The 56462-nt window shown below is 33.4% G+C and carries 55 protein-coding genes, 5 tRNA genes and 1 rRNA gene (1 of these 61 running past the window's edge); 25 read left to right on the top strand and 36 right to left on the bottom strand.

Features of this window, described 5'->3' with window-relative positions:
- From ACHRWY_RS14045 to ACHRWY_RS14035, 3 genes are all read left to right on the top strand, one after another.
- On the top strand, positions 1-391 hold the 3' portion of the coding sequence (locus ACHRWY_RS14045) for an acyl-CoA thioesterase (RefSeq protein WP_395355448.1). Its footprint begins 158 nt before the window's first position; the window shows 391 of its 549 coding nt (coding positions 159-549); the start codon falls outside the window, past its left edge; the stop codon is at positions 389-391.
- A 29-nt stretch (positions 392-420) separates the two neighbouring features.
- Entirely contained in the window at positions 421-816 is a 396-nt protein-coding gene (locus tag ACHRWY_RS14040) for a VOC family protein (protein ID WP_395355446.1), read from the top strand.
- Between the two features lie 263 nt (positions 817-1079).
- Positions 1080-1649, top strand: a complete 570-nt coding sequence (locus ACHRWY_RS14035) for a YceI family protein (RefSeq protein ID WP_395355444.1) — start codon at positions 1080-1082, stop codon at positions 1647-1649.
- Between the two features lie 3 nt (positions 1650-1652).
- Here ACHRWY_RS14035 and ACHRWY_RS14030 read toward each other — a convergent pair whose 3' ends face one another.
- On the bottom strand, positions 1653-2564 hold the full coding sequence (locus tag ACHRWY_RS14030; protein WP_395355443.1) for a TIGR01777 family oxidoreductase: 912 nt from the start codon (positions 2562-2564) through the stop codon (positions 1653-1655).
- 98 nt (positions 2565-2662) lie between these two features.
- On the opposite strand from ACHRWY_RS14030, the gene ACHRWY_RS14025 reads away from it, so the two are divergent.
- A complete protein-coding gene (locus ACHRWY_RS14025; protein ID WP_395355441.1) occupies positions 2663-3325 on the top strand; it encodes a TetR family transcriptional regulator C-terminal domain-containing protein in 663 nt (220 codons plus the stop codon).
- Positions 3322-4626, top strand: a complete 1305-nt coding sequence (locus tag ACHRWY_RS14020; protein ID WP_395355439.1) for an ABC1 kinase family protein — start codon at positions 3322-3324, stop codon at positions 4624-4626. Before ACHRWY_RS14025 ends, ACHRWY_RS14020 begins: the two co-directional genes overlap by 4 nt.
- 355 nt (positions 4627-4981) lie before the next feature.
- On the opposite strand, the gene ACHRWY_RS14015 is transcribed toward ACHRWY_RS14020, so the two are convergent.
- The 8 genes from ACHRWY_RS14015 to ACHRWY_RS13980 form a co-directional block, all read right to left on the bottom strand.
- Positions 4982-6274 carry a cryptochrome/photolyase family protein gene (locus ACHRWY_RS14015; protein WP_395355437.1) on the bottom strand — a complete coding sequence of 431 codons (1293 nt, stop codon included), beginning with the start codon at positions 6272-6274 and terminating at the stop codon, positions 4982-4984.
- Between the two features lie 177 nt (positions 6275-6451).
- Entirely contained in the window at positions 6452-6913 is a 462-nt protein-coding gene (locus ACHRWY_RS14010) for a hypothetical protein (RefSeq protein WP_395355436.1), read from the bottom strand.
- Positions 6914-7052: 139 nt separating this feature from the next.
- Positions 7053-7493 carry a carotene hydroxylase gene (locus ACHRWY_RS14005; protein WP_395355435.1) on the bottom strand — a complete coding sequence of 147 codons (441 nt, stop codon included), beginning with the start codon at positions 7491-7493 and terminating at the stop codon, positions 7053-7055.
- A 206-nt stretch (positions 7494-7699) separates the two neighbouring features.
- Entirely contained in the window at positions 7700-8539 is an 840-nt protein-coding gene (locus ACHRWY_RS14000) for a phytoene/squalene synthase family protein (protein ID WP_395355433.1), read from the bottom strand.
- 3 nt (positions 8540-8542) lie between these two features.
- Complete coding sequence (locus ACHRWY_RS13995) at positions 8543-10009, bottom strand: phytoene desaturase family protein (RefSeq protein ID WP_395355431.1); 1467 nt, start codon at positions 10007-10009, stop codon at positions 8543-8545.
- 37 nt (positions 10010-10046) lie between these two features.
- Positions 10047-10946, bottom strand: a complete 900-nt coding sequence (locus ACHRWY_RS13990) for a MerR family transcriptional regulator (RefSeq protein ID WP_395355429.1) — start codon at positions 10944-10946, stop codon at positions 10047-10049.
- 72 nt (positions 10947-11018) lie between these two features.
- Positions 11019-11981 (bottom strand): ion channel, encoded by a 963-nt coding sequence (locus ACHRWY_RS13985; RefSeq protein ID WP_395355428.1) that lies wholly within the window; start codon positions 11979-11981, stop codon positions 11019-11021.
- Between the two features lie 133 nt (positions 11982-12114).
- Positions 12115-12615, bottom strand: a complete 501-nt coding sequence (locus tag ACHRWY_RS13980) for a tetratricopeptide repeat protein (protein WP_395355426.1) — start codon at positions 12613-12615, stop codon at positions 12115-12117.
- A gap of 490 nt (positions 12616-13105) precedes the next feature.
- On the opposite strand from ACHRWY_RS13980, the gene ACHRWY_RS13975 reads away from it, so the two are divergent.
- Together ACHRWY_RS13975 and ACHRWY_RS13970 are read left to right on the top strand one after the other, a co-directional pair.
- Positions 13106-14092 (top strand): hypothetical protein, encoded by a 987-nt coding sequence (locus ACHRWY_RS13975; RefSeq protein ID WP_395355425.1) that lies wholly within the window; start codon positions 13106-13108, stop codon positions 14090-14092.
- Between the two features lie 2 nt (positions 14093-14094).
- Positions 14095-14799 (top strand): hypothetical protein, encoded by a 705-nt coding sequence (locus ACHRWY_RS13970; protein ID WP_395355424.1) that lies wholly within the window; start codon positions 14095-14097, stop codon positions 14797-14799.
- A gap of 89 nt (positions 14800-14888) precedes the next feature.
- Here ACHRWY_RS13970 and ACHRWY_RS13965 read toward each other — a convergent pair whose 3' ends face one another.
- Entirely contained in the window at positions 14889-15287 is a 399-nt protein-coding gene (locus tag ACHRWY_RS13965) for a helix-turn-helix domain-containing protein (RefSeq protein ID WP_395355421.1), read from the bottom strand.
- Between the two features lie 73 nt (positions 15288-15360).
- Positions 15361-15750 carry a helix-turn-helix domain-containing protein gene (locus tag ACHRWY_RS13960; RefSeq protein ID WP_395355419.1) on the bottom strand — a complete coding sequence of 130 codons (390 nt, stop codon included), beginning with the start codon at positions 15748-15750 and terminating at the stop codon, positions 15361-15363.
- A 363-nt stretch (positions 15751-16113) separates the two neighbouring features.
- Here ACHRWY_RS13960 and ACHRWY_RS13955 point away from each other — a divergent pair, with 363 nt between their 5' ends.
- Positions 16114-17586 (top strand): phytoene desaturase family protein, encoded by a 1473-nt coding sequence (locus ACHRWY_RS13955; protein WP_395355418.1) that lies wholly within the window; start codon positions 16114-16116, stop codon positions 17584-17586.
- A gap of 306 nt (positions 17587-17892) precedes the next feature.
- Here ACHRWY_RS13955 and ACHRWY_RS13950 read toward each other — a convergent pair whose 3' ends face one another.
- Positions 17893-18711, bottom strand: coding sequence for a hypothetical protein (locus ACHRWY_RS13950; RefSeq protein ID WP_395355417.1), 819 nt, complete (start codon positions 18709-18711; stop codon positions 17893-17895).
- A 461-nt stretch (positions 18712-19172) separates the two neighbouring features.
- Here ACHRWY_RS13950 and ACHRWY_RS13945 point away from each other — a divergent pair, with 461 nt between their 5' ends.
- The gene (locus ACHRWY_RS13945) at positions 19173-19442 is read left to right on the top strand and encodes a hypothetical protein (RefSeq protein ID WP_395355416.1); all 270 of its coding nucleotides are present in this window, start codon (positions 19173-19175) and stop codon (positions 19440-19442) included.
- A 114-nt stretch (positions 19443-19556) separates the two neighbouring features.
- Here ACHRWY_RS13945 and ACHRWY_RS13940 read toward each other — a convergent pair whose 3' ends face one another.
- The 3 genes from ACHRWY_RS13940 to ACHRWY_RS13930 all read right to left on the bottom strand — a co-directional run bounded on the left by ACHRWY_RS13940 (position 19557) and on the right by ACHRWY_RS13930 (position 20796).
- On the bottom strand, positions 19557-20198 hold the full coding sequence (locus ACHRWY_RS13940; protein WP_395355413.1) for a hypothetical protein: 642 nt from the start codon (positions 20196-20198) through the stop codon (positions 19557-19559).
- A 414-nt stretch (positions 20199-20612) separates the two neighbouring features.
- Positions 20613-20685 (bottom strand) — tRNA-Lys (locus tag ACHRWY_RS13935).
- Between the two features lie 38 nt (positions 20686-20723).
- Positions 20724-20796 (bottom strand) — tRNA-Lys (locus ACHRWY_RS13930).
- Positions 20797-21182: 386 nt separating this feature from the next.
- Between ACHRWY_RS13930 and ACHRWY_RS13925 the strand changes: the two genes are divergently transcribed.
- The 4 genes from ACHRWY_RS13925 to ACHRWY_RS13910 all read left to right on the top strand — a co-directional run bounded on the left by ACHRWY_RS13925 (position 21183) and on the right by ACHRWY_RS13910 (position 24248).
- Complete coding sequence (locus ACHRWY_RS13925) at positions 21183-22349, top strand: serine hydrolase domain-containing protein (RefSeq protein WP_395355412.1); 1167 nt, start codon at positions 21183-21185, stop codon at positions 22347-22349.
- A gap of 353 nt (positions 22350-22702) precedes the next feature.
- A complete protein-coding gene (locus tag ACHRWY_RS13920; protein WP_395355411.1) occupies positions 22703-23134 on the top strand; it encodes a hypothetical protein in 432 nt (143 codons plus the stop codon).
- Between the two features lie 184 nt (positions 23135-23318).
- Complete coding sequence (locus ACHRWY_RS13915) at positions 23319-23534, top strand: hypothetical protein (RefSeq protein ID WP_395355410.1); 216 nt, start codon at positions 23319-23321, stop codon at positions 23532-23534.
- 105 nt (positions 23535-23639) lie between these two features.
- The gene (locus ACHRWY_RS13910) at positions 23640-24248 is read left to right on the top strand and encodes a hypothetical protein (protein ID WP_395355408.1); all 609 of its coding nucleotides are present in this window, start codon (positions 23640-23642) and stop codon (positions 24246-24248) included.
- Between the two features lie 317 nt (positions 24249-24565).
- Here ACHRWY_RS13910 and ACHRWY_RS13905 read toward each other — a convergent pair.
- The 3 genes from ACHRWY_RS13905 to ACHRWY_RS13895 form a co-directional block, all read right to left on the bottom strand.
- Positions 24566-24648: transfer RNA gene (locus ACHRWY_RS13905), tRNA-Leu, on the bottom strand.
- A 41-nt stretch (positions 24649-24689) separates the two neighbouring features.
- A tRNA-Lys gene (locus ACHRWY_RS13900) sits at positions 24690-24762 on the bottom strand.
- A gap of 40 nt (positions 24763-24802) precedes the next feature.
- A tRNA-Lys gene (locus ACHRWY_RS13895) sits at positions 24803-24875 on the bottom strand.
- A gap of 127 nt (positions 24876-25002) precedes the next feature.
- Here ACHRWY_RS13895 and ACHRWY_RS13890 point away from each other — a divergent pair.
- Positions 25003-25521 carry a shikimate kinase gene (locus ACHRWY_RS13890; RefSeq protein WP_395355407.1) on the top strand — a complete coding sequence of 173 codons (519 nt, stop codon included), beginning with the start codon at positions 25003-25005 and terminating at the stop codon, positions 25519-25521.
- On the opposite strand, the gene ACHRWY_RS13885 is transcribed toward ACHRWY_RS13890, so the two are convergent.
- Positions 25513-26013 (bottom strand): phosphoribosyltransferase domain-containing protein, encoded by a 501-nt coding sequence (locus ACHRWY_RS13885; RefSeq protein WP_395355405.1) that lies wholly within the window; start codon positions 26011-26013, stop codon positions 25513-25515. The genes ACHRWY_RS13890 and ACHRWY_RS13885 overlap by 9 nt on opposite strands.
- 109 nt (positions 26014-26122) lie before the next feature.
- Positions 26123-26512 carry an RNA-binding S4 domain-containing protein gene (locus tag ACHRWY_RS13880; protein ID WP_395355403.1) on the bottom strand — a complete coding sequence of 130 codons (390 nt, stop codon included), beginning with the start codon at positions 26510-26512 and terminating at the stop codon, positions 26123-26125.
- A 79-nt stretch (positions 26513-26591) separates the two neighbouring features.
- Between ACHRWY_RS13880 and ACHRWY_RS13875 the strand changes: the two genes are divergently transcribed.
- Positions 26592-27791: an FKBP-type peptidyl-prolyl cis-trans isomerase gene (locus ACHRWY_RS13875; RefSeq protein WP_395355401.1), complete on the top strand. Its 1200-nt coding sequence runs from the start codon at positions 26592-26594 to the stop codon at positions 27789-27791.
- 191 nt (positions 27792-27982) lie between these two features.
- Here the strand turns inward: ACHRWY_RS13875 and ACHRWY_RS13870 are convergent, their stop codons facing one another.
- The 3 genes from ACHRWY_RS13870 to ACHRWY_RS13860 all read right to left on the bottom strand — a co-directional run bounded on the left by ACHRWY_RS13870 (position 27983) and on the right by ACHRWY_RS13860 (position 30512).
- Entirely contained in the window at positions 27983-28936 is a 954-nt protein-coding gene (locus tag ACHRWY_RS13870) for a transketolase family protein (protein ID WP_395355400.1), read from the bottom strand.
- A gap of 74 nt (positions 28937-29010) precedes the next feature.
- Complete coding sequence (locus ACHRWY_RS13865) at positions 29011-29859, bottom strand: transketolase (RefSeq protein WP_395355398.1); 849 nt, start codon at positions 29857-29859, stop codon at positions 29011-29013.
- A 335-nt stretch (positions 29860-30194) separates the two neighbouring features.
- Positions 30195-30512, bottom strand: a complete 318-nt coding sequence (locus tag ACHRWY_RS13860) for a hypothetical protein (protein ID WP_395355396.1) — start codon at positions 30510-30512, stop codon at positions 30195-30197.
- Between the two features lie 499 nt (positions 30513-31011).
- On the opposite strand from ACHRWY_RS13860, the gene tgt reads away from it, so the two are divergent.
- The 9 genes from tgt to ACHRWY_RS13815 all read left to right on the top strand — a co-directional run bounded on the left by tgt (position 31012) and on the right by ACHRWY_RS13815 (position 41262).
- Positions 31012-32142, top strand: a complete 1131-nt coding sequence (gene tgt, locus ACHRWY_RS13855; protein WP_099709251.1) for a tRNA guanosine(34) transglycosylase Tgt — start codon at positions 31012-31014, stop codon at positions 32140-32142.
- A gap of 100 nt (positions 32143-32242) precedes the next feature.
- Entirely contained in the window at positions 32243-33331 is a 1089-nt protein-coding gene (locus ACHRWY_RS13850) for an LptF/LptG family permease (RefSeq protein ID WP_395355394.1), read from the top strand.
- Positions 33318-34205, top strand: coding sequence for a DMT family transporter (locus tag ACHRWY_RS13845; RefSeq protein WP_395355393.1), 888 nt, complete (start codon positions 33318-33320; stop codon positions 34203-34205). Before ACHRWY_RS13850 ends, ACHRWY_RS13845 begins: the two co-directional genes overlap by 14 nt.
- A 112-nt stretch (positions 34206-34317) precedes the next feature.
- Entirely contained in the window at positions 34318-35271 is a 954-nt protein-coding gene (locus ACHRWY_RS13840) for an acetyl-CoA carboxylase carboxyltransferase subunit alpha (protein WP_395355391.1), read from the top strand.
- Positions 35272-35411: 140 nt separating this feature from the next.
- Positions 35412-36956, top strand: coding sequence for a replicative DNA helicase (dnaB, locus tag ACHRWY_RS13835; RefSeq protein WP_395355389.1), 1545 nt, complete (start codon positions 35412-35414; stop codon positions 36954-36956).
- Positions 36957-37078: 122 nt separating this feature from the next.
- The gene (locus ACHRWY_RS13830; RefSeq protein WP_395355388.1) at positions 37079-37441 is read left to right on the top strand and encodes a hypothetical protein; all 363 of its coding nucleotides are present in this window, start codon (positions 37079-37081) and stop codon (positions 37439-37441) included.
- Between the two features lie 650 nt (positions 37442-38091).
- Positions 38092-38883, top strand: a complete 792-nt coding sequence (locus ACHRWY_RS13825) for a sensor histidine kinase (RefSeq protein ID WP_395355386.1) — start codon at positions 38092-38094, stop codon at positions 38881-38883.
- 111 nt (positions 38884-38994) lie between these two features.
- Positions 38995-39660, top strand: a complete 666-nt coding sequence (locus ACHRWY_RS13820; protein WP_395355385.1) for a response regulator — start codon at positions 38995-38997, stop codon at positions 39658-39660.
- A gap of 342 nt (positions 39661-40002) precedes the next feature.
- Positions 40003-41262, top strand: coding sequence for an asparagine synthetase B (locus ACHRWY_RS13815; RefSeq protein ID WP_395355384.1), 1260 nt, complete (start codon positions 40003-40005; stop codon positions 41260-41262).
- Position 41263: 1 nt separating this feature from the next.
- Here ACHRWY_RS13815 and ACHRWY_RS13810 read toward each other — a convergent pair whose 3' ends face one another.
- From ACHRWY_RS13810 to thrS, 13 genes are all read right to left on the bottom strand, one after another.
- Positions 41264-42067 carry an endonuclease/exonuclease/phosphatase family protein gene (locus tag ACHRWY_RS13810; protein WP_395355382.1) on the bottom strand — a complete coding sequence of 268 codons (804 nt, stop codon included), beginning with the start codon at positions 42065-42067 and terminating at the stop codon, positions 41264-41266.
- Positions 42068-42304: 237 nt separating this feature from the next.
- Positions 42305-42559 carry a hypothetical protein gene (locus tag ACHRWY_RS13805; RefSeq protein WP_395355381.1) on the bottom strand — a complete coding sequence of 85 codons (255 nt, stop codon included), beginning with the start codon at positions 42557-42559 and terminating at the stop codon, positions 42305-42307.
- An 80-nt stretch (positions 42560-42639) separates the two neighbouring features.
- Positions 42640-43308, bottom strand: coding sequence for a response regulator (locus tag ACHRWY_RS13800; RefSeq protein ID WP_395355380.1), 669 nt, complete (start codon positions 43306-43308; stop codon positions 42640-42642).
- A 10-nt stretch (positions 43309-43318) separates the two neighbouring features.
- Positions 43319-45097 (bottom strand): hypothetical protein, encoded by a 1779-nt coding sequence (locus ACHRWY_RS13795; RefSeq protein ID WP_395355379.1) that lies wholly within the window; start codon positions 45095-45097, stop codon positions 43319-43321.
- Between the two features lie 2 nt (positions 45098-45099).
- On the bottom strand, positions 45100-46872 hold the full coding sequence (locus ACHRWY_RS13790) for a sensor histidine kinase (protein WP_395355378.1): 1773 nt from the start codon (positions 46870-46872) through the stop codon (positions 45100-45102).
- Positions 46872-48647, bottom strand: coding sequence for an ATP-binding protein (locus ACHRWY_RS13785; RefSeq protein ID WP_395355377.1), 1776 nt, complete (start codon positions 48645-48647; stop codon positions 46872-46874). The genes ACHRWY_RS13790 and ACHRWY_RS13785 overlap by 1 nt, the downstream gene beginning before the upstream one ends.
- 1 nt (position 48648) lies before the next feature.
- Complete coding sequence (locus tag ACHRWY_RS13780) at positions 48649-50370, bottom strand: ATP-binding protein (RefSeq protein ID WP_395355376.1); 1722 nt, start codon at positions 50368-50370, stop codon at positions 48649-48651.
- A 165-nt stretch (positions 50371-50535) separates the two neighbouring features.
- Positions 50536-50970, bottom strand: a complete 435-nt coding sequence (locus tag ACHRWY_RS13775; RefSeq protein WP_395355375.1) for a carboxymuconolactone decarboxylase family protein — start codon at positions 50968-50970, stop codon at positions 50536-50538.
- 78 nt (positions 50971-51048) lie between these two features.
- Positions 51049-51621: a Crp/Fnr family transcriptional regulator gene (locus tag ACHRWY_RS13770; protein WP_395355374.1), complete on the bottom strand. Its 573-nt coding sequence runs from the start codon at positions 51619-51621 to the stop codon at positions 51049-51051.
- Positions 51622-51770: 149 nt separating this feature from the next.
- Positions 51771-52115, bottom strand: coding sequence for a 50S ribosomal protein L20 (gene rplT / locus ACHRWY_RS13765; RefSeq protein WP_017498429.1), 345 nt, complete (start codon positions 52113-52115; stop codon positions 51771-51773).
- Between the two features lie 183 nt (positions 52116-52298).
- Positions 52299-52496, bottom strand: a complete 198-nt coding sequence (rpmI, locus tag ACHRWY_RS13760; protein WP_007810722.1) for a 50S ribosomal protein L35 — start codon at positions 52494-52496, stop codon at positions 52299-52301.
- Between the two features lie 115 nt (positions 52497-52611).
- Positions 52612-53163: a translation initiation factor IF-3 gene (gene infC, locus ACHRWY_RS13755; RefSeq protein ID WP_072974136.1), complete on the bottom strand. Its 552-nt coding sequence runs from the start codon at positions 53161-53163 to the stop codon at positions 52612-52614.
- Positions 53164-53185: 22 nt separating this feature from the next.
- Complete coding sequence (gene thrS, locus ACHRWY_RS13750; RefSeq protein ID WP_395355373.1) at positions 53186-55132, bottom strand: threonine--tRNA ligase; 1947 nt, start codon at positions 55130-55132, stop codon at positions 53186-53188.
- 1219 nt (positions 55133-56351) lie between these two features.
- Here thrS and ACHRWY_RS13745 point away from each other — a divergent pair.
- Positions 56352-56462: ribosomal RNA gene (locus tag ACHRWY_RS13745) — 16S ribosomal RNA — on the top strand; the annotation flags it as partial.

The raw sequence follows: 56462 nt of genomic DNA, 5'->3' as shown, positions 1-56462 counted from the left end.
CTATTGTGTAACAGCTTCTGTGGATACAGTGAACTTTTTAAAACCAATAGAAGTTGGTGAACTTGTTACCATGAAAGCTTCTGTAAATTATGTAGGCAGAAGTTCTATGATTGTAGGTATTCGTGTCGAGGCAGAAAATATTCAGACAGGTGCCGTAAAACACTGTAATTCGTCTTATTTCACGATGGTAGCAAAAGACAAAGAAGGTAAGAGCGTTCCGGTTCCCGGACTTATTTTATCGAATCTGGATGAAGTGCGCCGTTTTAGAAAAGGCATTAAACACATTGAATTAAAAAAAGAAGTAGAAGAACATGAAAAACTGGCTAATGTGAATTCTATTGAAGATCTGGCGAGTTTAGATAAATACAATGTTCTTTTGGAAATCAGGTAAAATAATCATCCAATTAAAAATAACTAAAAATGGTAAAGTTCGGATATACAATTTTATATGTTGAAGATGTAGAAAAGGCTATAGTTTTTTATGAAAACACGTTTGGGTTTTCAAGAAAATTTGTAACGCCCGAAAATGATTATGGCGAATTGAGCACCGGCGAAACGACTATTTCGTTTGCTTCCAAAAAATTAGCAGCTCAAAATTTAAAAGAAGGTTTTATCGAAAGCAATTTAGAAGATAAGCCTTTTGCAATCGAGTTAGGTTTTATAACAGATCAGGTTGGTGAACTGGTACAAAAAGCAACTTCTTTTGGAGCTGTATTGGTAAAAGAACCCACACAAAAACCCTGGGGACAAATTGTAGCTTATGTGAGAGATTTAGATGGCTTTTTAATTGAGATTTGTACAGAAGTACAAGGGTAAAAAATCATATCCACCTGAATGTAAAAGACAGCTTTTTTTAGATCTTTTGAATACTTTTTACAAATAAAAACATTCACAAATATTTAGCATAAAAGAAGGAACTAAAAGCGCTAATATTTCGTAACTTTAAGTAGAAACATTTGGTTATCACTTTTTCACGGAGTATTGCCATTCCTTTTTTTAGGCTAATTATTAAGTCCAGTTTTTCTTCTCTTCTTAAAGTAAAAAAAAGTGAATGACATAATTGTTAATTGTTGACGATTATGAAAAAAATTACTGTATTAATTTTATTTTTTACCGCATTTTCTATACTGGCTCAGGATAAATTTAAAACCAGCACGGCCATTGTAAATTTTGAAGCTTCTGTACCTTTTTTTGAAGAGGTAAAAGCGGTAAATAAGCTTGGAACGATTGTTCTGGAACCTTTAACCAGTACGCTTGTCTGTACTGTTTTTATAAAAGATTTTCATTTTAAAATGGATTTAATGGAAACTCATTTTAATGAAAATTATTTAGAAAGTCACCGATATCCCAAATCCGTTTTTAAAGGCAAAATTGAAAAGTTTGATCTTAAAAATGTTGATGGTGTTGAAAAAGAATATGATGTCACGGGAAAACTTTACCTTCATGGAAAATCAAAAATTATTGATTTCAAAGCTTTAATAAAAAGAGTGCCTCAGGGAATACAAATTACGTGTAACTACCCAATTTTAGTTTCAGATTTTAATATTGCAATACCCAGTGTTGTGGCCAGTAAAATTTCGACAACAGCCAATACTAATTTAGTTGGAGTAGTGCGAAGCGAAGAGATAATGTACCTGACTTTAAAATAAAGTTTAATCGAGACAGCTTACAAGTGCTTTTTCTAAGTCTGTAATTTGAAATTCTAAACCTGTTTTTTGTATTTTTTCTGATGAAACCCTTTGTCCTTCAAGAACTGCTACACTCATTTCGCCCAAAATAATTCTTAAAACAAAAGGCGGGATTTTAGGAAGCCAGATGGCATATCCAAATAAATTAGCTAAAGTTCTGGAGAATCTTGAATTGGTAGTGTTATCTGTAATACAGGCGTTGTAAGGGCCTTCTAAATCCGGGGCTGTAACCGCCTTTAAATAAATTGCACATAAATCTTCAACATGTATCCAGGGTAAGTATTGTTTGCCTGTTCCTAAAACGGCGCCAAAACCAGCCTTAAAACTGGGAGCAACTTTTTTAAGAAAGCCTTCATTTTTACCAAATACAATTCCGGTCCTTACCTTTACAGTTCTAATTCCTAATGTTCCAATAGCATCAACAGCCTTTTCCCATTGCTGGCAGGTTGATCCTAAAAAATCATTTGCAGGAGCAGTATCTTCGGTGCAGATTTTATGACTGGTAACAGCGCCGTAAATTCCAATAGCCGAGGCTGAAATAAAAGCATCTAATTTTTTATTGTTCTTTTTTAAAATAGAGCCTATAAGATCGATGGGTTGTACACGGCTTTCTAAAATGGCTTTCTTGCGTCTTTTACTCCATCTTTTTTCAACAATACCTTCGCCTGCTAAATGAATGATGTAATCAGCTTGCAGAACAGCTTCTTCATTGATATAATTGCTTTTTAAATTCCACTTATAGTAAGTGATCAGTGAGGTGTTTTCTCTTGCAGAACGACTTAAGATTGATACTGTAAAACCATTGTCAATTAGTACATCGGTTAAATAGCTGCCTATAAATCCGGTGCCTCCGGTTAGTAAAACATTTTTTGCCATGATAGTTTATAATATATTTAACAGTGCATATTGTTTAAGGCAAAGTAAAGATACTTAAACATTGCTTACCTTTAAGGCAAATTCTAAATTTTAATAAAATGGCAACGAAAAAAAAGACTATTACAAGAGATGAAATTGTTTCAATATATATGGAAGAAGTTCTTGATAAAGGACAAAAACCAAAGTCGGTTTATCATTTTGCAAAAGAAAATGATTTTTCAGAATCCGAGTTTTATGCTTTTTTTGGAACATTAGAAGGTTTAGAAAAAGAAATATTCAGATTGTTTTTTGTCAATACAATTGATCTGTTGCAAAAAAATGCAGAGTACCAAGAATACGATATGAAAAACAAAATGCTAAGTTTTTACTTTACATTTTTTGAGCTTTTAACAGCCAACAGAAGTTATGTTTTGCAAGCGTTGAAATTTGACAGAAACCCTCTTAGAAATTTAGTGCAACTAACCACGCTTCGCGAAGCTTTCAAAGAATATGTTTCTGAAATCCTGACAGATGATTACAGACTGGAGCAGGAAAAACTTCAAAAATTCCAGGAAAAAGCCATTCAGGAAAGTGCATGGCTGCAATTGTTGATGACCATAAAATTCTGGAAAGATGATGCTTCGGCAGCATTTGAGAAAACAGATATTTTTATCGAAAAATCGGTAAATGCATCCTTTCAGTTAATGAATGTTGAACCCATCAATCATCTTATAGATTTTGGAAAATTTCTGTTTAAAGAAAAAATATACAGCAAACAATGAAAACAATCGATTATATACCAACATCGAAAATAGAAAGAGCCAGTAAATTGGTACAAACCGGTGCAAAAATAGGAGTAAACTACGTAAAGCATTATGCTGAAAAAATAGTGAATCCTGATTTGACCCGTGATAAACTCAATGAGAATAATGCCGAGGATATTTATGATGGCCTTAAAAGCCTGAAAGGAAGCGCGCTTAAAGTGGCCCAAATGTTAAGTATGGATAAAAACTTTTTGCCGCAGGCGTATGTAGAGAAATTTTCATTGTCACAGTTTTCTGTTCCGCCACTTTCGGCACCGTTGGTGTTAAAAACGTTTAAAACTAATTTTGGCAAGACGCCTTATGAAATCTTTGACGAATTCAACGCTAATTCAGTGAATGCGGCAAGTATTGGTCAGGTGCATCTGGCTAAAAAAGACGGCAAAAAACTAGCGGTTAAAATTCAGTATCCGGGTGTTGCCAATAGTATTTCATCAGATTTGGCTTTGGTAAAACCCATTGCCATCAGAATGTTTAATTTGCAGGGAAAAGATTCTGATAAATATTTTAAAGAAGTCGAAGACAAGCTCATCGAAGAAACTAATTATCTATTAGAACTAAAACAAAGCCAGGAAGTAGTAGAGGCCTGTAGCAAAATCGAAAACATACTTTTTCCGGGTTATTATCCTGAGTTTTCTTCAGAGAAAATCATTACTATGGATTGGATGACGGGGATTCATCTTTCAGAGTTTACCGCTAAAAATACAGATCGTGAAGCGAGCAACAAAATAGGTCAGGCACTTTGGGATTTTTATATGTACCAAATTCACGTACTTCGAAAAGTGCACGCTGATCCGCATCCCGGAAATTTTCTGGTGGATGACGAGAACCATTTAATTGCTTTGGATTTTGGATGTATGAAACAAATTCCTGAAGAATTTTATGTGCCGTATTTTGAGTTAATTAATAAAAATGTCATTACGGATAAAGCGCGTTTCAATGAAAAACTATTCGAATTAGAAATTCTTCGTCCCGAAGATTCGCCTTCAGAAATTGAATATTTTACAGAGATGTTTCATGATTTGTTATCCCTTTTTACAAAACCTTTTCAGGAAGAAGATTTCGATTTTGCCGATGAAACTTTTTTTGAAAGCATCGCTAAACTGGGAGAACGTTTCTCAAACGATACCAATCTAAGAAAAATGAACGGAAATAGAGGGTCTAAGCATTTTATTTACATGAACCGTACTTTCTTTGGTTTGTATAATTTAATGTTTGATCTGAAAGCGAAAATTGTTGTCGATAATTATAAAAAATATTAGGAACTATTTCCTGCTATCTACGATATCTTTTGCGGCGAACCCCGTCACAAAAGGATATCGCTTTTATCAGGGCCCGGGGTTTCGTTTTTACAATACACAAAGTGGGATATGAAAAAACCTTTGTCAGAGTTTTAACTTTGATAAAGGTTTTTTTATCGGGACCAATTTAAATTTGGAATTATTTATAAAGCAGCCATAAAGTATGTCATCCTGACGAAGAAAGGATCACATAAGAAACTCTGAGAAGAAAAACTCCAAACTTTGTAGTGCTACTAGTATGATCCTTTCTTCGTCAGAATGATAAGACTGTTTTTTAAAATGCTAAAAAAAAATCTTGAAACCTAAAGCCAAAAGATTACCTCAAAATCCCCGCCTTATAAGTCGCAATTGCGCGATCTCTGGCAAAAGCATGATCAATCATGGGTTCGTTGTAGCCTAAATCAAATTCAGGAATCCATTTACGGATGTAGATTCCTTTTTCGTCAAATTTCTTTTGTTGAATTTCCGGATTGAAAACCCTGAAATAAGGTGCAGCATCACAACCTGTTCCTGCTGCCCATTGCCAGTTTCCAACGTTTGATGCCAGCTCGAAATCCAACAATTTTTCAGCAAAATAAGCTTCGCCCCATTGCCAGCTGATCAATAAGTGCTTACATAAAAAACTGGCGACAACCATTCGCACGCGATTGTGCATATAACCTGTTTCATTAAGCTGGCGCATTCCGGCATCGACCATGGGATAACCTGTAGTTCCGGAACACCAACGCTTAAAGTCGTCTTCGTTATTTCGCCATTGAATTCCATCATAAGCCGACTTGAAATTATGATTGACACAATTTGGAAAACTAAACAAGATTTGAATAAAAAATTCTCTCCAGATTAACTCACTCAAAAAAGTCTGGTTTTTCTTGTTGGCCCAATTTACTAATTTCCGAATGCTTACCGTTCCAAAACGTAAGTGCGGAGATAAATATGAAGTACTGTCTAAAGCAGGAAAATCGCGGGTTTCCTTATAATTGCCAATTTGGGTTAGGTTATGAGGAAGCACTTTTATTGAGCTTCTTTCAAAACCAATTTCGGATAATTCCGGGAAGCTGAATTGGTTTTTAGCAAAATTGTGATAGAAAGGGGTCGTATCCGTTTCTATAACTCCCGAAAGATGATATTTTTCCAGCCACTTATTTTTGTAGGGCGTGTATATCGTGTACGGAAGTCCGTCAGCTTTGGTGATTTCTTTTTCTTCAAAGATCACATGATCTTTAAATGAAAAGGATTCAATGTTATTTTTTGTGATGATTTCCTGAATAGCCAGATCGCGTTCAATAGCAAAAGGCTCATAATCTTTATTAAAGAAGATTTGGTGAATGTCGAATTCCTCAAGTAAGGATTTCCAAACCTCAGCCGTATTTCCTTTTTTAATTAAGAGGGAAGAACCAATTGTAGTGAGTTCCTGGTTTGTTTTTTGAAGCGAATCGTATATAAAGGTAACTCTTGCATCCTTTTCAGGAAGATTTTCTAAGATGTCATGATCAAAAATAAATAGTGGAATTACGGGAAAATCAGCTTGTAGGGCATTGAATAATCCAATATTATCATCCAGACGTAAATCACGTCGAAACCAGAAAAAAGTAACTTTTTGTTTTGTCATTGTAAGAGGGATGCTGCTTTATCTTTTTTCTTTCACGCAGATTTTGCAGATTTAAGCAGATACATCCGGATTTTTTTTTCAATTATAATCAAAAAATAAAATCTGTAAAATCTGCGTGAGAAAATAGGGTAAAGAATTATAATCTGTGTTAATCTGTGAAATCTTGTGGTCAAAAAATTATTTTAAATTGAATAATTCTTCAATTTTGTTGTGCCGATACTCAAAAATTGATTTTAGTTTATTTCGGACCATTATTTTATTGGCAAATTGGCCTAAAAACCCAAATGGTAAGGCATAATGGACGACATCGGTCATTTTTGTACCGGTTTCTGTGGGTTCAAAAAAGTGTTTGTGATGCCACAATGCATAAGGTCCAAAACGTTGTTCGTCTACGAAATATTGATTTTCCTGAGAAACGGTAATGATCGTCATCCAGTTGATTTTAATTCCTAAAAGCGGTTTTAATGTATAGGTAATCACTTGTCCGGGATACATGCGTTTGCCATCAAAATCCTGAATTTCGAAACTCATATCGTCTAGTGTTATCGTCTGAAGATTTTTTGGACTCGAAAAAAAGTCCCAACATTCTTCGATACTGGCGTTTATATGTTGTACGGTTTCTAATTTATATACTTTCATAAAATCAGTTATTACAGAGGATTCCTGAATACGTTTGCGTTAGGGGTTGTAGTGGAGCTCTTTTTGTGTGAGGCTTTTTTTGCCTGATACAAAAAAGCAGGAACGAAAGACCCGACCCTTGGGTAACGCCCAAAAGATGTTACATTTTATAATATTTAAAAGGTACGAATAACATTCCAAAACATTCTCCATCTTCTTTTCCCAGATGTTTGTGATGAATTTTATGTGCTTTCCGTAAACCAATCAGGTATTTATTTTTAGTGTTTTTAAACCATTTAAACCGCTGATGAATTAAAACATCATGAATTAAAAAGTAACACGCACCATAAGTAGTCACTCCGCAAGCGATGAAAAACAAATAATTGAATCCGCCCTGAACACCAAAGTAAAACAGCACGATACTGGGAATGGCAAAAATGACAAAGAAAATATCGTTGCGCTCAAAGGTATCTTCGTACCTGGGCTGGTGATGATCAGCGTGGAAATACCACATGAGTCCGTGCATGATGTATTTGTGGGTAAGCCAGGTAACGCATTCCATGAAGAGAAAAACGCCTAAAAAGATTAAGAAAGAAATCATTTTGTATATTTTGAATTGTTGAAGAATAAGCCTGGATTTTTATGGTGAAGACTATTTAAACACATAGAGACATGATTTTTGTTCGCTTTAAAAAGAGGTGTTTCACTTGTTGAAATACACATAGCTATGTGAAAATGATTTGTTATTTTATTTTTGACTTTTACTCCAATTAGCAATTTTATGTTTCTGTGTGCTGGAAATGGATCCTACACTAATTTTAATTTGTAAGTTACAAAAGATTGCGCTAAAAGCCCTGCTTTTGTGTAATTAGAAACTCTGATTCGCGAGCTTCCAATTTCATAATACGGTGTGTTTTTTAGTTTTTTGAGCAGTTTTTTGTAATAGATGTAAGCAGTGTAAACCCCAAATTGCGCTTCTATAGGCAGTTTTACGATTCCCTGATATGCGATTCTGAAATCTTCTTCGATCTCGTCGATAATGGTGGTTTTGGCATTTTCATCAAAAGAGTTCAAATCGACTCCGGGAAAATAATTTCGGTTTAAAACCAGATTGTCATCTTTTAGATCTCTAAGGAAATTTACTTTCTGAAAAGCTGATCCTAAACGCATTGCCTCATTTTTGAGCTGCTCGTATTTTTGATCGTTTCCTTTTACGAAAACCTTCAGGCACATTAAACCTACAACATCGGCAGAACCGTAAATATAATCTTCATATTCAGTTTGTGAGCTGTATGTTGATTTGATCAGATCCAGTTTCATGCTTTTTAAAAATGCCTGAACTAAATCATCTGTAATGTTATATTGTTTTACGGTATGCTGAAAAGAGTTAAGAATCGGATTTAAGCTAATTCCTGCTTCAACAGCTTTATAATATTCTTTTTCGAAATCGTTGATGAGGTTTTCTTTGTCATACTCATGAAATGAATCGACAATTTCATCAGCAAAACGAACGAATCCATATATACTGTAAATCGCTTCGCGAATGCTTGGTGACAGCATCTTAACCGCCAACGAAAAGGATGTGCTGTAGTGTTGGGTAACCAATTTGCTACATTTGAAAGAAACGGTGTCGAATAGTGATTTCATTTTTTAAGATCTAAAAGATTTTTGAATTAACTCAGCTACTAATTTTCCTGAAATTAAAGCAGGCGGAACACCTGGGCCGGGAACAGTTAATTGTCCGGTAAAATATAAATTACGAACTTTTTTACTCTTTAGTTTTGGCCTTAAAAAAGCGGTTTGTAATAACGTATTCGCCATTCCGTACGCATTTCCTTTGTAAGCATTATAATCGGTTACAAAATCATTTTTGCAAAATGATCTCTTAAATATAATGTTATTTTTAATATTTTGCCCTGTAAGGAGTTCAAACCGGGTCATGATTTTTGCAAAATATTCTTCCCTAAGCTCTTCGCTGTCCTCTATTCCGGGGGCCAGGGGAATGAGGAAAAATCCGCTTTCCATTCCTTTCGGGGCTGCTGTTTCATCTGTTTTTGATGGAAAATTGGCATAAAATAAAGGAGCATCGGGCCATTTTGGATTATCGTAAATATCGGCAGCATGCTGGTTAAAATCAACATCAAAAAACAAGGCGTGATGCGAAATATTTTCAATTTTTTTATCGAATCCCACAAAAAACAGGAGCGAAGAAGGTGCGAAAACCCGACTTGACCAATATTTCTCAGAATAGGCACGATGTTCATGATCCAGTAAAGTTTCGCTATGATGATAATCGGCACCACTTAAAACGATATCGGCATGGATTGTTTTTCCGTCCATTACAATTCCGGTTGCGGTTTTGTTTTCAACGATTATTTTTTCAATAGCAGAATTGGTTTTAATGGTCACGCCTAACTCTAAAGCCAAGTTTTCGATACCCCGAACAACATCAAACATTCCTGTTTTAGGATGCCATGTTCCCAGGCCAAAATCGGCGTAATTCATAAAATTGTAAAAAGAGGGCGTTTTAGTTGGTTTTGCTCCCAGAAAGAGAACAGGAAATTCAAGAATCTGAATAAGCCTTTCATTTTTGAATTTCTTTCGGATATCGTGACTAACCGTGCTAAAAAACTGATTGAGTTTTAAAGTGGTTTCAGGTGTGATTAATTCAAGTGGCGAAACTCCGGGACGGTAAACCAGTTCTTTTATCGCAATATCATAATTGCTTTTGGCTTGTTTAATAAAAGCTTCCAGTTTAGGGCCGCTTCCTTTTTCGATATTTTCAAAAGTGTTTTTTATCTCTTCCAGATTGTCATCAATCGAAATAAAATCATCTACTCCAAAATAAACCCTGTAAGCAGGGTTCAGTTTTATAAGTTCGTAATAATGGGATGTTTTTTTGTTGAAATCCTGAAAAAAGCGTTCAAAAACATCGGGCATCCAATACCAGCTTGGTCCCATATCAAAGGTAAAACCTTCTTTTTTAAATTGTCTGGCACGACCGCCTATAGTGTCATTTTTTTCGTAGACAGTTACGGTGTTGCCTTGTTGTGCGAGGTAACATGAGGCGGCTAAAGCAGAGAAGCCTGATCCTATTATGGCGACAGTTTTTTTCATTTGTTTAACAAATATACAAAAACTTTAAACAAAAATATTATAGCATACTGATTGTTTCTTCCATCGAATCGAAAATACGTATTCTGTCTGATAAAATTTTGCTGTCTATGTGTTCGACCATATTACCCATTAACCAAATCTCGTTGTTTTTTTGAAGTAATTTTTGTCCCATCGATTTAACGTATTGGTTTATCACAGAGCGATCTGGCTGAACGGTCATGAAGGAAACAAAGGTAATGTTCTCAAAATGTTTGGTTAAATCCTGTAGATTTTCGATTGGCATGCTTTCGCCCAGATAAATGGTTTTGTACCCCTTTAATAAAATTTCATATTGCAGATAAAGCAGTCCTATTTTATGAATTTCATTTAAAGGCAATGAAAGCACAAAAATCCTATTGGTTTTGGTAGGCTTTAGTATCTGAAGGCTTTCGGTATAAATTAGAATTTTTTGTTTGATCAAATGACTCATAAAATGCTCATTTGCCGGGGTTATGGTTTCAGATTGCCATAATAAACCCAGTTCTTTTAATAAGGGGAGAAAGTGGTCTTTGAAAACTTCTTTAAATGATTTCTCTGAAATAAGCCAGTCAAAGGTGTTAAAGAATATTTCCTGATCAAAATTCATCATGGCCATCTTAAATGAAGTAATAGCGTAATTCTGAGAATTTTTCTTTGAAATAATTTCACGAACTAATTCCGGGATTTTCTCTTCGGGATAAGTAGCGATTTTAGAAATTTTATAACCGTATTCGTGTAATAATGTGATGTTTAAAAGCTTTTGTAAATTTTGCAGGTTATAAAGTCTGATGTTAGTATCAGTTCGCATGGGTTCGAGAATGTTGTATCTTTTTTCCCAGATGCGAATGGTATGCGCTTTTATTCCTGACAGGTTTTCAAGGTCTTTTATACTGAAAACGGTTTTGATGTTGTTGATCATTTCTGGTTATTTGGTGGACAAAAATAAAATAAAATCCGTTATTTATCTTAAAATTTTCTTAAAATTGATGAATTAATTGAATTTGCTATTGGAGAAGTTATTTAATTTGTCTAAATGTAAAATCGTTTTAGTACCATCTTTACTGCGGTTGTACATGATTTCGAACTTTGCCCCGTAGATAATTTCATTAAAAGTATAAGACGTTCTCGCTGCGACTGTATTGCTAAAAAGATCATCAAAAGTGGTAATAAATACTAAAATTTCGCCGTGGTTTTTCCTAAAGTCTTCTTCGTTCATATTATATAAGGGACTGTCTTCGGTAATGGGGTGTACCAATGTCCAGCTTAACGATAAAGCATTGATATGGTCCAATTCCAGGGGTAGGGAATAAAATTTGTTGGTCATCGTGCCATTTTCTTCTACGCTCATTCCCAGAGTTACTTTGGCATTGGCATCGGTAAAATTGGTGTTTTTAAAAGGTACTAGCCGCACTGTTAAGGCAGTTCCCTCTCCGTAGGGCGAAATTAAGGCATTATGAGAAAACTTTAAAAAGGCTGTCGGTTTGCTAAATCTTCCAAAAAACAACCCTGTTGCAATAGCAAAACTCAATAAACCAATTAAAGCTTCTGCGGCTGAGAGCGCACTGGTTAAAAAACCGGTTGGACTAATATGTCCGTAGCCAACAGTTGTAAAGGTTTGCGCGCTAAAAAAGTACGCCTGACCAAATTGGGTTAAAATACTTTGAGACTGTTCGATTCCGTCCAGATGTTCAATCCCGATAGCATAATAAACAACAGCAAAAATAAAGTTGAGAACGATATAAAAAATAAATAAAATCGACATGAATTTCCAATTGGGCATATCGATCATCGTATGATACCAACTAATACGACGAAAGAAATGCATGCCTCTTTTTTCGATATTGGGAGTTCCGTCTTTGTTTACAAATCTTCCTCCGTAACTGTTTGCATTGGTTCCAAAACCTGAATTTTGATCAGTTCGGGCTCTGTGGTTTATCTTTTTTAGAAGTGCCATTAAAGTTTGGATTAAAGGGCAAATGTAAGCATAACTTTTAGATGAAACTGAGCCAATATTTTGAATAAAAAAAGCAATCTGTAAAAAAGTTGTTTTACAGATTGCTTTTGTATTGGGGAATTTGAGATTACTTTTATTTGCAAAAAGTCGCTTTGTTTTTAATAGCGCTCTGACTGCCTAATTCTATTGCCTTAGAGAAGTCTTTACAGGAATTATTTTTATCCCCTAATTTGTTATATGCCAAGCCACGCAGGTTGTACGCAATATAATCTTTAGGGTTTAAACCCAGGGACGAAGTGCAATCTTCGACTGTTTCCTTAAGGTTTAGTAATTTGTAATTTACGTTTGCTCTTCCGGTAAACGCATCGGCATTCATACTGTCTAATTCGATGGTTTTGCTAAAGTCGGCAAGAGCACCTTTTAAATCGTTTAGCTTTAGTTTTGCAACACCGCGATTTTGGTAGGCTTCAACAAACTTACTGTTCATGCTGATGGCTTTTGTGTAATCGGCGATGGCGCCTTTTGTGTTGCCGGCTTCGGCTTTTTTTATGGCTTTGTCAAAATAGCCGGTTGCAGATTGTGCCCATGTAGAGCAGGTGATCATAAGAAGTGATAGCACTAATAAATGTTTCATAAACCAATTTGGGATTTAGGTTAGTAGGTTAATTAATTCTGAAACGAATTTAAGAAAGTTTTGATTTATAAGGGAGACTGTTTTGTGAAATAATGGTTAGGAAATAAAAAAAGTTATTGCTATCAAAAAAAATAATGAAAAAAAAGCTGTACTTATTTTGTTTATGGCTTTGTAAGCCAAAATACTTCTACTCGACATGTTAAGAACTGATTTATCCTGAAAAATGAAAAGGAAAACTTCTTTTTAATTACAAACTGTTTCTCTTTTGTTAGGGATCTGCTTTTTAAATTAATTATAAAATGGAAGTATTTTTTAGAATTGAATTTTACAGTATTTTTTTTTCGGCTATACTATTTTGTGTAAATTTGAGTAGTATGAGGACATACAACAATCTTATAATGATTCCGTTATCTCTAAATGTAGAATACCTGTTTTGATCATTATCAGTTAGAAAAACGTTTTAATTAGCAACCTCTATAATTAAAAAGGAATGAGAAAATATTTTGCTTTTACTTTCGGCGCACTTTATATGCTGTTTTTTGCGATTCCTTTTCCTATGTTAATCTATTATTCTGTCAATAGTGAATTTGATGTCACTACATTAAAAGACAAAGATCCGTGGCTGGCTTTAATTTTAGTTTCTGTATCAGTGGGGTTATGGCTAATTGTTTTAATTGGTTATTTCCGCAAATGGATTCTTCAAATTTTTATTTCAAAAAGAAATATAGAAAGACTAAAAACAAAAGGGGTATCGCGCGAAGCCAAAATTTTAAGCGCTGTAAAAACGTCAAAACCTAATGCAAAACTCAATACGTACGAACTTGAATTGTCGTTTAAAAATCTTGCCGATACAGAAATCACCAGTAAAACCACTATAACCGATGCAAAACCGCATCAACGTCGTTTTGAAGTTGGAAAAAAATTAACTTTAGTACTGAACAGAGAGGCAAAAGAAGCACCGCATTTTGTTATTGCCACTACCGAAGTGGGAATCGATATCGTAAAAGTAACGCTTATACTATTGGTCTGGTTGCTATTTGTTGCTGCAGTACTGGGCTATTATGTCTATTCGTACCAAACCGAAAGTTATGGTATGGGCTGGCGTTTTATGAGTTTTGGTCATCCGTTGATGGTGTGTCCAATGGTACTTTTGTTTTTCAGATATCTTTTAAAATTCATTTATACTAAACTTACAGGGCTAAATGGTGGCTCATCGTTGATTAAGTTTAAAGGAGTAAAGACCTGGGCTAAATTGATTAGGGCAAGCCAAACCGGAACTTATATTAATGAGCAGCCGGAAATTCGTTTTGAACTCGAATATACGGACAATAAACATCATGTTCATCGCAATAGCCTGAAAAAAGTGATTGGACTTCTTGAATTGGATATCACCAAACAAGAACAAATAGAAATTTTTTATTTGCCCGAAAATCCGAATCAAATTGCCTTTGCCGGTGATTTAAATACTATAGACTAACCATGAGAAAATTGATTATAATACTAATAGCGTGTCAGCTTTTTTTAAGTTGTGAGCAGGTTTCTAAAAGTATTGAGGAGACATTTAAACCTCAGGATACGCTGGTAAGTACAACAACACAAAAACCTAATCCGGAACCTGTGGTAAATACACAGGTTGATGTTCAGCAAATTATAAAAACAGCACTCGAGACGCATTCCGTAACTTATGCCCATACGCATACGGACGGTAAAGATGTCAGTTTTTTAACTGATACTGCGGCATTAGAAAAAGCAGAAGAAGCTTTGAGAAAATTGCCTCAATATGCCGGAAAAGAGATTTTTATTTACTCGACGCTTTATTTTTATAATGACGGACTCATCAATGTGATGCTTCAGCATCCCGAAAACCCTAAATACGTTGATATTTACGATTACAAAGACGGGAAATGGTCTGAGCCCAAGCCGCTTCAGCTATCTGTTAGGGATGATGTTAAAAAGCGTTTGGTGCCGCTTAACAAAATCAAATTTGCAAATGTTGCCAGGGTCACTGCTATTTATAATAAGAAGGCAGAAGAAGTAGAAGGCGCAAAACCCCTAACCAGTGCCTATGTTTCTATTTGGGATAATAAGATGCAATGGTATCCGACGAATATTAATGGAAACAGGGAAAGATATTCTATACAATTTAATGACGACGGAACTTTAAAATCATTTAAACAGGATTGAAAGATTATAATCGGACTGAATTATACTACAACCAAAAAAGAGGTCTCTCGCGAGAACCTCTTTTTTGTTTTGATATATTTTATAAAAGGTTATTTGCCTTTTAATAATTTTTCCAGATACTCTGTTTTATCTTTTTCAACCTGAACCAAACGCTCGTAAAGTTCTATCACTTTATCAAGCGGGTTGAAAGTGGGTTGATATTGAACATTTGAATTCATTGAAGCATTATCATGATTATTAATGGTATTTCCAATAATATTTAAAACCGCTTCTTCTGAAAAGTTTTTAATGCCTTCTACACTTACGCCAAGCGCTTTGGCTACTTGAATAAGCTTTTCTTCGTCTAAAGTTTCACTATTTTCCATAGCAGAAATAGCTTGTTGATTTGTTCCCAATGCTTGTGCTAAAGCTTCTTGCTTCATGTCTCTTAGTTCACGAATACGGCTAATTTTTCGCCCTATATGATTTGGTTTTGATAGTGTGCTCATATTCAAAAGTAATAATTAATGTAGTACTAGTAATGCAAAAGCATTTCTATATTTATGACATAAATAAATAGGATTATTTACCTTTTAATAATTTTTCCAGATACTCTGTTTTATCTTTTTCAACCTGAACCAAACGCTCGTAAAGTTCTATCACTTTATCAAGCGAATTGAAGTTGCAGTTGTATGCGTTTCCATTAATTACACTGTTATCACTTAATGTATTGCCAATAATATTTAAAACTGCTTCTTCTGAAAAGTTTTTAATGCCTTCTACACTTACACCAAGCGCTTTGGCTACTTGAATAAGCTTTTCTTCGTCTAAAGTTTCACTATTTTCCATGGCAGAAATAGCTTGTTGGTTTGTTCCCAAAGCTTGTGCTAAAGCTTCTTGCTTCATGTCTCTTAGTTCACGAATACGGCTAATTTTTCGCCCTATGTGACTTGGTTTTGATAGTGTGCTCATATTTCAAAGGTAATAATTAAGTGTTATCAGGCAAAATGTAAAAAACATCTTTACAAGGTATGATACAAGAAAAAAGATTGCCCAAAAAACATCTACTTGTTTTGTTTACCAAAAATACAATTTTTCGGACACGAAGTGATTGAAAAACTAAAATTATCATAACGGTAGAAAATGCCTTTTTACTTGTTTTAGCGTGTTCATTACTAAAAGAAGGTATCAGATAGTCTGGATTTTGTAGTAAAATTAATTATATATTAGCACGATAAGAAACAATTTTAAATACTTGAAATTTTCTGAATTAAAATCATTGAAGCTATTTAAGTAAAAATATTCTCTGAACAATATAATTATGAACAAAACTAAATGAGTAAAGAATACGATGTAGCAATATTTGGAGGTGGGATTTCAGGATTTTCAACTGCTTTACGATTACAAAGCAAAGGATTTAATACCGTTGTTTTCGAAGCTCATGGTCAATTAGGAGGTTGCGCCGGATTTTTTTCTAAAAAAGGTTTTTCGTTTGATGTTGGCGCAACAACTTTGGTCGATTTTGTAGAGGGTGGTGTTGGCGGAAACTTTTTTAAAGATATTCATTTAGAAATCCCTAAAGGCGAATATATCGATTACATTGCCTGGTTGCCGGATAGGGAAGTAGTGTTGTTTCGGGATTTTGATAAATGGCAAAAGGAACGTCTGGAAAAATTAGGTTCTACTAAAAACCATATTGAGTTCTGGAAACTTATGGATAAAGTAACCGAAGTATTTTGGAACGCAAGCCGGCAAAATGCCAAATTGCCTATTCAAAACCTAAAAGACCTGATTAGGGCAGTAAGAACAATAGGAATCCGTAATTTGTATTTGTTGAGGTATATCAATTCGACAATGCTCGATGTTTTGAAAAAATATAAACTCGAGAACGAGAAACCATTGGTAGGATTATTATCTATGTTAATCGAGGATACTGTTCATAGCAGTGTCCAAGAAGCCCCGTTTATTAACTCGGCATTAGGAACAACCATTCGGGGCGCTGGCCTCATGCGGGCAAATGGCGGAATGAAACATTTTTGGGATTATTTGTCTGCCAATTATCTTGAAATGGGAGGAACAATAAAAAGAGGGAATAAAATTGTAAATTTCGAACAAGTTCAGGAAGGCTGGAATATTACCTCAACAAAAGGAACTTTTAAGGCAAAGAAAATAATTAGTTCATTGACAATTGACTTAACCTACGGCATTAGCCCGGATTTGATTCAAAAGAAATTACAAGGCTATTTAACTCAAAATGAAAAATATCAGGGAAGCGCGATTGTTGTTTTTCTGGGTGTTCCGGAGTTAGAAGTTTCTAATCATACCTTAACACATCATCAGATTTTACTTGATTATGAAACGAAATTGGGGAACGGCAACAATATGTTTATTTCAATTTCGGCCAAAGATGATATTATTTCTGCGCCAGCAGGATTTAGGGCTGTGATGCTTTCGACACATTGCGAAGTTTTGGAATGGCAAAATTTAACTGAAACAGCTTATCAGGCAAAAAAGCAAAATATTGGGCAGTACTTAATAGCACAGGCAAGAAAAGTATATCCGGATCTGGCTCATAACCCAATTATTTACGAAATAGGGACACCACGAACATATCAAAAGTTTACAGGCAGAATAAACGGAAGCGTTGGAGGATTTAAGCAAACCTTGAAAAACTCAAATTCTAAAGCCATTCCGCAAGATATTGGAGTCAGGAATTTTTGGCTGGCTGGCGATAACACCTGGCCGGGACTTGGAACTGTTGCGGGTTTAATTTCAGGCCGAATAGCGAGTGAATATGCTGAAAAATAAAGCCCCTCGACCAACTCAGACGAAAGCTTTATCTCTTACTCCGTAATTGCGGACAAAATAGTTTGACAATAATGCAGATTCATCAGCATTTATATGAACAAAAAGTACTGTTACTGCCACAGTACTGATTTTGGCGAATTACAAAAGAAGATGCATTATATCGCTCAAAAGACATAAAAAAAAACCTATTTCATTAGGAAATAGGTTTTTTGTTTACTGATCTCTTCATTGAGAATCCGAAGATTTTAAAGGAATAAAGGCATTATTTTATTTTTGAAGCCAGCATTAAACAGGCTGTATATAACTTTAATTGTGCAATTGATTTTTGAGTGCGTACAGTTTGCTTCTAAGATTTTGTAGCATAAGCGGATCGGAAGCTTTGCCTCTTTCCCTGGCTAAAAAAATAGGTTTTCCAATCGTCATCTTTAGCTCGTGTCCTTGTTTGTTAAAGAGTTCCGAAATTAGTTTTGAAGTCTGTAACATAGGATGAATTGATTTTAGCATACTGAAGAAAAAACCATTATTTCCATGAAAATAGATGGGTAAAATAGGCACATCTGCTTTGCAGATAATTTTTCCTACTACAGGATGCCACTCCGGATCTGTAATTTCGCTTGTCTTAAAGTTATACGATGAAACTTCTCCGGCAGGGAATATCGCAACAGGAGTACCTTCTGCCAAAGCTTTTAGGGTCATTTTTAATCCTGTAATACTTGCAGAATTTTGCACATTCTCAAAAGGATTTACCGCAATAATGCATTTTTCAAGATTTGGAATTTCTTTTAATAAAAAATTCCCCATATACATCGTATCGGGGCGTATTTTTGCAAGTGTACTCAATAAAGCTAGTGATTCGATACCGCCATACGGATGATTGGCCACTACGATAAACGCTCCTTCAAGAGGAATATTAAGCAACTCGCCCGCATCAAATTGGACTTTTACACCAATTTTCGTTAAGACATAATTAGCGAAATCTGCACCCTCGAGATTCCCTGCCTCTTTTACAATAGCATTTAAATTGTTAATTTTCATTACTTTCATTAAGTAAGAGGATAATCCCGGGATAGGAATTTTTGAAAGGCCGGCAGCTTCAGAAAATTTTTCTTTGGAAATCAATGTCATATAGTATAGCTATTAAGGTTGAATGCAAAAAACTAATAAAAAGCCTAAGAAGGAATTGAACTAGCAATGGTTGTTATTTATTAGTGAATTTGTTTGTTATAACTTATGACCTGAAGCAGGAATTTTTGACTTATGAAAAGGAGAACGGGTTCATGATCAGCATATTCTTTATCGCAATTACGGGTAAAGATACTCTGATTTTGTATGTGTTTTTAATATTTTCGACAAACATATCTATTAATCGCTTTTTTAAGGGCTATTTGTAGTTGGTTAGAAGTGTCTAAAGCATTTAAACTAATTTAATAACTTGTAATTAAATTAGTTCTATATTAGTTATTGTAAAAAAATAGCGACATAGATTGCTCTAAACAAAGCAAATGAGGTTGTTTTTTTATCAATAAAGTGTTTAACGTTTAAAGGAAATTGGTGTAAATAGTAAAAGAAAACAAATAGATTTTCAAATGGAAGATTGGATTTTATACTTTAGCGAAGACGAATATCACTTTTCAGAAAGCTTTAAAAAAGAATTATCCAGTCAATTAGAAAAAAAACTTAAAAGCAAACTTGAATATGAAAATTTCTTTCAGGATTATTTTTATAGTTTGATTCCTGGAGCAAATGAACTTGAAATAGAGGAAAAGGATGATTTTGTTTTTGCTAATGCCGACATTGTTTCTCCTGATTCTCAAAGCAGGCAAATAACGATCTGCTGGAAGTCGGATTTTTTTTAAAAATAAGTTAGAAATTCATAAATCAGAAGTAGCTGAAAAAATAGAATTTTACTTTTGTTCTGATTTGCCTATTGAAGAACTAAAAAGACATATTAAACCCACTTTAAATGCAGTTTATATTTTCATAATATCACTAATTACCTTGATAAAACCGTGCTCTTCAAAACTGCTCCATAAAACAGGCACTGTTAAATTATATTCTTTATCTTTTGCCCATATAAGTCTATAGCCGCTGTCCTCCATATAAATGCAGCCATAGTCTGCTTCTGTGGCTTTGCATAATTCCTTAAAATATTTGTCAATTGATTTTGATTCAGCAAAAAGCCTGCTCATGTGACTTGTAAGTGCCCAAAATTGAAGCTCCACCCCATCTGTGATTTTTGAAGAATAGTCGTTAATGTGAATTTCAATTTGCCCTATCCACCATTTGTTATCCTGGCTTTTATAATATTCGATAAAGTCAGATTCATCTAAAGAGTCTGGCTGATAATTTTGTGTCAGATCATAGAGATGATACTCCATTACACTATCATCTTGCTCAACTGCAATAGAAGTATATATTCTTTGATTTATGCCAAAGTCATGAAGCAAAGTTTTTAATATTTGTCCGTTAGCATACTCGTCAATTTTATATAGTTGGTCATTAGTGATTTCAAATGACACTCTTTTTCTGTCTGAATGTTCATGAACGAATTGTAAAGCCCTCTTAAGGTTTTCTTTTTTAATGTATATTCTGTAATCGTAATCTAATCCCATTTTGATCTGTTTAAATTGTAGCTAACATTATCATGCCTGCCTGTTTAGGAATTTGTCAGAGTATTTTCTGCGTTTTTAATCTTTTATAGCCTCCAAAGGTATGTAGCTAAGATAATAAGCAAAGCAGGGACAAAGTTAAGGAGTTATTGTGCTGTAAAACAAAAAAGGTTAGCTCTTTAAATTGAAGATCCCTAACGGGGTTCGAATCAGTATCCCGATAAATAGAGGTTTTATGAAAAGTAAAAAAAAGCCTGAGAATCTATATCCGCAGTTTTTAAAATTTTATTGTGACTACGTTGCGATTTAAACCCACATGCGCTTATGGGTATTACGCCCTCAAGATGGCCACTCTGTCGTTTCTTCATATGGACTTAAATAAAAAAAAGGCCAAGTAAATTAATACTCGACCTTTTGTGACCCGACTGGGGCTCGAACCCAGGACCCCATCATTAAAAGTGATGTGCTCTACCAACTGAGCTATCGAGTCGTTGCTTTCAGGAAACTTATATGGTGAATCACAATTTGTGACCCGACTGGGGCTCGAACCCAGGACCCCATCATTAAAAGTGATGTGCTCTACCAACTGAGCTATCGAGTCATATTGTTTCCCTGAACGCGGGTGCAAATATAGGGAGTTATTTTTGATATAACAATACCTTTTCTTAAGTTAAATTTAATGTAGAATTAATAGGGTGTACAAGGGATATAATCAAAATAAAATAAAATAAGTTGTATCTCTCTTACCTTTTTAGTGATCTAATAATAAAGAATTAGAGCCTTTTGAAAGAGGATTTGAAAGCTCTAAATGAAATTGACTTTTTTTTATTTTTAAAATTTCAGAGGTTTGTTTAAAAAAAAAATCTTGACAATAGTTTAAAGAAAAGTGTAAAAACATTTGGTCCAAAGAAAATATCTAATAAAAACAGTGATATGTAATTAAACCAATAAAAAAGGCTTGAATTTTTTAAAATTGACTGATTGAAGTTGTTTTGTGTTAAATATAAGCGAGTTATATGTAAATTTGATAAACGGTATATTATAATGAGAACTAAAATTTTTATTTTATTGATGGTGCTTTTTTTTGGAAATTTTGTTTGGTCTCAAAATAGAAAAAGAGAAGTGATTGACTATCTTAAAAAAGAAATGAAGGAGAAAAAAATTCCTGGTTGTCAGTTGGTAATAATTAGAAGTAATACCATTCTGTTATCTGAAGCACTTGGAGTTGCAACAGTGCCATTTTCTACACCTGTGAAAAAAAACACCCTTTTTTCAATCAATTCTATTTCTAAAGTTTTTACCTCAGTTGCGATAATGCAATTGCAAGAACAAAATAAACTCAATATTAATGACCATATTTCCAATTATATCGATTCTATCCCGGAAAATTGGAAAAGAATCACAATCAAACAATTGATGAGTCATACCTCCGGGCTTCCGGATATTGAGGATGATAAGGGGTTAATTAGTAATAAAGGACAAGATTCAGCTTGGTTAAAAGTCAAAAAAATACCATTGCAATCCGAAGTTGGAGAAAAGTTTAATTATAATGCTACAAACTATTATATTTTACAACGTATTATTGAAAAATGCAGTGGAACAGCATTTGAAAAATTTGTAAGAAAAAAGCAGTTTGATATAGTAAAAATGAAACAGGTATATTACGGGAACTCTTATGATGTTATTGAAAATAAATGCCCTACCTATACTTATTATTGTCAGGACAAAATATCCGGTGAATATGTAAAAGGAACTAAATTACGGGAAACCTATGAGGAGTTCCCGTCAAAGATGATAACCGATGCTGGTGCATTTACAACAGCAGAGGAAATGGCAAAATGGATAACGGGCCTGCAAACGGGTAAACTTCTTGATAAAAATGAAGATATTGGTACTATTTGGGAGCCTGTAAAATTAAGTAATGGATCTTACGATGGTTTTGGAGGGCTTTTAAATGCTTATGCTTTGGGTTGGCCGGTAATTATTCGAACCAACCATTCTGCAGTTGCCTCTCTTGGCGGAGGACGTGCAGCTTTTGTTATTTACCCAAAAGATAATCTCACTATTATTCTTTTTGCAAACCTTACGGGTATATTTCCAGAAGAAATCATTGAAAAAATAGCTGGATTCTATGTTCCGGATATTGGCAAGTAAGTCAAAGTGTAATAGCTTTTGATTTTTACAATTTTATCGGGAGCTTTATTAGGGCCTTTTTGTATGATTTACAGTAATTTAGAAAAAAAAATAATGGTATAAAAAAAACCTACTTCATAACGAAATAGGTTTTTTATAGTGACCTTGACGGTACAGAATTCGAATCATTTGTTAGACGATTTAAAAATCTTAAATGAGGTCTAATTTTGTGAGGTTCGAGTGTAAATCTAAATCCCTCCTAAGTAATGAATTAAAAAGCTTATTTTTGAAAAGAAGAAAATACTTAGATTTATCAGGTGTAGCCAATATATAATGTCGGACATGCATATAAGTTAGCAACAAGCTTAAACAAGATGAACATACCAAAAACAACAGATGATTTTCAAAAAGAATTTTATTTGTCTATTGACTTAATGGATAAGATAGGAGATTTAAGAATAAGACAACTTATTGATAGGTTGGATAACGTTATGGACGAAATAATTGTAAGTGCCATAATTAAAATATTCGAAAATGTAGATAGACAAAACACTCAATATACCGACCAAAAATATGCTGGAATAATATTAAATAAGCTAAAACCAAAAACACAAATTGATTTAAGTACTATCCTAAAATCTACAATCGAAAATTGGAATAAAAGTGTTGAAGAATTCCCTTTTTGGCTAAAGGAAAATTATGGACTCGAATCACTCAAAAATACATTGACTGAATTTGATGCTCAAAAATTGAATGACATCCAAAATGAAAAAATAAAAACAATGAAATGGTGGTTGAAAATTTAAATTGTACTAAAAGCCAATAGATAACAGTTCTTTCGATCGATTTGAGGATTTAGTGGGATTATTGTTTTTATTTATATTTTAGTTAAACCGAAAAACAATCATTTTCATAGCCCGTTAACCGCTTGTAGAATCAAAACGTTATAAGTCATTTCGAAAACTGGCAAGTGTAACAGAAATTTAAAATATGCGAGATAAAAACAGAATAAAACCCATTATTGAAAAACTTGAAAATCTGTGGCTTTCAAATCCTGATTTTAGATTAGGACAACTAATTATGTGCATAATAAAGCCTGAGGAAGCTAATCCAAAAATATTCTATCTTGAAGATGATGAGTTCTTAACGAAATTGAATGAACTTGAAAAACGATGGAACAAAATTAAAGAACAAGAAGATGAATAGAGCTATTTCTCGAGCGCCAAAAAAAAGCCTTAATTTAATCCCAAACCTCGTGTAGCGCCAGAACGTTACCTGTTATTTTGAACAACATTATCTTAAAATGAAAAAATGAATAAACTTCTAGTAATATTATTGCTTATCATAAGTTTAAAAAGCTATTCTTGTAGTTGTGCTGGAGTTCCAGCAATTACTAAAAATTGGGAAAGTGCGAACGAGATATTCACAGGAGAAATTATAAAAGTTGATACTTTACTTTATGGAAATAATGGCGCAAAAATTTATTCATATACCTGTAGAATTCTAAATTCATATAAATCAGAAATCTATCCTGGAAGAGAATTAAGAACAATTTTGAGTCAAAGTTCTGCAAGTTGTGATTTTATGTTTCAACTTGGTAAAACATATTTAATTTATGCAAAAGCAGAAAGTCAAACTTTGACTTCTTCAATTTGTTCTAGAACTAACATATTGGAAAATGTAGAAAAAGAAGAATTACAAACTCTTGAAAAACTATATCAAGAATACACATCAGACACAAGTGGCGTTAGAATGATAAAACTTGAAAATAATATATCATATCAAATTGGTTTAATCGAAAACACTTATCAAGAAAAACTGAAAACGAAAGAGAAAACGATATATATCCTATTAAGTCTAATTACTATTTTAATTGTACTTGTTGTAATAATGTTATTGAAAAGAAAAAACAACAGATAAAACACGCTACAAGCAATTTGAGCATTAGATTTAACGGAAAAATTGGTTTGTATTTGAAGATCTGGCAAATCCGAAGAATGGTCTTAATTTACTCCCAAACCTCATTTAGCACCAGAACGTTGACAAAGTGAACTTAATAACTTTATCTTCAATATGCAAATAATAATGATGTTCTAGAAATTTAGAGACTTGACGGAGTTCGAACCAAAATTTAGCGTATATACTGATGTGGTAAAAGAATAAAAATTATGAGAATAATTTTCGAACCATAAAAAAGCCTGCAAAATATATACTTTACAGGCTTTCATTTTTTCTAGTGACCACGGTGGGATTTGAACCCACACGCCCTTACGAGCACCACCCCCTCAAGATGGCAAGTCTACCGTTTCTCCACGTGGCCTTAAATAAAAAAGGTCAAGTAAATTAATACTCGACCATTTGTGACCCGACTGGGGCTCGAACCCAGGACCCCATCATTAAAAGTGATGTGCTCTACCAACTGAGCTATCGAGTCATTGCTATCAAGAAAAGTATTTGTTAAATCACAAATTTTGTGACCCGACTGGGGCTCGAACCCAGGACCCCATCATTAAAAGTGATGTGCTCTACCAACTGAGCTATCGAGTCATATTCTTTCCTTGAATGCGGGTGCAAATATAAGGAGTTATTTTTGATATTTGCAAGCAATTTTATTATAAATTTGTCTTTTTTTACTCAAAATTTACAACGCCTTAGTTTATAGGTTATTATTAAAATGAAAAAGATTATATTATTAGGATATATGGGTTGCGGAAAGTCAACTATTGCCCAAAATTTATCAAAAATTACAGAAATTCCGTTTTTAGATTTAGATAAATGCATCGAAAAAAAAGCAAATTTATCGATAAATGAGATTTTCGAACAATTCGGAGAGATCCATTTTAGAAAATTAGAACACGAAATGTTTGTAGAATTGCTTCAATCTTCAGAAAACAGCATTATAGGTTTGGGCGGAGGAACACCTTGTTATGCCAATAACCATGAATTATTAAAAAGCGATGGTGTTACTTCGATCTATTTAAAGGCTTCTATAGAAACTTTATATAATAGGTTAATCCATAACAAAAGCAAACGCCCGTTAATCGCTAATATGAATGAAGATGAAATGAAAGAATTTATCGCAAAACATTTATTCGACAGAAGCTTTTATTACAACCATGCGCAACATAAAGTTTCGGTAGATGATAAAGCTGTCGAAGAAACCGTTCAGGATATTCTGGAAATTCTAGCTTAAAAACGCGTAGTTATCGCCATTCTCGTCAAAAACAACCTGAACGTGCTCTAATAAGGAGGTAGAAAGCGATATTCCTTTAAAATCGGCTTTTACGGGATATTTTTTGTGATTTCTGTCTACCAGTACTGCTGTTTTGAATTTCTTTAACGGTACGTCTAAGAAATGACGAACAGCATAGATCAATGTAGTCCCCGAATTTAAAACATCATCAACAAGGACTAACCCTTTGTTTTCGTACTCTTTTTGAGTCAATGAAGTTTGTATGGGCAACTGTGGGTTTTGTTTGTCAATCCTAACTTCGCAAAGTGATACTTTAAGCGTAGAAATGTTACTTAATGCTAAAGCGATTTTTTCAGCAAAAACAGATCCGTTTGAAGCGATTCCGGCAATTACAATTTCTTCCTCATCAACAAAAGTCTCGTAGATCTGATATGCAATACGTTTTATTTTATGTTCGATTTCCTGATTCGTTAAGATGATATTTTTGCTCATGATTTATTTTTTTGGCTAAAATACAAATTTTAGGTTTTGAAATTCTAATCTTGAAAGTCCGGATTCTCATTTTTGATATTCGGCTTCTCGTTTTAGATTATTTGAAATTTTATTCCGTTTCTTCTTCGTCTATAATATCTTCACCATATTCGTCGATGTCTCTTCGGTCTTTTTTGGTAGGTCTTCCTGTGCCAGTTTTACGATAATGCTCTTTGGATAGTTTTAACAACTCTAAATGGGCATAAGCTTCGGCAGGAGTTTCATTTTTTCTGTAGATGTCAACCAGTTTGGCACCTACACGACTTTCCGGAATGTCCAGAACCGTGATAATTTGTGTGATCTGATCTTTTCTAAAGGTAATTCTATCAGTAGGAAAAACCTCTTTAGATGGTTTGGCAACTTGCCCATTTACAGTAATGTGATTTTTTTTACAGGCCTCGGTTACCATGTTTCTGGTTTTGTAATAGCGCACGCACCAGAGGTATTTATCTATTCTCATAATTTTTCTAAAATCAAAGTTAAATTCTTTACAAAAATAAATCAATATTGTATCTTGCGCACTTAAAAAATTAACAATAATGAATAAATTTAAATATTATTTTATTTTATTGCTTGCAGGTATTTCTTTGGTTTCTTGTAATAAAAGTGATGATGATGATGCAGTAACCGTTCCTTTAAGAGATTACGCTGTACAGTATAAAGCAGATAATGATTCTATTATTAAATATTTAAAAACAAATTATATCACTGTTACTAATAGCCCGGGAACTCCACAGGATCAGGACGTAGTGATTAAAAAAATAGTAGCCGGTGACGGAAATGTTTCGATTTGGGACCAAAAAACGTATCCTTTAGAATCAAGAGATGTCTACAGTAATGATGTCACTTATAAAGTGTATTATTTAACTTTAAGAAAAGGATCTGGTGAATCGCCTACGAATACAGATAAAATTGTAACTTCTTATACGGGTACTTTATTAGATAATACTGTTTTTGATTCCTCTTATGGATATCCAAGAAGTTTTAATTTATTTCCTTACGCGAATGAAAGTGCAGTATTTGTAGAAGGCTGGTCAGAGATTTTTCCAAAATTTAAAACCGGTACCTCAAGTACAAACGCTAGTAGTGGTGTTGTTACTTATACTGATTTTGGTGCGGGTGTTATGTTTTTACCTTCTGGTTTAGCATACTATGGACAGTCGCAAGGTACTATCCCGATATATGCTCCTTTAGTTTTTAGTTTTAAATTATTTGACCTTCAAAGGATGGATAATGAGTTTACTATTTCTACCAGTACCGGAGGTCGTATATTTCTTGGTGATGGTGTTCCTGATTATTTGGAAGATATAAATGGTGATGGCTATTTGTATGACTTTAAGTTGAATCCGGATAAATATCCTAACCCACCAGCTGGTTTAGTGGATGATACAGATGGAGATGGTATTTCAGATTTTCTGGATTTTGATGATGATGGAGATGGTTTTACCACAAGATTTGAGGTTACCAAGCCAACAGGGCAGGTTGGTATAGTAAATGGTGTAGATTATGGAGTGAGATTGTATTATCCTTGGGATCCTATTTTAGTAGATAATCCGTTAACGCCAAACATAGATGAAAGAGAGCCTAGAGGAATTCCTAGAAGACCAACCGGAGCACTTGCAGATCCTGGTAAACCAGAGTCTTCGACTAATGTCAAAGCTTATTTGCCGGAAGATTATACGGCTAATCCAAGATTAAGAATTCATTTGGATAAAACTTATCCGATAAAACAGAATTAAATTTAATCTCTATATAGAACCTCGAAAATACTTTTCGAGGTTTTTTTTGCTTCATTGCTCTTTTTATATTGAAGATGAAGTTTTTCTTTATTTTTTTTAAGCAAACGAAAAAGGTATTTGTTTAGTTTTGATGAAAAAAAACCTCGAAAATCACTTTTCGAGGTTTTTTTATAAGTAAGAAAATCTAAAAATTATTTTCTTTTGATCACTCTTTCTACAGCTTCAACAATTGCCTGATTGTTTAATTTGTATTTATCCATTAATTGTTCAGGAGTTCCCGACTCACCAAAACTATCATTAACGGCTACAAATTCTTGTGGGGCAGGAGTGTTTAAAGCTAATACTCTTGAAATGCTTTCTCCAAGACCTCCTAGAATGTTGTGTTCTTCTGCAGTTACTACACATTTTGTTTTTGCCAGTGATTTTAGAATGGCGCCTTCGTCAAGAGGTTTAATAGTATGGATGTTGATTACTTCAGCAGAAATTCCTTTTGCTTCAAGAGCTTCGGCAGCAATAAGAGCTTCCCAAACTAAGTGCCCTGTTGCAACAATCGTTACATCGGTTCCTTCGTTTAATAAAATCGCTTTTCCAATTACGAAAGGTTCATCAGCAGGAGTAAAGTTAGGTACTACAGGACGTCCGAAACGCAAATAAGCAGGACCGTGATGATCTGCCAATGCTAATGTAGCTGCTTTAGTCTGGTTGTAATCGCAAGTATTGATTACAGTCATTCCAGGCAACATTTTCATTAATCCAATATCTTCCAGGATTTGGTGTGTTGCTCCATCTTCACCAAGTGTTAAACCGGCGTGAGAAGCACAAATTTTTACATTTTTATCAGAATAAGCAACAGATTGACGAATTTGATCGTAAACTCTTCCTGTAGAAAAGTTAGCGAAGGTTCCTGTAAAAGGAATTTTTCCTCCAATAGTTAAACCGGCCGCGATACCAATCATGTTAGCTTCTGCAATACCAATTTGAAAAAAGCGCTCCGGGTGGTTTTTCTTGAAATCATCAAATTTTAATGATCCAATTAAATCTGCACAAAGTGCTACAACATTTTCGTTTTTTTGACCTAGTTCAGTCATTCCCGCTCCAAAACCAGAACGAGTGTCTTTACTTCCTGTATTTGTATATTTTTTCATTTTATTTTTTTTGCTGTACGCAATAGGTATAGGCAATAGGCGTAAAGCTTACTGCTAAACCTTAAAGCTGTTTTTTAATAGTCTGCTAAAGTTGAGATGTTTTGGTTCAAAGCACTTGCCAGTTGGTCATTGTTAGGTGCTTTTCCGTGCCATGCATGAGTATGCATCATAAAATCAACTCCATTACCCATTTCGGTATGTAATAAAATACAAACCGGTTTTCCTTTTCCTGTTCTTGATTTAGCATCATTCAAACCTGCAAGTATAGCATCAATACTGTTTCCTTCTTTGATTTCAAGAACGTCCCAGTCAAAAGCTTCAAATTTAGCACGAATACTTCCCATTGGTAAAACTTCGTCAGTTGTTCCGTCGATTTGTTTTCCGTTAAGGTCAATAGTCGAAATAATATTGTCTACTTTTTTAGCAGAAGCATACATGATCGCTTCCCAGTTTTGACCTTCTTGTAGTTCACCGTCTCCGTGTAAAGTATAAATGATATGATTGTCACCATTTAGTTTTTTAGCTTGTGCAGCACCAAGAGCTACAGATAAACCTTGTCCTAATGAGCCAGAAGCTATACGAACTCCAGGTAATCCTTCATGAGTTGTTGGATGTCCTTGTAAACGGGAGTTTAATAATCTGAAAGTTGCAAGTTCTGAAACAGGGAAATAACCGCTACGTGCTAATACGCTATAAAAAACAGGAGAAATATGTCCATTTGAAAGGAAGAAAATATCTTCTCCAATTCCGTCCATGTCAAAACCTTCTTTGCGCTCCATAATATTTTGGTATAGTGTAACCAAAAATTCAGTACAACCTAGTGAACCACCTGGGTGACCTGAGTTGACAGCATGTACCATTCGAAGAATATCTCTTCTTACTTGGATAGTTAAATCGCTTAATTGTTGTGTGTTAGGCTTCATTTTATATGTAAAAGTTAAACTGTTGCAAAAGTAATTGTTATTTTGCGGGGAGACAAATGATTTTTTGCTTTAGTTTGTTATAATTGTTAAATTCTGATTCTTTTTTTATTGATCATGAAAAAAACATCAATTTGTTTTAGGTTTTTGAAATTAGATGTTCTTCATTTTGATTCTTTTAATATAGTATTGAAAATTCGCGACCTGACTATTGAAAAAAGTTTAGCCACGGATTAAAAGAGTAAGAAGATTTAAAAAAAATCTATGCTCATCTGTATAATCTGTGGCTAAAATAATAATTTGATTTTTTATACCAGTATCAGCGGAAAAAATATTGTTTAATTGGTATCGCTTTCGCTGTAATAATTGTTTTCTTCATCTTCAGATCCTATTTCTTCCTGTTCATCATCAAGTTCAGATCCGGGAACATCTAAGTCATCTCCCAACTTATCTTCTTTGTCAATGTTAAAGCTGTTTTCGTTCCATTCGCCTTCTTTTTGGTCGATTGTTTTTCCGTTGGTAATATGGTCCGGATCGATATCTTTTATTTTTTCTTCATTATTATAAATGTCTTCCGATGCCGGATAATCGAGTTGTTCCAGATTTTTTTCGATTTCGTTTTCGCCTGGAGTATTTTTTTCTTCTGAATTTATCATGATTTCTATCTTTAAAGTGTTGCATAAAGTTATGAAATCAAGGATCATGAAGTGTTACATTTTTTAAATCAGGATGTTGTAGTATTCACATTCTTAATTAACTGATGTTTATTTTTTTGCACTCGCATCTGGTAAAGTAAGTAGATTTTTATCTGATTGATTTTTTTAAAATTGAAAATTTCTTGTAATTCTGTCTCGTTTTTTGCGTTAGGGATAGAAGCGGTATCCTTTTGTGACAAATGTTTTGTCCGGATTAAAAACAATATCCTCCGGAACAAAAGATATAGCGGATAGCCCGACCCTTGGGTAACGCCCAAAAAAATGTTATGTGTTAAATTTTACAGGGCAGAAGTTTTTAGTTTTGGGTTCAGCATTGTTTATTTATTACCTCAATTATCTAATTGATAAATTGTCTAATTACCTGATTTTCTAATTGACAAATTATCTCATTTAAATTTCCTGAAATTAGCCTATCTTTGCCGACTGAAAAAAGACACAGATGAAGTTTGATTTATTACAAAAAGATCCGCAATCTAAAGCAAGAGCGGGAAGTATAACTACAGATCACGGCGTAATTGAAACGCCTATTTTTATGCCCGTTGGAACGGTTGCATCTGTAAAAGGAGTGCACCAGCGTGAGCTTAAGGAAGATATCAATCCGGATATTATTCTTGGAAATACATACCATTTATATTTACGTCCGCAAACTGAAATTCTTGAAAAAGCAGGCGGATTGCATAAATTTATGAACTGGGATCGTAATATTTTGACGGATTCTGGCGGATATCAGGTTTATTCTCTTTCGAATAACAGAAAAATTAAGGAAGAGGGGGTAAAGTTTAAATCGCATATTGATGGTTCTTATCACTTTTTTTCACCCGAAAGTGTAATGGAAATTCAACGTACGATTGGAGCTGATATTATTATGGCTTTTGATGAATGTACGCCTTATCCTTGTGATTACAGATATGCGCAACGTTCGATGCACATGACGCACCGTTGGCTGGATCGTTGTATTAATCATTTAGATAAAGTTCCTTATAAATACGGTTACGAACAAACGTTTTTTCCAATTGTTCAGGGAAGTACATATAAAGATTTGCGTCAACAATCGGCTGAATATATTGCTAACTCAGGACAACAAGGTAATGCTATTGGAGGTTTATCAGTAGGGGAGCCTGCTGAAGAAATGTACGCCATGACCGAAGTGGTTTGTGAGATTTTACCGGAAGATAAACCACGTTACTTAATGGGAGTTGGAACTCCTATAAATATATTAGAAAATATTGCGTTAGGAATTGATATGTTCGATTGCGTGATGCCAACCCGTAATGCCAGAAATGGTATGTTGTTTACGGCAAACGGAACAATCAATATCAAGAATAAAAAGTGGGAGGCTGATTTTTCGCCAATTGATGAAATGGGGCATACTTTTGTAGATACTGAATATACAAAAGCCTATTTGCGTCACTTATTCGCCGCTAACGAATATTTAGGAAAACAAATTGCAACGATTCATAATCTTGGTTTTTATATGTGGTTGGTTCGTGAAGCCAGAAAACATATCTTAGCAGGAGATTTTAGACCATGGAAAGAAATGATGGTTAAAAATATGAGCCAAAGATTATAGAAGAGTTTCATGTTTTTTTAGTTTCAAGTTTCAAGTTGCCCTGAGTAACGTGAAACCTGAAACCTGAAACAACAAAAAAACAAAACAACAAAACAAATCTATGTTAACGATAATAGATAAATATATTTTAAAAAGATATTTGGCCACTTTCTCGGTGATGATCTTATTATTTATTCCGATCGGAATTGTAATTGATGTCTCGGAAAAGGTGAATAAAATGCTGGAAAATAAAATTCCTTTTACTGCAATTGCAATCTATTATTACAATTTTACCGTTTACTTTGCGAACTCTTTGTTTCCGATTTTTTTATTTTTGTCAGTAATTTGGTTTACCTCAAAACTGGCAAATAATACCGAAATTATTGCTGTTTTGAGTTCCGGAATTTCCTTTACCAGGTTTTTAAGGCCCTATATTATTGGTGCGACGATCGTTTCTGTATTTGTACTTTTAATGGGGTTTTTTATCGTTCCTGCTGCCAGTGAAGGTTTTAATAATTTTAGGTATACCTATCTGAAAGGAAACGGAAAACAACTTATGCGTGGTGAAAATACCAACGTATACAGGCAAATTAATGATAATGATTTTATTTTTGTAAATAGTTTTAATGAAGAATCTAAAACCGCTTTTAACTTCACTTTAGAACATTTTGAAGGTGAAAAGTTAACCTATAAAATCACTGCCAGTCGTATAAAATGGGACCCCAAAAAGAAAATCTACGTTTTATATGATTATACGAAAAGAACGCTTGGCGGATTAAATGATAAGATCGATAAAGTACCTGAAAAAAACGTGGCTTTCAAATTTGAATTAGCCGATTTGACTCCTGTAGTTTATATTGCTGAAACGCTTCCGCTTGGAAAACTGATTGATTTTATTGAAAAAGAACGAAAAAGAGGTTCGGGAAATATCAATACGTATTTGGTGGTGCTTTATAAAAAGTACAGTGTACCGGTTTCAGCTTTCATTCTTACCATTATTGCTGTAGCTGTTTCCTCAATGAAACGCCGTGGAGGTATGGGAACTAATTTAGCTATTGGTATTGCAATTGCCTTTTCATTTGTGTTTTTTGATAAAATATTCGGTACACTGGCCGAAAAATCTACATTCTCACCTTTATTAGCTGTCTGGTTCCCGAATATTGTTTTCGGAATTCTGGCAGTTTACTTATTACATAATGCGAAACGATAATTTAAAAAGTTATTTAAATCTTCATTTAATTGTTTTTATCTGGGGTTTTACGGCTATTCTTGGTGCTTTAATCACCATTGATGCCGAAAATTTGGTTTGGTTTAGAATGCTTCTTGCCGGAGTTTTTCTGGCTGCTTTTATAGTATATAAAAAACAATCATTTGTAGTTTCTGCACAGTCTTTTGCTAAATTAATTTTTGTTGGTTTACTGATTGCCCTGCATTGGATTTTCTTTTTTCGGGCGATTCATGTTTCGAATGTTTCTATAACATTGTCGATATTTTCCTTAGGAGCATTTTTTGCTTCTTTGTTAGAGCCCCTTTTTTATGGAAGAAAAATTCTGTGGTATGAGGTTTTCTTCGGATTAATCATTATTGCCGGTTTAGCTTTAATAATGCAGGTCGAAGTTAAGTACCTGCATGGTATGTATTATGCACTTGCTGCAATTATTCTCGGGGTCTTATTTACCCTGATGAACGGTAAGTTGATAACAGAACACGATCCGTCAGTGATTACATTTTATGAGTTTGGGGCAGGGGTTTTCTTTATTTCTGTTTATTTTTTAATACAAGGAAAATTCACGGCTGATTTTTTTACAATGTCACTCCATAATTGGGCTCTTTTGCTTGTTTTAGCTTCGGTTTGTACCGCTTATGCATTTACGGCATCAGTAAAAGTAATGCAGAAATTAACTCCTTACACGGTAATGTTAACGACTAATCTAGAGCCTGTTTACGGAATTATGCTGGCCTATTTTATTCTGGGAGGAAAAGAAAAAATGAGTATGGAATTTTATATTGGCGCTTTGATAATTGTGATTACAGTTATCTTAAATGGCGTTTTTAAACATTATAAAAATAAGAAAGAAGTGTAATAATTTCCTTATTTTTAAATTGCATTTTTATATTTTAAACACGAATTAACTATACCAATGATATAATATTTTTATATTTGCGGTTCGATTTACAAACAAAATTCAAAAATCCATGGAATATTTAGATTTTGAGCTTCCAATAAAAGAACTTGAAGAACAGTTACAAAAGTGTGTTATAATTGGAAAAGAATCTGATGTTGATGTAACACCAACCTGCAAGGAAATCAACAAAAAATTAGAACAAACTAAGAAAGAAATCTACAAAAATCTTACGGCCTGGCAAAGAGTTCAATTATCAAGGCATCCAAACAGACCTTATACTTTGGATTATATCAGAGCGATTTGTGGAGATACTTTTCTGGAACTTCATGGAGACCGAAACTTTAAGGATGATAAAGCGATGGTGGGCGGATTAGGAAAAGTAAACGGTCAGTCGTTTATGATTGTGGGTCAGCAAAAAGGTTTTAATACTAAAACACGTCAGTACCGTAATTTTGGTATGGCAAATCCGGAAGGATACCGTAAAGCTTTGCGTTTGATGAAAATGGCAGAGAAATTCGGAATTCCGGTTTTAACTTTAGTAGATACTCCTGGTGCATACCCGGGACTTGAAGCTGAAGAGCGTGGACAAGGTGAAGCAATTGCCAGAAATATTTTTGAAATGGTTCGCTTAAAAGTGCCAATTATTACCATTATTGTTGGTGAAGGTGCTTCCGGAGGAGCTTTAGGAATAGGTGTTGGTGATAAAGTATATATGTTAGAAAACACATGGTATTCTGTAATATCACCAGAATCGTGTTCGTCTATTTTATGGAAAAGCTGGGAGTACAAAGAACGTGCTGCAGATGCTTTAAAATTGACTTCATCTGACATGAAAAAACAAAAATTAGTAGATGATGTAATACCAGAACCACTAGGTGGAGCGCATTACGACCGCGAAACTACTTTTAAAACAGTAGCGGAATACATCACCAAAGGATATAATGAATTGAAAGACTTATCAACAGCCGACTTAATTGCCCAAAGAATGGACAAATACAGTAATATGGGCGAGTATAAAGAGTAAATTCATGTAAAATGATTTAAAATCCGAAGCCTTACAGTTTCGGATTTTTTTTTGGTTATGAACAAAATAATCTTATTTATAAACAATTAATAGTTATAACTCAATAGCGTTCTTTTTTTAAATTTCGCTACTTTCGCCATATGGAAAATTTCAAAAGTGTAAACCCCGCAAAGGTAAATAAACCCTCAATTATTAATTTAGAAAAAGGAAAACTTCCTCCACAAGTTCTTGATTTAGAAGAAGCTGTGCTTGGAGCGATGATGATTGATAAAAAAGGAGTTGATGATGTAATTGATATTTTGCAAGGGGATGCTTTTTATAAAGAGGCGCATAAATATATTTTTGAGGCAATCGTTCAGCTTTTTACAGAAACACAGCCAATTGACTTATTGACGGTTTCAACGCAGTTGAAGAAAAATGGTAAATTAGAATTGGCTGGAGGAGATTTTTATTTAATTCAGCTTACGCAAAAAATTGCCTCTTCGGCGCATATCGAATTTCACTCCCGTATCATCCTTCAAAAGTTTATTCAAAGAAGTTTGATTCGTATTTCGACTGAAATTATCGAAGCATCTTATGATGAAACTGCTGATGTATTTGATTTGCTTGATCAGGCCGAATCAAAACTGTATGAAGTAACACAAGGAAATATCAAACGTAGTTCTGAAACTGCTCAGAGTTTGGTTCTTCAGGCTAAAAAGAAGATTGAAGAAATTGCGAAACAAGAAGGTTTAAGTGGTGTTGAAACAGGTTTTCATAATCTGGATAAACTGACCTCCGGATGGCAGCCCAGCGATTTAATTATTATCGCGGCAAGACCTGCGATGGGAAAAACGGCCTTTGTACTTTCGATGGCGAGAAATATCGCTATTCAGTATGGGCATGGGGTAGCTTTGTTCTCTTTGGAGATGGCTTCGGTTCAGTTGATTACCAGGTTAATATCATCTGAAACAGGATTGTCATCAGAAAAATTGCGTACCGGTAAATTAGAACCTCACGAATGGGAAATGTTGAGTACCAAAGTGAAAAACTTAGAAAAAGCACCCTTGTTTATTGATGATACACCGTCACTTTCTATTTTCGATTTAAGGGCAAAATGCCGTCGTTTAGTTTCGCAGCATGGTATCAAGATTATCATCATTGATTATTTGCAATTGATGACTGCCGGAGGAAATAATAAAGGAGGAGGAAATCGTGAACAGGAAATTTCTACCATTTCCCGAAACTTAAAAGCCCTGGCAAAAGAGCTTAACGTGCCGGTAATTGCACTATCTCAGTTATCACGTGCGGTAGAGACGCGTGGATCGAGTAAACGTCCTTTGCTGTCGGATCTTCGTGAATCCGGAGCTATTGAGCAGGATGCTGATATTGTGTCGTTTTTATACCGACCGGAATATTATAAAATTGAAGAATGGGATGATGATGAAGCGTCACCAACTACAGGTCAGGCAGAAATCATGATCGCAAAACACCGTAATGGTGGTATCGAAAACATTCGATTGAAATTTATAGGACACCTTGGTAAGTTTGATAACCTTGATGATTTTTCTGGTAGTTATGATGATTTACCATCAAAAATGAACCATGAGGATAATCCTTTTATAACTAAAAATTTACCATCGCCCAATGAAGCTTTTGGAAGTAATTTAAATGATGACGATGACGACAGTGATGTGCCATTTTAATAAAACAATTAAACCTCTTTATGAGGTTTTTTTTATGTTTAAATAGTAGTGTTTTTTTTATAAAATTCAGTAGTTTAGCTAAACATTATATATTAACATTAACCCAAAAACAAATTTAAATTATGTCTGAAGAAAAAAACTTAGGAAGTGTTGAAGTCGGTCTGCCAGAAGCGAAAGTATGGGTAGATAAATATCGTAAAGCTCCGGCAGAAAATGAAGAAGGTAAAAATAAAACAAATGCTTATTTAATTCCTTTAGAAACGTTAAAGCTGGTATTAGATCAGGACATTGATGCTGTTAGGGCTTATAAAGGTATTAACAATGCCGGTGAGCAGGTTTTATTATTCGTTGGTACTAAATTAGATAAAAAAACAGGTATTTACAGAGATGTTTTTAAATCAGGAAACGAATTAGAAAATGATGAAGTAGTGTACGATGCTACTCGTCCGTGTCCGCCAAACGGAGACCCTGAAAGCCCACTTTAACCAAACTAGATGTTGTATCTGTTTTTTACATATTTTGGTTATTTAATTTTAATAATCAATTTTATACTATATTCTAAAGGCTTTTCCAAATTTGGAAAAGCCTTTCAGACTTATAACTATTACCTTTTTTTACTGGTAATTGTACAGTTTGCAATGGAAGTGCTGGTTTTTTTTAAGATAAACAATCTTTATCTGGTTCATTTATATTTTGTTGGTCAGTTTCTTTTATTAGGTTTTTTTTATAAAAATCTTTTACAAAATTCTTTCCAAAAAAAAATAGTTACCATTTCGATTTACGCAGGTTTGTCTGTACTGGCTATTCAGTATCTATGTGAACCTCAATTATTTTTTAAGTTTAACCTCCTTGAAATTGCAATAACATCATTATTGGTTGTTTTTTTTGCTCTTATTTATTTATACAATATGCTTATAGATACAAAAAGATACTATTATATTACGGTTGGCCTGATTATTTATTTATTAGCAAGTACTGTATTATTTCTTGTAGGCAATTTAACTATTGGCTTAAGCACTGAACTTAAATTTATCACATGGAACCTAAATGCTTTTTTTGTGGCTGTGAATCAGTTGTTTATATTGTATGAATGGAAAGTAAGTTTTAAATCTAAAAAAGTAATTAACACCAGAGTATGAGTGGAACCCCTGTTTATGAAAAAGAGATTGTTGCCATAATCTTATATACTTCATGTTTCTTCATGATTGTTGCAGTTTTTTTGGTTGCTTTTTTTTATTTCTCCAGAAAAAAAATTATTCAGAAAGAAGTAGAGAAAAGAGATCTGGAAATTTATCTGCAAAGAGAGCAGCTACATGCTGTTCTTGTGGCACAGGAAGAAGAACGAAAACGAATTGCTCAGGATTTGCATGATGATATTAGTTCCAAACTGAACATTGTTTCCCTGAATACACATTTGCTTTCTGCTCCAAATTTAACAGATGCCGAGACTAACGAGATTACAGAAAATATTATTAACCTTACGGCAAAAGCTTTAGAAAATTCAAGGAAAATAGCTCATAATTTACTACCGCCCGTTTTTGAAAAATTTGGACTTAATGCAGGTGTCGAAGAATTATGTGGAGAATTTGAAAGCAGCAAATCGGTCAAAGTTTTTTATAAAAATGAGATTGATTTTGATGATAAAGAAATAGACCGGCACTTGCATGTTTTCAGAGTTTTACAGGAACTAATGAATAATTCTTTGCGTCATGGTAAAGCAAGTGAAATTCGAATTAATTTTAAAAATGAAGACCATTCAAATACCTGTTATTACCAAGATAATGGAGTAGGTTTTGATAGTAAGAATGCTGAAAATCAGAAAGGTCTTGGAATGAAAAATATTGATAGCCGTATTTCGTTTTTAAACGGAACACTTAAAATAGATTCTGAAATTGGACAAGGTATTGCAGTTGTTTTTACTTTTTAAGCCAAAATAAGGTAAGAAAATCACTTTTTAAGCAATATAATAATCTTCTTCGGCTATTTTTTGTTTCATATTTTGTAATTTCGACGAACCAAACGACCAAAAACAAAACTAATGAATGCCGCTATTAAAATTGCTTTAGTCGATGACGAAGTTTTATTCCGGAAAGGGATTTCTTTTTTATTGCAAAGAGAAGATAATATGGATATTGTTTTCGAAGCTTCGAATGGAGAAGAACTTCTGTTTCATTTAAATAATGATGAGATCAAGCCGGATATAATTGTCATGGACTTAAAGATGCCCATCTTAAATGGTGTTGAGGCTACAAAAATTATTCGGAAATCATTTCCTGAAATTAAGATTATTGCTTTAACAAGTTACGATACAAAATCGTTTATAGCCAATATGATTCAGGTTGGAGCAGTGGCCTATTTAATCAAAAATACAACCCCCAAAGATCTTATTTACACGATTAATCAGGTCGAGAAAAAAGGATTTCATTACAATCAGAATGTTTTACAAACGATACAAGAAACTATTATTTCAAGTAAGACTTCAAAAGGCAATTTAGAGACCGGGTTTCTTTCGCCACGGGAAATAGAAATATTACAACTTATTTGCCAGCAAAAAACAACTTTAGAAATTGCGGAGCATCTTTATTTAAGTCCAAGAACTGTAGAGGGGCATCGTAATAATCTACTACTTAAAACAGAATCCCGAAATATAGCCGGATTAGTGGTATATGCGATTCAAAATGAAATTGCAGTTTTGACAATTTAAAATTTTTAGCTTGTTAAAAATTGAATTGATAACACATAGTACAAAATAATAGTGAGTACAAGTACACATAAAGCTATTTTTTGCATCATATTTAATCCCTTTGGTTGCTTATTACTATCATTAAACTTCATGGCTTTGGCTTTTCATTGATTAGTTTGATGATCTGGGACAGCAAATTTAACAATTTAAAGCATGTATGAAATAGGGGTTTATACCTGATTTTGCTATCATGGTTTAATGGATAAAATCAGATCTTTATTTAACATTTAAGAACTTATAAAACAGAAACTTCTATTGTGTTTTTTAAAGGTTCCTTTATATCTTTACTAAAATAATTTTCTAATGAATAAGTGTTTAGTTTATATTTTCATATTTCTACTTTCATTAACCGCAAAAGCTTCTTTTATCCTTCTTCCGATGGATGAAACGACACAACAAAATCACCTTAAAGCGTATGGCATAACCTATTGGTGTTTGAGTAAAGATTATAAGGCAAGTTGGTTGCTTAATTATCGCGGCGGTTCATTTTTACTCCCTGATGCTGATGAAATTCGTAAAGAATGCAAAATTAGAGGAGTAAGCTTTGAAATTATTTCGGATAGTGAAGAGGCTTCGATTTTAAATGAAATTTCAAGTCCGTCTCAAAATATGGAATCTGTAATTCTTGAAAAAGCACCTAAAATTGCAGTATATACCCCAAAAGGAAAACAACCTTGGGATGATGCCGTGACATTAGTTCTGACTTATGCCGAAATTCCGTTTACACCCATTTATGACGAAGAGGTTTTAAGTGATCAGTTGCTGCTATACGATTGGTTGCATTTGCATCATGAAGATTTTACGGGACAATATGGAAAATTTTATTCGGCTTATAAAAATACACCCTGGTATATAGAACAAAAAAAGGATGCTGAAGCTTTGGCCTCAAAATTAGGTTATGCCAAAGTATCACAAGAAAAAGGTGCAGTAGCAAAAAAAATAAGAGATTTTGTTATTGGAGGAGGATTTATGTTCGCAATGTGTTCTGCAACAGATAGTTTTGATATTGCTCTTGCTGCAGACGGAGTCGATATTTGTGAAGCAATGTTTGACGGAGATGCGAGCGATTCAAATTATCAATCAAAATTAAACTATGGCAATTCATTTGCTTTTAAAGACTTTACATTAGAACGACGACCAGAAGTATATGAGTTTTCGGATATTGATATGACATCAAAACGCAAAGTTCCCATGGAAAAAGATTATTTTTCTTTAATGGAATTTTCGGCAAAATGGGATCCGATTCCAAGTATGTTGTGCCAAAATCATACACAATTAGTGAAAGGTTTTATGGGACAAACAACATCATTTGATACCAACTTAATAAAAAGTAATGTTCTGATAATGGGGACTTGCGAGCTAAACGGGGAATCCAGATATATTCATGGTGAAAAAGGAAAAGGAATGTTTACTTTTTTTGGCGGACATGACCCCGAAGATTTTCAACATCAGGTTGGAGATCCGCCTACAGTTTTAGATTTACACCCCAACTCACCTGGCTATCGTTTAATTTTAAATAATGTTTTATTTCCGGCTGCAAGAAAGAAAAAGTTGAAAACATAAGTTAATTTAAAGAAAATTCAAACCAAATTGGAATATGGTCTGATATTTTTCTCGCTTCTTCCAGTGAATTGAAATTTTTGTAAAAAGAAACGATACCGGATTCAAGGTATTTTAAAGAACCTGGCTGATAAAAAATATTGTCAAATTCTGAAGCAAGGCAATCGATGCCTTTACATTGCTTTTTTAATGTAGTTTTTTGATTTTGTAAAATGGCATTATACCCCATTTTTTTTATCGGATTAAAAACAGAGTGGGATTGAGGGCAATTAAAGTCTCCCATAAATACTAAATTCAAGTTTGGATATTCCAGGGGTAAAAACTTAAAGTATTTTATTTCTGTTTCAGGTTGCTTTTTTTTAGTAATAGCATGAAAATTAACGAGTGTTATTGTTCTTTTATTGATTTCGAATGTAGCAAAGTAGGGTTCCCTGTCAATTTCTAAATGATATTTTTTTTCTAACCAGGTATTTCCTTTTAGTTTTACTTTGCCGGTTTTCCAGATAAATGCATATCGTTCCTTTTTATAACTGCTGCCACTTGTTGGATTACTGATACTATAATCCCATTTAGAGCCTTTCTCGTTTAAAATTGAAGCAAGTTTTGCAACAGCTTGTGCCCCGCCATATCCCGCAACAACTTCCTGAATTGCGATAATATCGTAATCAAGAATGGTATTGGCAATAAAGTTTAATTCAGATTCAGATTTTGATTTTCCAAAATTTTCTAAATTCCAGGATAGGATTTTAGTTTGAGAAAAGGAAAGTACGGTAAAAAAAAGTAAAATAAAATTTAAAAGATATTTCATGCTGTATTTAAAATCCAAATATAAGCATTTCAGAATTCGGCACTAATTCAATGGAATTCTATTTTTATTAAAAAACAGAAAACTTTTTAAGATGCATTTTTTCTGTTTGAATAATGTTTTTTAACGGCATCTTTTTTACATTATATTAAAACTAAACGAATGTAATATAATAGCCAAACAAAAAATAATAGTAAAATACTTTTCATATTTGTGTAAGTTTCTGTGGAGGAAGTGTTATTAATGCTTTTTGTATCTGTTTTTTAAAGCAGTTCCTATAATGATAATTTGTAAAACTAAAAGAGCGGGGATAAAAATGATTTTCCAGTCTACTTCGAGCCATCCGGTTTTTTCTGAAACAAAAGCGAAGCTTAAAGAAAGGAAAACACATAGTAGCATTGTTTTCATAATAATCTTGTTGTTAGTTGTATTAACTTTTGAAATGAATTTCTGCTGAAAATTCTTTTCAAAACTAATTTTATTTTTGGTCCTCATTAGTTGGTTAATAGATTCTACACAAACTTAAATCTATAAAAAGAGATTTCCTTACGGGAATCCGTAAAGAGATGTTAAAGTTAAACCAGCCCAAAGTCTTTCGCAATTGCAATTAAATGTACATTGTTGTTTGCTTTAAAATATATTTTCAGTTTGTTGATTCTTTTCTCTATACTACTTGTTCCGTTTGGCGTTATAGACGAAGCTTTAAATTCGCTCGCTATGTTTTCCAGTATATAGCCCTGAGCCAAAAGTTTTAAAATTGAAATATCGTAAGATTCAATTTCAATTAAAGCCTTATCGTTAAAACTAAAAGAAAGATCAGAAGAAAGTATTTTTTCTTCGTTTCTATAAGTTCCTTCTATGGCTCTTCGCAATTCATTAATGCTATTCCTTCCTTTAGAGACATAGGCATTAATTCCCAAATCATTAAAAAGTGTTTTTATACGATAGGATTTGTCTTCTATCGAAAAAACTATTTTTTTTATTTTAGGCTGAACCTCATTTACGGCTTCAATAAGATCTTCTCCACAAGCTAAATTTATTTTTCTGTGATCTGATTTAAAGGATAAATCGCTAATTAATAAATCGTATGGTTCATTGTCTACCAATCCTTTTTTAATTTTTAATAATCCATCGTCACAATATTTAACATGATGTATTGTAGGAACTTTCAGGTCTTCAAGTACTTGAATAACTGCGATACTAATGCTGTCTAAATCTTCGGCAACTAAAACTTTCTGAAACATATTCTATTATTTATAAAGGAAAAGTAAAAATTAACTTAACACCCTTTTCTATACTATTGTCAAAATTAAGAGTTCCATTTATTGTTTTAATACGGTTTTCCACATTTTGAATACTATTTTCTAAAATTATTCTGTCATTTTTGGTTCCAGTCCCATTATCGCTAACTATGACGGTAATATTTTTTTCGATTATTTTAAACGAAGTTACAATCAAAGTTGGGTTGCTGTATCTTTTTATATTTTGAAACAACTCCTGAAATACGCGGTAAACAATTATTTTTTTGTTTTTATTGATTTTATTCCAGTTAATAGTATCTAAACCATTTGTCAATAAATTGAGGTTTTGCGTTTTAAAACCGGATATCATTTCTTTTAGTTCATTAAGATAATTTTCGTCTGTTATAATCGTACTATTTTCTTTAGAAATATTTCTGGTTTGAGAATAGATATTTTCTAAATTATCTAAAAGTTGATCTTTATCTTCTGCATTTTCAAAATCTTTGTTTTTTGCAAAAATCAATGTGTTGTAAACTTCTCTTGTCAGTTCATTACGCAGTTGATCAGAAATCCTCATTTCACTTTCTATAATTGCTTGTTTTTTTTCTTTTTTCCCTTTTAAGATTAAGTAAAGAGAAAGGAATAAAATAAGGTCTATGATAATAGTGATTACAATGTAAGATATAATATTTCTGTTTTTATGTTGCTCTAATTGTAATTCGTTTTCTATTTGCTCCGCTTTGAGTTTTAAATTTTCGTCTTTATCAATCTTAGATTTATATTTGATTACCGAGAGTTGTGTTTTATTATTTTTTATGTCTGTTAGAATGCTGTCAATTATTTTTATATAAGCTTTAGAATACTTTTTGAGCTCTTCTCCTTCAGATTTCCCTATTAAAAGGGCTAGAGAATTTGCTTTAAAGGAGGGGGAATTAGCGATACACGCAGAAGTGTATTGTTTTTTACTGTACATTTTAGATAGTCTTGCGTCTTTTTTTGAGTAAAACATTGCAAGATTACCGTAGGTGCTCATCAATTCATATTGCTGATTTAATCTCAATTGTATTTCAAGGCTTTTTTTGAAACAATCTAATGCTTTGGGGTTTCCAAGTTTATGATAACTATAACCTAAGACGTTTAATAATAAAGAATAAGCATGGTCTGTTTTTGTTGAATCAGTTTCATGTTTGATTTTTCTTAGTGCCAAAGGTTCTAAAATGTCAATTACTTCCTTGTATTTTTTTTGTGTTTCATAAATAAGAACCAGATCAGTTAAAATTTCTACTTTTTTAAATGGAGTCGGGGCGAGTTTTAGTGCTTTTTTGTGATATAAGATTGCATTATAGTTATCATAAGTAAAGTAATAATTATAAGCCAGGATTGTATAAGTATTATAAGTGAATTTAGGTTTAGTAGTTTTTTTTAAATACGGCAGCAATCTTGCTATGGATTCTTCGCAGGCCGTGTAATTGTTAATGTTCTGATAAAGATTTGCTATTGATAATTCTGAGTAGGCATAATCGTCTACATATTTTTCGATCGGATTACATAATATGATGGCTTTTTTGTAATATAGATAAGCACTGTCATAACTGGATTTGTCAAATAAAATGTCAGCTTTTGCTATGTTCTTTTTTATTTCGGCTGAATTATCATTTTTCTTTATATTTAATTGTGTTTTATTTTTAGGGGATATATAAAGGAATATTGTATTTCCTATTAAAATACAAAGAATTACGATGATACACCGTAAAAATGTTTTGTCGCTTAAAGAATGTATTATCTTTTTCATTGCTATAGGGGTATTTTAAAAAAGACTTTAAATCCCTTGTCTGGTGCCGAGTCAATATCAATTATTCCTTTTATTGCCAAAATTCGATTTTCAACATTATATAATCCGTTTCGTAAAGTTAGATTTTCGATATCAGCACCTTTTCCGTTATCCGTATAAGTAATAAGAATATTCTTTTCTGTTTTTTTAAAAGTAATGCCAACTAATGTAGCATGACTGTGTTTTTTCATGTTTACAAGTAGTTCCTGTAATATTCTGTAGATAGTTATTTTTTTATTTTTGTCGATTTCATTCCACAAAAGGGTTTCCATTCCATTTATTAAAAGATGTATGTTTTGGGTTTTAAACTCTGAGATCATTTCTTTTAATGCAGTGGTGTAATTTTCATCCGTTACAATTTTACTGTTTTCTTTAGAAATGTTTCTGGCTTGCGAATATAGGTTTTGTAAGTTGTTCAATAATTGTTCTTTGTTTTCGCCTACTTCAAGTTCTTTGTTTTTAGCAAAAACCATTGTTTGATAAACATCATTGGCGAGTTCATCGTGTAATTTTTTAGATATTCGTATCTCACTTTTATAAATAGCTTCATTTCTTTGCTTCTTTCCCTTAGATGTTAGTCTGAAGTATATAAAAGTAATTGCTGCCAGAATTAATACAATTGCTATATAGGATATAATATTTCTTCTTTTTTGCCTTTCTAGCTGTAACTCTTTTTTTGCTTTTTGTGCTTTCAGTTGAAAATTTTCATCTTTGTCATTTTGAAAATTATATTTTATGTTAATGAACTGATTTTTAGATTTTTGTCTGGAATTTTCTATGCTGTCAGCGAGTTTAATAAAATTTGAAGAATATTTTTTTAATTCATTTCCATGACTGGTTTTACTAAGAATTTTTAAGCTTTGAAGTCTGTTTACCGCATCATTAAATCTAATTGCTAATGCAAGTGATTTTTTTGCATAAGAAACAGCTAAAGCATGATTGCTTTCCTGATAATATTCCGCAATGTGCATATAATTGTATAACAGTCCAAAATCGTCTTTTATTCGTAGTTTTAATCTTACGCTTTTTTTGTAACAATCTAATGCCTCCGGTTTTCGCTGCGCCTGATAGCAAATTCCCAGATCATCTAATATTCTCGAATATTCAGCATCATTTATGACTGGGTTATTCTTATAGATATATTTAATTTTTGATAAGGGAATCAATATACTTTCTGCTAATTTGAATTTTTTTTGCCTCACATATATTTGACAAATACTGTTTAGAATTATAATTTTTCTATAACTGCTTATTTTGAGATGTAATGCTTTGGTAAGATATAAGAGCGCATTGTTATAATCATATTTGTAATAATAATTAGCAGCAAATGATTCATATACATTCACCGTAAATCTTGGTTTCTTTATTTTTGGTAAATAAGGAAGTGTTTTCATTAGCAACAATTCGCAGGCAATATAATCGCCTTGTATTTGTTCAATATCAGCCATACAGTTAACAGCGTAGACAAAATCTATATATTGTGTATGAGTGTCGCAGAGTGATTGTGCCTTATTATAATAATAATACGCTTGGTTAAACAGCAACTTATCATAATGTTTATCGCCTTTAACAAAAAGGCCTCTTATTTCGGCTTTGGTATGTATTGCGTTATTCTCGGGTTCATTTCTGGAAGATTTCAATAAATAGATTGAGCTGACCAATATCAAAATCGTCAGAACTGCTAAAAGATACTTTAGAATTGTTTTTTTCTGAGAAGTCACGAACGTCTTTTTCATTATTGTAACGGAATTTTTAAAAAGACTTTAAATCCTTTTTCAGGAGCAGAATCTATATCAATTGTAGCCTTGATAGCTAAAAGACGGGTCTCAATATTATGAATCCCATTTTTTAAAGTTATGGTGTTAATATCGGTACCTTTTCCATTGTCGGTATAATTAATGATTATATTTTGGTCTGCTCTTTTAAAGCTTATGCTAACTAATGGGGCATAGCTGTGTTTTTTCATATTTACAAGCAGTTCTTGTAGTACTCTGTAAACAGTTATTTTTTTATTCTCTTCGATTTTATTCCAGGCAATCGTTTCTATTCCGCTTAATAAAAGATTAATATCGGGAGTATTAAATCCGTTGATCATTTCTTTTAATGCAGCGGTATATTTTTCATTTGTTTCAATCGTAGCGTTTTCTCTCGAAATATTTCTGGTTCGTGAATATATGAGCTGTAAATTATTTAATAATTGTTCCTTATTCTCCGTTAATTCAATATCTCTGTTTTTAGCAAAAGTCAGGGTTTGATACACATCGTTGGCAAGTTCATCGTGCAATTTTTTAGATATTCGTATTTCACTTTTATAAATCGCTTCGTTTTTTTCTTTTGTACTTTTTGAGGTTAAGTAAAAGCAAAGTAAAGTAATCAGGATAATTATAAATAGAATTATGATATATGAGATAATATTTCGTGTAGTTTGTCTTTCCAGTTGTAATTCATTTTCTGCTTTTTGTGCTTTGAGTTGCAAATTCTCTTCTTTATCTTTTTTAAAGGTATACTTGATGTCTGCAAATTGATTTTTGCTCTTTTTTCTGGTGATATCCATACTGTCATTAAGTTGAATATATTCTAATGCATGTTTTTTTAGCACATCTCCCTCACTGGATTTGATGATCAGGTTTAAAGTGTTAATCTGCCCGGAAACAGATTTAATTTTGGCAGCTGTTTTATATCCCTCCAGTGCATAGGCTTCGGCCAGTGCCCGGTTGGTTTTTTGGAAAAAAAATGAAAGATGAATATAATTGGCCGTAAGTCCATCAGTGCTTTTGAGCTGATGTCTTATTTTTAATCCTTCGTAAAAACAATTTAATGCCCTGGAATCACCCAGTTTGTAATAGCAATAGCCCAGATTGTCTACTGTAAAAGCATATTCAATATTATTGGGTACATTAAATTTTGAGATGTTTTTTTGTAACGATAGCATCTCCAATAATTCTTTTACTTCGTAATATCTTTTTTGATGAATGTAAACAATAGCTAAATTGTTTAGTGCCATGCATTTTCTCCAGGTATTTGTTTTTAGCTTAATGGCTTTTCTAAAGTAAATAATAGCATTGTTGTAATCTTCATTATTGGTATAATTTATTCCTTGTGTATTATATATAAGCCAGGAATACATAGGATCTTTTATATATTTTAAATAGGGTAATGTCTCTGTAACTGTTGCTTCACTCGCAATATAATTGCCCTGCTGTTGTTGAAGCTCGGCTATACTTGATAAGGCATATACATATTCAGTTGGATTTATTTTAGGGTCACAAATTAACTGAGCCTTATTGTAATAAATAAATGCACTATCATATTTAAAGTGATCATAAAATACATCGCCAATATCTGTAAGCCTGTTAATTTCAGAAAAAGTATCTCTTTTTTTTATTTTGAAATGAGTTTCACCTTTATAAGATTTTAATAAAAACAGGGCACTTCCCAGTAATAGTGATAAAACTATTATAAGGCATTTTAAAAGTACTTTATTGTGAAAAAAATATAAAGGTCTTTTCATTTTATAAAGGGAATTCGAAAAAGACTTTGAATCCTTTACCAACAGAGGAATCAATATCAATTTTTCCCTTTATAGCCAGAATCCTGTTTTCTACATTATGGAGCCCATTTTTAATAGATATCGTATTAGGGTCTATACCTTTTCCATTATCGGAATAGGTAACAATAACATTTTTGTCTGTTGTTTTAAAAGTAATAACAACTAATGAAGCACTGCTGTGCTTCTTCATATTTACAAGTAGTTCCTGTAATACTCTGTAAACGGTTATTTTTTTGTTTTCTTCAATTTCTTTCCATGAAATAGCTTCTATTCCATTTAATAAAAGATTAATATCCGGAGTATTAAAGCCGGCAATCATTTCTTTTAAATAAAGAGTATATTTCTCTGAAGTTATAATTGGACTGTTCTCTTTTGATATATCTCGTGTTCTGGAATATATTACATTCAGATTTTGTATTAATTGCTCTTTGTTTTCAGATAAAGAGAGGTTTTTATTTTCGGCGAAAGCCATAGTGTGATAAATGTCGTTTGCTAATTCATCATGTAATTTTTTTGCAATTCGAGTCTCACTCTTATAGGTAGCTTCAATTTTTTCTCTGTTTCCTTTAGAAGTTAAATAGAAATAGAGTACTATAATCAAACTTAAACTTAATGCAATAATGATATACGAAATGATGTTTCTGTTTTTTTGCTTTTCTAACTGTAATTCGTTTTCTGCCCTGTGAGTTTTAAGTTTTAAATTTTCGTCCTTTTCTTTTTTAGAGTCGTATTTAATCTTAGCAAATTGATTTTTAGCTTTCTGTCTTACTTCAAAGATACTGTCAACTAGATTCACATATATGGTAGAGTATTTCTTTAATTCTCCGTCAGAGCTATTCTCAATCAGGAGTTTTAAAGATAGCATTCTGTCATCTATATTATTTACAATAGTAAATTTTTCATAACTAAGCTTCATGAATTTTTTAGCGAGAGAAGGATTTTTATTTATATAAAATTGTGCAAGACGATGGTAACTTGTGCCAATTCCCCGATTATGTTGTATTTCAGATCTTATTTTTAAAGCCTTCTGCATATAGGAAAGCGCTTTAGGGTCGTTTATTTTGAAATAACAATATCCAATATGGTCCAGTGCCCTTGCATGATCTTCCGGGAATTCCTGTATTGTTTTATTGGTTGTTAAAGGAAGAAAAATTTGAATAGCCTCTTCGTATTTTTTCTGTTCCATGTATGCAAAAGCGATATTGCTTTTGACAGTTTGTTTTTGCCATTCTGTTGTTTTTAGCTTTAAAGCTTCATTATAATAGAATAATGCGTTTTTATAATCATAAGTGTTAACATAATTGATTCCAAGAATTATGTATGTATCCCAGGCATATTTTGGATCTTTTATATATTTTAAATAGGCTAAAGTTTCAGTAACAGTAGATTCGCTGCCAGTATAGTCGCCATAGGTTTGTTGGATATCTGCCATGCGATCAAGTGCAGTAACATAATTTTCGGCATCTGTAACCGGATTGCAAATGAACTTTACTTTGTTGTAGTAGGAAAAAGCACTGTCATACTCTTTATTGTCGTAAAAACGATCTGCAATGATAATAAGTTTTTCAACTTCAGCTTTTGTACTCTTTTGTTTTACGGTAATGATGTCTTTTTTTTGACAGGATAAAAGCAATAAAAAGATAAAAAGTATAGAGAAATATAAATTTAGTCTTGTTGGTATCATGCGCCAAAAATAAAGAAATTTACCATTAAAAAAAGAGTATAAATACGGTATTTTGTGGATTTGTTTCGTTCTTTAGCCTTTGATTATGCTTTACAGGTATATACAAGAAAACCCTCTAAATAGAGGGGTTTCTTGTGATACAATCGTAAGATTAGTCTGTGTAATTCAGACAGCTCTCATGCCTGTTGTTATTGCAAGTCTGTTCCATGAATTTATGGTAATGATTAAGAGAATGATTTCGGCAAGATACTTTTCATCAAATAAATTCGCAGCGTTTTGATACACGTCATCCGAAACATGATTGGAGATTAAAGTTACTTGTTCCGTTAGGGCTAAAATTGCTTTTTCTTCTTCGGTGTAAACATCAGCTTCACGCCAAGCATTCAGTAAGTATATTTTCTGCTCGGTGATTCCGTGTTTCCTGCCATCAGCAGTATGCATATTAATGCAATAAGCACAACCGTTTATTTGCGAGGCACGAATTTTAATTAATTCTTTATGAACAGGCGTAAGTGAAGTAGTAGAAATGTATTTCTCTAAATTCATTAGAGCCTGATAAGCTTCAGGTGCAACAGTTGGAATAACGATTCTTGATTTCATTTTAATTGTTTTTTAAAGTTTGATACAAAGGTCAGGGATATCAGCATTAAAAAACTTGAACTACTTCAAGAAATGAGGTTAGATCTTACCAGCTCTAATTTTACTCATAAACTCTGCAGAGAAATCCAGATAGGAGGCAAGCATGTATTGTGGAACGCGCTGAACAAATTCGGGATTCAGATCATTAAAATGGTGATATCTTTCTTCTGCCGACATGGTAAACATAAATTTAATGCGCATTTGTGCAGCACCAAACGATTTTTGAGATACAATCCTAAAGTAACGTTCCAGTTTAGGGATCCGGATTAATAGTGATTCAAGAATAGCCTCTTCAATTCCAATAACCTCCGTGTTCTCAACAGCCTGAATATAAAAGTGGGATGGCACATGGTTGTAATAGCTGAGATAATCAGTCATCCACCAATTTTCAATTCCAAATTGAAGTGTTTGTTCGCTTCCTCTGGAGTTGATGATGTATTGTCGCATACAACCTTTTACAATAAAGTACATAGTGTGGCAAACCTGGCCTTCTTTTAATAGGTGTTCTTTCTTTTTGATGCTGGATAAACTTAAACAAGATTCCAGAGTATCAATTTCTGAGGGTTCTAATGTTGTAAATTTTTCTATATGTTGAAGGAGACTTGTAAACATGAAGATATTTCGTTTGTACAAATGTAATTTTTAAATTCAATTTTCAGAAATCACTATTTTAAAAATAGGAGTAAAAGCAAAAAACCATTCGTCGTAACGAATGGTTTCTTTATGATAAGTAAGTAATCTAAATTGAGTTTATAAAACGTTTATTTTACTTTATTAAGTATTGCTTTGAAAGCTTCTGGGTGGTTCATAGCTAAATCTGCAAGAACTTTACGGTTCAATTCGATTCCGTTAGCTTTAACTTTCCCCATGAATTGAGAATAAGACATTCCTTCTAATCTGGCTCCAGCGTTGATACGTTGGATCCATAAAGCACGGAAATTTCTTTTATTCTGTTTTCTGTCACGGTAAGCGTAGCTCATCGCTTTCTCTACCGCATTCTTAGCAACTGTCCAAACGTTTTTACGTCTACCAAAGAAACCTTTGGCTTGCTTCATTATTTTTTTTCTTCTTGCTCTTTTAGCAACTGAATTTACCGATCTTGGCATAATTTTAATGTGTTTTTGTAGCAGGCGCCCTGAATTGAATCAAAGGAACTTAAAAGCCGTACTCCAAGGTTATATAAATAATTTTTTAACCTAAAGAAATTCTCTAGTCAAGTGTTTAAAAGTCAAATGTCAAAAGTCAGCTGTTGACTTTTAAACTTTATGACTTTTTACTTTCGACTTATATTAGATAATTCTTAATTGTTGTTTGATGCTTTTCATATCTGTAGAGTGAACTAGCGCTGAGTGTGTCAAAGCTAATTTACGTTTTTTAGATTTTTTAGTCAAGATGTGACTTTTAAAAGCATGCTTTCTTTTAATCTTTCCAGAACCAGTAACTTTGAAACGTTTCTTGGCGCTAGATTTTGTTTTCATTTTAGGCATTTTTCCTAGTGTTTTAATTTATTCTTACTTACTTATATCTTAGTCTGAAAGTTTAAATGTCAAAAGTCAAAAGCCAGTTTATGACTTTTGACTTTAAGACTTGTAACTTTAAGACTTATTTCTTTTTCTTCGGAGCAATGAACATAATCATTCTCTTTCCTTCTAAAACCGGCATAGCTTCTACTTTACCATGTTCTTCTAAGTCTGTAGCCAAACGCAACAATAAAATTTGTCCCTGATCTTTATAAATGATAGAACGACCTTTAAAGAAAACAAAAGCTTTTAATTTAGCTCCTTCTTTTAAGAATTTCTCAGCGTTCTTTCTTTTAAATTCATAATCATGCTCATCTGTCTGAGGACCAAATCGAATTTCTTTTACTACAACTTGTGTAGACTTAGCTTTTAAAACCTTATCACGTTTCTTTTGTTCGTAAACAAATTTCTTGTAATCCATGATTTTACAAACCGGTGGCTCAGCATTTGGCGAAATCTCAACCAAATCCAATTCAAATTGATCTGCTAGGCGCAAAGCTTCTGCAAGCTTAAATACACCCGGTTCGATGTTCTCGCCTACTAACCTTACTTCTTGTACACCACGAATATTATTGTTTATTCTGTGTGCATCTTTTTTTTCTACTCGAGGTTGGTAACCTCTGTTGCTTCTTATTGCTATGACTTTATAATTTAAGTTAAACTGTAAAAACTTTTAATGTCTTTTTTATTTCTTCGTTTACAATAGCGACAAATTCATCAATTGTAACTGTAATATTCCCTTTTCCTTCTTGACCATGACGACGAATAGAAATAGTTCCGTTTTTCTCTTCCTCCTCACCCACAATCAGCATAAATGGTATTTTTTGCATCTCAGCATCTCTAATTTTCTTACCAATTGTCTCGCTTCGGTTGTCAATTAGGGCGCGAATTTCGTGATTTTCTAGCAAATCTAAAACTTTTTTAGCATATATTTCGTATTTCTCGCTCAAAGACAAGATTATAGCCTGTTCCGGTATCAGCCAAAGTGGGAAATTTCCTGCGGTGTGCTCTAGTAAAATTGCTATAAAACGTTCCATAGATCCAAAAGGAGCTCTGTGAATCATAACAGGGCGATGTAATTCATTATCAGCACCTTTATATGTTAATTCAAAACGCTCAGGAAGATTATAATCAACCTGAATAGTTCCTAATTGCCATTGTCTTCCTAAAGCATCCTTAACCATGAAGTCAAGCTTCGGACCGTAAAAAGCAGCCTCACCATATTCTACAACAGTATTCAGACCTTTATCAGCTGCAGCATTGATAATCGCGTTCTCAGCTTTCTCCCAGTTCTCATCAGAGCCAATATACTTATCTCTGTTTTCCTGATCCCTCAACGAAATTTGAGCAGTAAAGTTTTCAAAACCTAACGAACCAAATACATAAAGTACAAGGTCAATTACTTTTTTAAACTCTTCGTCTAATTGCTCCGGAGTACAAAAAATATGTGCATCATCCTGAGTAAAACCTCTAACACGGGTTAAACCATGTAGTTCACCAGATTGCTCATATCTATATACAGTACCAAATTCAGCATAACGCTTAGGTAAATCTTTGTATGACCAGGGTCTTACGTTGTAGATCTCACAGTGGTGAGGACAGTTCATGGGTTTCAATAAAAACTCTTCACCTTCAGCAGGAGTATGTATAGGCTGAAAACTATCAGCGCCATATTTTGCATAGTGACCAGAAGTTACATAAAGTTCTTTTTGACCAATATGTGGAGTAACGACTTGTTCGTATCCGGCTTTTTTCTGAGCTTTCTTTAAAAATTGCTCCAAACGATCTCTAAGTGCTGCACCTTTAGGTAGCCATAAAGGCAAACCTTGTCCTACTTTCTGAGAGAAAGCGAACAATTCAAGTTCTTTGCCTAATTTACGGTGGTCACGGCGTTTCGCTTCCTCCAGGAGTTCAAGATACTCAGTAAGGTCCTTTTGTTTTGGGAAAGAAGTTCCGTAAACACGGGTCAACTGTTTGTTCTTTTCATCACCTCTCCAGTAAGCACCGGCAACGCTCATGATTTTAAAAGCCTTGATAATTCCGGTATTCGGGATATGTCCACCTCGGCATAAATCAGTAAAAGTAGCGTGATCACAAAAAGTAATTGTTCCGTCCTCAAGGTTTGAAATCAGTTCAGTTTTGTAAACATTATCTTTATACATCGCTAAAGCATCAGCTTTGCTAACCGGACGCATTTTAAACTCATGTTTTCCTCTTGAAATCTCAAGAACACGATCTTCGATCTTTTTGAAATCAGCATCAGTAATCTTTTGATCTTCAAAATCTACATCATAATAGAAACCGTTTGAGATTGCAGGCCCAAGAGTCAATTTAATTCCAGGGTACAATTCCTCAAGCGCTTGTGCCATTACGTGCGAAGTCGAATGCCAGAAAGCTTTTTTGCCTTCCGCATCATTCCAGGTATATAAAATAAGACTACCGTCGGTCGTCAATGGAGTTTCGGTTTCTATTGTTGTACCATTAAAAGAAGCAGAAATCACGTTTCTTGCAAATCCTTCACTAATGCTCTTAGCAACCTCCATCGGAGTTACGCCTGAAGCGAACTCTCTAATTGACCCATCGGGTAAAGTAATCTTAATCATTGTTTATAATTTTGTGAATGCAAATATAACGCATTACAAAAATACATACAATATATATATTCATGTTTATGCTATAATATGTTAAGACTGATTTTGTAATTAACTTCAATTGCAATTTTTACTCTTGTATATAAGGGAATGTCAATAATTCAATCATTGAATTTTCGAAGTGTTTTTGTTTTATTGTCTGGTAAGTATAATTTAAGTGGTATTATATATAAGTCTACATTGGTATCTATGACTTGTTGGTTTTAAAAACCTGGCATCTTTTTGTTTTATGCGTATACCTATATATATGTTCCTTTTGGTGTGGCAGGGCAGGGTTGGTTTTTTTGGGGTTTGATTCAGGAGCTAATCCCGCTATTCGTTTCAATCTTTTGTGCCGAACCCCGGCACAAAAGGATTTCCACTACTATCGGGGCTAGGGCAGTGGTTTTTAGAACAGCTGTTCTTTATATAATGTATAAGGAAGAGGTTTTATGTACTTTGAAAGCGCTGCGAAATAAGTTTTGAGTCTTTAAGGCAGGGTAAGGGCAAGTGAGGAGCAGTTGGAAAGAATGTTGAGGGGTTGTTATAAAACAAGTCAAAGAGTTGTGAAGTCTTTAAAAGTGGGCTGTTAGTAAAACTGTAAATTACGAAAAGCACAATGGATATCAGAAAATTCTTAAAAACACTAAAAAAGCTCAAAAGCTAAGGTTTGTGTTATCAGAGTGTTAAGAAAAAGTTTTAAAAAAGGTGTGAATTATATAAGTAAAAAGCTTGCAGATGTAAATAAAGGGGCTACTTTTGCACCCGCAAGAGCGATAGACGTTCCCTGAAATACTGACAAGCATTAGGAATCAAAACGAAAAAATATTTTCAAAAAAAGATTTAAAAAAGCTTGTGAGATTTGAAAACAGATGTTACATTTGCACCCCGCAAAACACGGAAAGTTCATTGATAGATTGGTAAGGTTTAGGAGAAAAAAGAAAAGAGATTTTCTTTAAAAAAACTTCAAAAAACATTTGCCAGTTAGAAATAAGTTTTCTACTTTTGCACCCGCTTTGAGAGACAAGCGAAAGACAAAAAGAAATACACGTTCGTAGACATATTGAATTGACAGCCGCTTTAACAGAGATGTTAAGGCAAAAGAATAAAGAGTAAGATAATCGAGAGATTGAAAAGAACCGATAGAGACTGATTCGAATAACAATAGCTTGAGTGATCAAGCAAACAATATACGATGAAGAGTTTGATCCTGGCTCAGGATGAACGCTAGCGGCAGGCTTAACACATGCAAGTCGAGGGGTATAAGTCTTCGGATTTAGAGACCGGCGCACGGGTGCGTAAC

It is taken from the genome of Flavobacterium sp. FlaQc-48 (assembly GCF_044007335.1).
Classification (GTDB): domain Bacteria; phylum Bacteroidota; class Bacteroidia; order Flavobacteriales; family Flavobacteriaceae; genus Flavobacterium.
Note: the sequence above shows the minus strand (reverse complement) of the source record. Positions and strands in the feature narration are given on the sequence as shown.

What these genes read in the sequence shown, in the direction of transcription:
- ACHRWY_RS14020 (WP_395355439.1), top strand. Translation starts at nt 3,322, where the DNA reads ATGAAAACAATCGATTATATACCAACATCGAAAATAGAAAGAGCCAGT.
- ACHRWY_RS13940 (WP_395355413.1), bottom strand. Translation starts at nt 20,198, where the DNA reads ATGGGATTAGATTACGATTACAGAATATACATTAAAAAAGAAAACCTT.
- ACHRWY_RS13805 (WP_395355381.1), bottom strand. Translation starts at nt 42,559, where the DNA reads ATGAGGACCAAAAATAAAATTAGTTTTGAAAAGAATTTTCAGCAGAAA.
- ACHRWY_RS13825 (WP_395355386.1), top strand. Translation starts at nt 38,092, where the DNA reads ATGAGTGGAACCCCTGTTTATGAAAAAGAGATTGTTGCCATAATCTTA.
- ACHRWY_RS13870 (WP_395355400.1), bottom strand. Translation starts at nt 28,936, where the DNA reads ATGAAAAAATATACAAATACAGGAAGTAAAGACACTCGTTCTGGTTTT.
- ACHRWY_RS13820 (WP_395355385.1), top strand. Translation starts at nt 38,995, where the DNA reads ATGAATGCCGCTATTAAAATTGCTTTAGTCGATGACGAAGTTTTATTC.
- ACHRWY_RS13770 (WP_395355374.1), bottom strand. Translation starts at nt 51,621, where the DNA reads ATGTTTACAAGTCTCCTTCAACATATAGAAAAATTTACAACATTAGAA.
- ACHRWY_RS13775 (WP_395355375.1), bottom strand. Translation starts at nt 50,970, where the DNA reads ATGAAATCAAGAATCGTTATTCCAACTGTTGCACCTGAAGCTTATCAG.
- ACHRWY_RS13815 (WP_395355384.1), top strand. Translation starts at nt 40,003, where the DNA reads ATGAATAAGTGTTTAGTTTATATTTTCATATTTCTACTTTCATTAACC.
- ACHRWY_RS13800 (WP_395355380.1), bottom strand. Translation starts at nt 43,308, where the DNA reads ATGTTTCAGAAAGTTTTAGTTGCCGAAGATTTAGACAGCATTAGTATC.
- rpmI (WP_007810722.1), bottom strand. Translation starts at nt 52,496, where the DNA reads ATGCCTAAAATGAAAACAAAATCTAGCGCCAAGAAACGTTTCAAAGTT.
- ACHRWY_RS14015 (WP_395355437.1), bottom strand. Translation starts at nt 6,274, where the DNA reads ATGACAAAACAAAAAGTTACTTTTTTCTGGTTTCGACGTGATTTACGT.
- rplT (WP_017498429.1), bottom strand. Translation starts at nt 52,115, where the DNA reads ATGCCAAGATCGGTAAATTCAGTTGCTAAAAGAGCAAGAAGAAAAAAA.
- ACHRWY_RS13845 (WP_395355393.1), top strand. Translation starts at nt 33,318, where the DNA reads ATGCGAAACGATAATTTAAAAAGTTATTTAAATCTTCATTTAATTGTT.
- ACHRWY_RS13880 (WP_395355403.1), bottom strand. Translation starts at nt 26,512, where the DNA reads ATGAGAATAGATAAATACCTCTGGTGCGTGCGCTATTACAAAACCAGA.
- ACHRWY_RS13910 (WP_395355408.1), top strand. Translation starts at nt 23,640, where the DNA reads ATGAATAAACTTCTAGTAATATTATTGCTTATCATAAGTTTAAAAAGC.
- ACHRWY_RS13980 (WP_395355426.1), bottom strand. Translation starts at nt 12,615, where the DNA reads ATGAAACATTTATTAGTGCTATCACTTCTTATGATCACCTGCTCTACA.
- ACHRWY_RS13950 (WP_395355417.1), bottom strand. Translation starts at nt 18,711, where the DNA reads ATGACATTGATTTCCAAAGAAAAATTTTCTGAAGCTGCCGGCCTTTCA.
- ACHRWY_RS13990 (WP_395355429.1), bottom strand. Translation starts at nt 10,946, where the DNA reads ATGATCAACAACATCAAAACCGTTTTCAGTATAAAAGACCTTGAAAAC.
- ACHRWY_RS13915 (WP_395355410.1), top strand. Translation starts at nt 23,319, where the DNA reads ATGCGAGATAAAAACAGAATAAAACCCATTATTGAAAAACTTGAAAAT.
- ACHRWY_RS13920 (WP_395355411.1), top strand. Translation starts at nt 22,703, where the DNA reads ATGAACATACCAAAAACAACAGATGATTTTCAAAAAGAATTTTATTTG.
- ACHRWY_RS13965 (WP_395355421.1), bottom strand. Translation starts at nt 15,287, where the DNA reads ATGAGCACACTATCAAAACCAAATCATATAGGGCGAAAAATTAGCCGT.
- ACHRWY_RS13875 (WP_395355401.1), top strand. Translation starts at nt 26,592, where the DNA reads ATGAATAAATTTAAATATTATTTTATTTTATTGCTTGCAGGTATTTCT.
- ACHRWY_RS14030 (WP_395355443.1), bottom strand. Translation starts at nt 2,564, where the DNA reads ATGGCAAAAAATGTTTTACTAACCGGAGGCACCGGATTTATAGGCAGC.
- ACHRWY_RS14035 (WP_395355444.1), top strand. Translation starts at nt 1,080, where the DNA reads ATGAAAAAAATTACTGTATTAATTTTATTTTTTACCGCATTTTCTATA.
- ACHRWY_RS14005 (WP_395355435.1), bottom strand. Translation starts at nt 7,493, where the DNA reads ATGATTTCTTTCTTAATCTTTTTAGGCGTTTTTCTCTTCATGGAATGC.
- ACHRWY_RS13975 (WP_395355425.1), top strand. Translation starts at nt 13,106, where the DNA reads ATGAGAAAATATTTTGCTTTTACTTTCGGCGCACTTTATATGCTGTTT.
- ACHRWY_RS13810 (WP_395355382.1), bottom strand. Translation starts at nt 42,067, where the DNA reads ATGAAATATCTTTTAAATTTTATTTTACTTTTTTTTACCGTACTTTCC.
- ACHRWY_RS13955 (WP_395355418.1), top strand. Translation starts at nt 16,114, where the DNA reads ATGAGTAAAGAATACGATGTAGCAATATTTGGAGGTGGGATTTCAGGA.
- ACHRWY_RS13865 (WP_395355398.1), bottom strand. Translation starts at nt 29,859, where the DNA reads ATGAAGCCTAACACACAACAATTAAGCGATTTAACTATCCAAGTAAGA.
- ACHRWY_RS13960 (WP_395355419.1), bottom strand. Translation starts at nt 15,750, where the DNA reads ATGAGCACACTATCAAAACCAAGTCACATAGGGCGAAAAATTAGCCGT.
- ACHRWY_RS13780 (WP_395355376.1), bottom strand. Translation starts at nt 50,370, where the DNA reads ATGATACCAACAAGACTAAATTTATATTTCTCTATACTTTTTATCTTT.
- ACHRWY_RS13795 (WP_395355379.1), bottom strand. Translation starts at nt 45,097, where the DNA reads ATGAAAAAGATAATACATTCTTTAAGCGACAAAACATTTTTACGGTGT.
- ACHRWY_RS13830 (WP_395355388.1), top strand. Translation starts at nt 37,079, where the DNA reads ATGTCTGAAGAAAAAAACTTAGGAAGTGTTGAAGTCGGTCTGCCAGAA.
- ACHRWY_RS14040 (WP_395355446.1), top strand. Translation starts at nt 421, where the DNA reads ATGGTAAAGTTCGGATATACAATTTTATATGTTGAAGATGTAGAAAAG.
- ACHRWY_RS13970 (WP_395355424.1), top strand. Translation starts at nt 14,095, where the DNA reads ATGAGAAAATTGATTATAATACTAATAGCGTGTCAGCTTTTTTTAAGT.
- ACHRWY_RS13860 (WP_395355396.1), bottom strand. Translation starts at nt 30,512, where the DNA reads ATGATAAATTCAGAAGAAAAAAATACTCCAGGCGAAAACGAAATCGAA.
- ACHRWY_RS13840 (WP_395355391.1), top strand. Translation starts at nt 34,318, where the DNA reads ATGGAATATTTAGATTTTGAGCTTCCAATAAAAGAACTTGAAGAACAG.
- ACHRWY_RS13790 (WP_395355378.1), bottom strand. Translation starts at nt 46,872, where the DNA reads ATGAAAAAGACGTTCGTGACTTCTCAGAAAAAAACAATTCTAAAGTAT.
- ACHRWY_RS13945 (WP_395355416.1), top strand. Translation starts at nt 19,173, where the DNA reads ATGGAAGATTGGATTTTATACTTTAGCGAAGACGAATATCACTTTTCA.
- ACHRWY_RS14010 (WP_395355436.1), bottom strand. Translation starts at nt 6,913, where the DNA reads ATGAAAGTATATAAATTAGAAACCGTACAACATATAAACGCCAGTATC.
- ACHRWY_RS14025 (WP_395355441.1), top strand. Translation starts at nt 2,663, where the DNA reads ATGGCAACGAAAAAAAAGACTATTACAAGAGATGAAATTGTTTCAATA.
- dnaB (WP_395355389.1), top strand. Translation starts at nt 35,412, where the DNA reads ATGGAAAATTTCAAAAGTGTAAACCCCGCAAAGGTAAATAAACCCTCA.
- ACHRWY_RS13785 (WP_395355377.1), bottom strand. Translation starts at nt 48,647, where the DNA reads ATGAAAAGACCTTTATATTTTTTTCACAATAAAGTACTTTTAAAATGC.
- ACHRWY_RS13885 (WP_395355405.1), bottom strand. Translation starts at nt 26,013, where the DNA reads ATGAGCAAAAATATCATCTTAACGAATCAGGAAATCGAACATAAAATA.
- thrS (WP_395355373.1), bottom strand. Translation starts at nt 55,132, where the DNA reads ATGATTAAGATTACTTTACCCGATGGGTCAATTAGAGAGTTCGCTTCA.
- ACHRWY_RS13985 (WP_395355428.1), bottom strand. Translation starts at nt 11,981, where the DNA reads ATGGCACTTCTAAAAAAGATAAACCACAGAGCCCGAACTGATCAAAAT.
- ACHRWY_RS13850 (WP_395355394.1), top strand. Translation starts at nt 32,243, where the DNA reads ATGTTAACGATAATAGATAAATATATTTTAAAAAGATATTTGGCCACT.
- ACHRWY_RS13890 (WP_395355407.1), top strand. Translation starts at nt 25,003, where the DNA reads ATGAAAAAGATTATATTATTAGGATATATGGGTTGCGGAAAGTCAACT.
- ACHRWY_RS13995 (WP_395355431.1), bottom strand. Translation starts at nt 10,009, where the DNA reads ATGAAAAAAACTGTCGCCATAATAGGATCAGGCTTCTCTGCTTTAGCC.
- ACHRWY_RS14000 (WP_395355433.1), bottom strand. Translation starts at nt 8,539, where the DNA reads ATGAAATCACTATTCGACACCGTTTCTTTCAAATGTAGCAAATTGGTT.
- tgt (WP_099709251.1), top strand. Translation starts at nt 31,012, where the DNA reads ATGAAGTTTGATTTATTACAAAAAGATCCGCAATCTAAAGCAAGAGCG.